Source organism: Natrinema gelatinilyticum, from assembly GCF_024266705.1.
Lineage (GTDB): Archaea > Halobacteriota > Halobacteria > Halobacteriales > Natrialbaceae > Natrinema > Natrinema gelatinilyticum.
In genome coordinates, this window is record NZ_CP100756.1 from 3,060,241 (window position 1) to 3,117,496 (window position 57,256).

At 62.9% G+C, this 57,256-nt stretch carries 52 protein-coding genes and 4 pseudogenes (1 of these 56 cut by a window edge); 37 read left to right on the forward strand and 19 right to left on the reverse strand.

Going from position 1 to position 57,256, the window contains the following annotated elements:
* Positions 1–681: 681 nt before the first annotated feature.
* From NJU76_RS15005 to NJU76_RS15025, 5 genes are all read right to left on the reverse strand, one after another.
* On the reverse strand, positions 682–1,041 hold the full coding sequence (locus NJU76_RS15005; RefSeq protein WP_254530072.1) for a DUF7344 domain-containing protein: 360 nt from the start codon (positions 1,039–1,041) through the stop codon (positions 682–684).
* Positions 1,042–1,196: 155 nt separating this feature from the next.
* Entirely contained in the window at positions 1,197–1,856 is a 660-nt protein-coding gene (locus tag NJU76_RS15010; protein ID WP_254530074.1) for a helix-turn-helix domain-containing protein, read from the reverse strand.
* Positions 1,857–2,193: 337 nt separating this feature from the next.
* On the reverse strand, positions 2,194–2,457 hold the full coding sequence (locus NJU76_RS15015; protein ID WP_254530076.1) for a HalOD1 output domain-containing protein: 264 nt from the start codon (positions 2,455–2,457) through the stop codon (positions 2,194–2,196).
* 49 nt (positions 2,458–2,506) lie between these two features.
* Positions 2,507–2,821, reverse strand: coding sequence for a DUF7344 domain-containing protein (locus tag NJU76_RS15020; protein WP_254530078.1), 315 nt, complete (start codon positions 2,819–2,821; stop codon positions 2,507–2,509).
* Positions 2,822–2,975: 154 nt separating this feature from the next.
* Entirely contained in the window at positions 2,976–3,500 is a 525-nt protein-coding gene (locus tag NJU76_RS15025) for an Lrp/AsnC family transcriptional regulator (RefSeq protein ID WP_254530080.1), read from the reverse strand.
* A gap of 215 nt (positions 3,501–3,715) precedes the next feature.
* Between NJU76_RS15025 and NJU76_RS15030 the strand changes: the two genes are divergently transcribed.
* Positions 3,716–6,637, forward strand: a complete 2,922-nt coding sequence (locus NJU76_RS15030; protein ID WP_254530082.1) for a PAS domain S-box protein — start codon at positions 3,716–3,718, stop codon at positions 6,635–6,637.
* A 134-nt stretch (positions 6,638–6,771) separates the two neighbouring features.
* On the opposite strand, the gene NJU76_RS26590 is transcribed toward NJU76_RS15030, so the two are convergent.
* Positions 6,772–7,101: a helix-turn-helix domain-containing protein gene (locus NJU76_RS26590; protein ID WP_256566660.1), complete on the reverse strand. Its 330-nt coding sequence runs from the start codon at positions 7,099–7,101 to the stop codon at positions 6,772–6,774.
* Between NJU76_RS26590 and NJU76_RS15035 the strand changes: the two genes are divergently transcribed.
* Complete coding sequence (locus NJU76_RS15035; protein WP_254530084.1) at positions 7,060–7,314, forward strand: cupin domain-containing protein; 255 nt, start codon at positions 7,060–7,062, stop codon at positions 7,312–7,314. The two genes, NJU76_RS26590 and NJU76_RS15035, sit on opposite strands and share 42 nt — an antisense overlap.
* Before the next feature lie 138 nt (positions 7,315–7,452).
* Here the strand turns inward: NJU76_RS15035 and NJU76_RS15040 are convergent.
* Positions 7,453–7,677, reverse strand: a pseudogene (locus NJU76_RS15040) (sensor histidine kinase); the annotation flags it as partial.
* A 472-nt stretch (positions 7,678–8,149) separates the two neighbouring features.
* On the opposite strand from NJU76_RS15040, the gene NJU76_RS15045 reads away from it, so the two are divergent.
* The gene (locus tag NJU76_RS15045; protein WP_254530088.1) at positions 8,150–8,344 is read left to right on the forward strand and encodes a hypothetical protein; all 195 of its coding nucleotides are present in this window, start codon (positions 8,150–8,152) and stop codon (positions 8,342–8,344) included.
* Positions 8,345–8,586: 242 nt separating this feature from the next.
* Here the strand turns inward: NJU76_RS15045 and NJU76_RS15050 are convergent, their stop codons facing one another.
* The 5 genes from NJU76_RS15050 to NJU76_RS15070 all read right to left on the reverse strand — a co-directional run bounded on the left by NJU76_RS15050 (position 8,587) and on the right by NJU76_RS15070 (position 15,315).
* Positions 8,587–8,931 (reverse strand): hypothetical protein, encoded by a 345-nt coding sequence (locus tag NJU76_RS15050; RefSeq protein WP_254530090.1) that lies wholly within the window; start codon positions 8,929–8,931, stop codon positions 8,587–8,589.
* Positions 8,932–9,025: 94 nt separating this feature from the next.
* Positions 9,026–9,679 carry a MaoC family dehydratase gene (locus tag NJU76_RS15055; protein WP_254530092.1) on the reverse strand — a complete coding sequence of 218 codons (654 nt, stop codon included), beginning with the start codon at positions 9,677–9,679 and terminating at the stop codon, positions 9,026–9,028.
* 731 nt (positions 9,680–10,410) lie between these two features.
* A complete protein-coding gene (locus NJU76_RS15060) occupies positions 10,411–11,238 on the reverse strand; it encodes an alpha/beta fold hydrolase (protein ID WP_254530094.1) in 828 nt (275 codons plus the stop codon).
* A 142-nt stretch (positions 11,239–11,380) separates the two neighbouring features.
* A complete protein-coding gene (locus NJU76_RS15065; RefSeq protein WP_254530096.1) occupies positions 11,381–12,970 on the reverse strand; it encodes a uracil-xanthine permease family protein in 1,590 nt (529 codons plus the stop codon).
* Between the two features lie 143 nt (positions 12,971–13,113).
* Complete coding sequence (locus NJU76_RS15070) at positions 13,114–15,315, reverse strand: VWA domain-containing protein (RefSeq protein ID WP_254530098.1); 2,202 nt, start codon at positions 15,313–15,315, stop codon at positions 13,114–13,116.
* 34 nt (positions 15,316–15,349) lie between these two features.
* On the opposite strand from NJU76_RS15070, the gene cobN reads away from it, so the two are divergent.
* The 7 genes from cobN (at position 15,350) to NJU76_RS15105 (ending at position 23,884) form a co-directional block, all read left to right on the forward strand.
* Positions 15,350–19,240, forward strand: coding sequence for a cobaltochelatase subunit CobN (cobN, locus tag NJU76_RS15075; RefSeq protein WP_254530100.1), 3,891 nt, complete (start codon positions 15,350–15,352; stop codon positions 19,238–19,240).
* Positions 19,241–19,309: 69 nt separating this feature from the next.
* Positions 19,310–20,059: a precorrin-8X methylmutase gene (locus NJU76_RS15080; protein ID WP_254530101.1), complete on the forward strand. Its 750-nt coding sequence runs from the start codon at positions 19,310–19,312 to the stop codon at positions 20,057–20,059.
* On the forward strand, positions 20,056–20,889 hold the full coding sequence (locus tag NJU76_RS15085) for a cobalt-precorrin-7 (C(5))-methyltransferase (RefSeq protein ID WP_254530103.1): 834 nt from the start codon (positions 20,056–20,058) through the stop codon (positions 20,887–20,889). The genes NJU76_RS15080 and NJU76_RS15085 overlap by 4 nt, the downstream gene beginning before the upstream one ends.
* A 67-nt stretch (positions 20,890–20,956) precedes the next feature.
* Positions 20,957–21,112 carry a DUF7557 family protein gene (locus NJU76_RS15090; protein WP_254530105.1) on the forward strand — a complete coding sequence of 52 codons (156 nt, stop codon included), beginning with the start codon at positions 20,957–20,959 and terminating at the stop codon, positions 21,110–21,112.
* A gap of 274 nt (positions 21,113–21,386) precedes the next feature.
* Positions 21,387–22,499: a transposase gene (locus NJU76_RS15095; protein WP_254530107.1), complete on the forward strand. Its 1,113-nt coding sequence runs from the start codon at positions 21,387–21,389 to the stop codon at positions 22,497–22,499.
* A 695-nt stretch (positions 22,500–23,194) separates the two neighbouring features.
* Positions 23,195–23,368: a hypothetical protein gene (locus tag NJU76_RS15100; protein WP_254530109.1), complete on the forward strand. Its 174-nt coding sequence runs from the start codon at positions 23,195–23,197 to the stop codon at positions 23,366–23,368.
* Positions 23,369–23,488: 120 nt separating this feature from the next.
* A complete protein-coding gene (locus NJU76_RS15105) occupies positions 23,489–23,884 on the forward strand; it encodes a CopG family ribbon-helix-helix protein (RefSeq protein ID WP_254532478.1) in 396 nt (131 codons plus the stop codon).
* 47 nt (positions 23,885–23,931) lie between these two features.
* Here the strand turns inward: NJU76_RS15105 and NJU76_RS15110 are convergent, their stop codons facing one another.
* Positions 23,932–24,099 (reverse strand): hypothetical protein, encoded by a 168-nt coding sequence (locus NJU76_RS15110; RefSeq protein ID WP_254530111.1) that lies wholly within the window; start codon positions 24,097–24,099, stop codon positions 23,932–23,934.
* Between the two features lie 351 nt (positions 24,100–24,450).
* Here NJU76_RS15110 and NJU76_RS15115 point away from each other — a divergent pair, with 351 nt between their 5' ends.
* A complete protein-coding gene (locus tag NJU76_RS15115) occupies positions 24,451–25,764 on the forward strand; it encodes a cobyrinic acid a,c-diamide synthase (RefSeq protein ID WP_254530113.1) in 1,314 nt (437 codons plus the stop codon).
* A gap of 151 nt (positions 25,765–25,915) precedes the next feature.
* Here the strand turns inward: NJU76_RS15115 and NJU76_RS15120 are convergent, their stop codons facing one another.
* The gene (locus tag NJU76_RS15120; RefSeq protein ID WP_254530115.1) at positions 25,916–28,852 is read right to left on the reverse strand and encodes a penicillin acylase family protein; all 2,937 of its coding nucleotides are present in this window, start codon (positions 28,850–28,852) and stop codon (positions 25,916–25,918) included.
* A gap of 302 nt (positions 28,853–29,154) precedes the next feature.
* Here NJU76_RS15120 and cbiT point away from each other — a divergent pair, with 302 nt between their 5' ends.
* From cbiT to NJU76_RS15205, 17 genes and pseudogenes are all read left to right on the forward strand, one after another.
* Positions 29,155–29,751 carry a precorrin-6Y C5,15-methyltransferase (decarboxylating) subunit CbiT gene (gene cbiT, locus NJU76_RS15125; RefSeq protein WP_254530117.1) on the forward strand — a complete coding sequence of 199 codons (597 nt, stop codon included), beginning with the start codon at positions 29,155–29,157 and terminating at the stop codon, positions 29,749–29,751.
* A complete protein-coding gene (locus NJU76_RS15130) occupies positions 29,748–30,557 on the forward strand; it encodes a cobalt-factor II C(20)-methyltransferase (RefSeq protein ID WP_254530119.1) in 810 nt (269 codons plus the stop codon). The genes cbiT and NJU76_RS15130 overlap by 4 nt, the downstream gene beginning before the upstream one ends.
* Entirely contained in the window at positions 30,554–31,453 is a 900-nt protein-coding gene (locus NJU76_RS15135; protein WP_254530121.1) for a cobalt-precorrin-4/precorrin-4 C(11)-methyltransferase, read from the forward strand. The genes NJU76_RS15130 and NJU76_RS15135 overlap by 4 nt, the downstream gene beginning before the upstream one ends.
* Positions 31,454–31,666: 213 nt before the next feature.
* On the forward strand, positions 31,667–32,662 hold the full coding sequence (cbiG, locus tag NJU76_RS15140; RefSeq protein WP_254530122.1) for a cobalt-precorrin 5A hydrolase: 996 nt from the start codon (positions 31,667–31,669) through the stop codon (positions 32,660–32,662).
* A complete protein-coding gene (locus tag NJU76_RS15145; RefSeq protein ID WP_254530123.1) occupies positions 32,659–33,558 on the forward strand; it encodes a precorrin-3B C(17)-methyltransferase in 900 nt (299 codons plus the stop codon). Before cbiG ends, NJU76_RS15145 begins: the two co-directional genes overlap by 4 nt.
* An 18-nt stretch (positions 33,559–33,576) precedes the next feature.
* Positions 33,577–34,602 carry a precorrin-3B C(17)-methyltransferase gene (gene cobJ / locus NJU76_RS15150; protein WP_254530125.1) on the forward strand — a complete coding sequence of 342 codons (1,026 nt, stop codon included), beginning with the start codon at positions 33,577–33,579 and terminating at the stop codon, positions 34,600–34,602.
* 30 nt (positions 34,603–34,632) lie between these two features.
* Positions 34,633–34,899, forward strand: a complete 267-nt coding sequence (locus NJU76_RS15155) for a ferredoxin (RefSeq protein ID WP_254530127.1) — start codon at positions 34,633–34,635, stop codon at positions 34,897–34,899.
* Positions 34,896–35,636 (forward strand): cobalamin biosynthesis protein, encoded by a 741-nt coding sequence (locus NJU76_RS15160; RefSeq protein ID WP_254530129.1) that lies wholly within the window; start codon positions 34,896–34,898, stop codon positions 35,634–35,636. Before NJU76_RS15155 ends, NJU76_RS15160 begins: the two co-directional genes overlap by 4 nt.
* Positions 35,633–36,865 (forward strand): CbiX/SirB N-terminal domain-containing protein, encoded by a 1,233-nt coding sequence (locus tag NJU76_RS15165; RefSeq protein WP_254530131.1) that lies wholly within the window; start codon positions 35,633–35,635, stop codon positions 36,863–36,865. Before NJU76_RS15160 ends, NJU76_RS15165 begins: the two co-directional genes overlap by 4 nt.
* Before the next feature lie 86 nt (positions 36,866–36,951).
* Positions 36,952–37,329: a DUF3209 family protein gene (locus NJU76_RS15170; protein ID WP_254530132.1), complete on the forward strand. Its 378-nt coding sequence runs from the start codon at positions 36,952–36,954 to the stop codon at positions 37,327–37,329.
* The gene (locus NJU76_RS15175; RefSeq protein WP_254530134.1) at positions 37,326–38,642 is read left to right on the forward strand and encodes an outer membrane protein assembly factor BamB family protein; all 1,317 of its coding nucleotides are present in this window, start codon (positions 37,326–37,328) and stop codon (positions 38,640–38,642) included. Before NJU76_RS15170 ends, NJU76_RS15175 begins: the two co-directional genes overlap by 4 nt.
* A gap of 99 nt (positions 38,643–38,741) precedes the next feature.
* Complete coding sequence (locus NJU76_RS15180; RefSeq protein WP_254530136.1) at positions 38,742–39,584, forward strand: hypothetical protein; 843 nt, start codon at positions 38,742–38,744, stop codon at positions 39,582–39,584.
* The gene (locus NJU76_RS15185; protein ID WP_254530138.1) at positions 39,581–40,024 is read left to right on the forward strand and encodes a hypothetical protein; all 444 of its coding nucleotides are present in this window, start codon (positions 39,581–39,583) and stop codon (positions 40,022–40,024) included. The genes NJU76_RS15180 and NJU76_RS15185 overlap by 4 nt, the downstream gene beginning before the upstream one ends.
* 53 nt (positions 40,025–40,077) lie before the next feature.
* A complete protein-coding gene (locus tag NJU76_RS15190; protein WP_340681223.1) occupies positions 40,078–40,845 on the forward strand; it encodes a putative sodium/potassium/calcium exchanger in 768 nt (255 codons plus the stop codon).
* A gap of 36 nt (positions 40,846–40,881) precedes the next feature.
* Positions 40,882–41,835 carry a DNA polymerase V family protein gene (locus NJU76_RS15195; protein ID WP_254530142.1) on the forward strand — a complete coding sequence of 318 codons (954 nt, stop codon included), beginning with the start codon at positions 40,882–40,884 and terminating at the stop codon, positions 41,833–41,835.
* A gap of 121 nt (positions 41,836–41,956) precedes the next feature.
* Positions 41,957–42,673, forward strand: a complete 717-nt coding sequence (locus tag NJU76_RS15200; RefSeq protein ID WP_254530144.1) for an endonuclease Q family protein — start codon at positions 41,957–41,959, stop codon at positions 42,671–42,673.
* Positions 42,674–42,694: 21 nt separating this feature from the next.
* Positions 42,695–43,012: pseudogene (locus NJU76_RS15205) on the forward strand (PqqD family protein); the annotation flags it as partial.
* 189 nt (positions 43,013–43,201) lie between these two features.
* Here the strand turns inward: NJU76_RS15205 and NJU76_RS15210 are convergent.
* Positions 43,202–44,095 carry a bifunctional methylenetetrahydrofolate dehydrogenase/methenyltetrahydrofolate cyclohydrolase gene (locus NJU76_RS15210; protein ID WP_254530146.1) on the reverse strand — a complete coding sequence of 298 codons (894 nt, stop codon included), beginning with the start codon at positions 44,093–44,095 and terminating at the stop codon, positions 43,202–43,204.
* 98 nt (positions 44,096–44,193) lie between these two features.
* On the reverse strand, positions 44,194–45,006 hold the full coding sequence (locus NJU76_RS15215; RefSeq protein WP_254530148.1) for an alpha/beta fold hydrolase: 813 nt from the start codon (positions 45,004–45,006) through the stop codon (positions 44,194–44,196).
* Positions 45,007–45,336: 330 nt separating this feature from the next.
* Here NJU76_RS15215 and NJU76_RS26930 point away from each other — a divergent pair.
* A pseudogene (locus tag NJU76_RS26930) lies at positions 45,337–45,504 on the forward strand (class I SAM-dependent methyltransferase); the annotation flags it as partial.
* A gap of 64 nt (positions 45,505–45,568) precedes the next feature.
* Here the strand turns inward: NJU76_RS26930 and glyA are convergent.
* Positions 45,569–46,816: a serine hydroxymethyltransferase gene (gene glyA / locus NJU76_RS15225; RefSeq protein ID WP_254530151.1), complete on the reverse strand. Its 1,248-nt coding sequence runs from the start codon at positions 46,814–46,816 to the stop codon at positions 45,569–45,571.
* A gap of 165 nt (positions 46,817–46,981) precedes the next feature.
* Between glyA and NJU76_RS15230 the strand changes: the two genes are divergently transcribed.
* The 7 genes and pseudogenes from NJU76_RS15230 (at position 46,982) to NJU76_RS15260 (ending at position 54,334) form a co-directional block, all read left to right on the forward strand.
* Positions 46,982–49,126 (forward strand): hypothetical protein, encoded by a 2,145-nt coding sequence (locus NJU76_RS15230; protein WP_254530153.1) that lies wholly within the window; start codon positions 46,982–46,984, stop codon positions 49,124–49,126.
* Between the two features lie 490 nt (positions 49,127–49,616).
* The gene (gene tbsP, locus NJU76_RS15235; RefSeq protein ID WP_254530155.1) at positions 49,617–50,435 is read left to right on the forward strand and encodes a transcriptional regulator TbsP; all 819 of its coding nucleotides are present in this window, start codon (positions 49,617–49,619) and stop codon (positions 50,433–50,435) included.
* Between the two features lie 336 nt (positions 50,436–50,771).
* Complete coding sequence (locus tag NJU76_RS15240) at positions 50,772–51,476, forward strand: RNase P subunit p30 family protein (RefSeq protein ID WP_254530157.1); 705 nt, start codon at positions 50,772–50,774, stop codon at positions 51,474–51,476.
* Complete coding sequence (locus NJU76_RS15245) at positions 51,460–52,089, forward strand: class I SAM-dependent methyltransferase (protein ID WP_254530159.1); 630 nt, start codon at positions 51,460–51,462, stop codon at positions 52,087–52,089. Before NJU76_RS15240 ends, NJU76_RS15245 begins: the two co-directional genes overlap by 17 nt.
* 3 nt (positions 52,090–52,092) lie before the next feature.
* A pseudogene (locus NJU76_RS15250) lies at positions 52,093–52,653 on the forward strand (Rpp14/Pop5 family protein).
* Positions 52,654–52,657: 4 nt separating this feature from the next.
* Entirely contained in the window at positions 52,658–53,416 is a 759-nt protein-coding gene (gene psmA, locus NJU76_RS15255) for an archaeal proteasome endopeptidase complex subunit alpha (RefSeq protein WP_254530161.1), read from the forward strand.
* Positions 53,417–53,608: 192 nt separating this feature from the next.
* A complete protein-coding gene (locus NJU76_RS15260; RefSeq protein WP_254530162.1) occupies positions 53,609–54,334 on the forward strand; it encodes a ribosome assembly factor SBDS in 726 nt (241 codons plus the stop codon).
* Between the two features lie 60 nt (positions 54,335–54,394).
* On the opposite strand, the gene NJU76_RS15265 is transcribed toward NJU76_RS15260, so the two are convergent.
* Positions 54,395–54,709, reverse strand: coding sequence for an FUN14 domain-containing protein (locus tag NJU76_RS15265; protein WP_254530164.1), 315 nt, complete (start codon positions 54,707–54,709; stop codon positions 54,395–54,397).
* A 377-nt stretch (positions 54,710–55,086) separates the two neighbouring features.
* Here NJU76_RS15265 and hflX point away from each other — a divergent pair, with 377 nt between their 5' ends.
* Positions 55,087–56,388: a GTPase HflX gene (gene hflX / locus NJU76_RS15270; protein WP_254530166.1), complete on the forward strand. Its 1,302-nt coding sequence runs from the start codon at positions 55,087–55,089 to the stop codon at positions 56,386–56,388.
* Between the two features lie 47 nt (positions 56,389–56,435).
* On the opposite strand, the gene NJU76_RS15275 is transcribed toward hflX, so the two are convergent.
* Positions 56,436–57,256: the end of an amino acid permease gene (locus NJU76_RS15275; RefSeq protein WP_254530168.1), read on the reverse strand. The gene runs 1,567 nt beyond the window's last position; 821 of the gene's 2,388 nt are visible here — the last part of the coding sequence; its start codon lies off the right edge, out of view; its stop codon occupies positions 56,436–56,438.

Sequence of the window (57,256 nt, forward strand, 5' to 3'; positions counted from 1 at the left end):
GACCGCTTCAAAACTGATTTCCGCTTGATGACGGTAACGAATGTCCCACAGCGAGAATGGGGGGAGACACTTCAGGTAGGGGACACAGTCGAGATTGTTGGGACTCATCCATATTGATCCCAGCACGTCCGAAGACTCTGCAGTTCAGCCTACAGGTACATCGCCGTGACGTGCCAGCCGATGATGTGAGTATTCGGCGGAAGCGCCAAGCAGTGATCGGCTGGTACCTCCGGAGGCCCCAAGAGGAACGCCCCGAACGAAGCGCGAAATACGAGTCGAAGCTTGGTCTCTCCGATGTACCAATCGATGGTGGAACACTTTCCGGCCGGTGGGGAATTCGCCGATGGAACGATTCGCTTAAACTGGTGGCTCATCCTTACCCCTCCGGATACAAGACTACGTAGTAGTCTATGAGATGGCGCACACAGCCATGATGACTATTCCGACGCGTTCTGGAACACGGTCGGGACACTCATTCCAGAGTACGAGAACCGCCGTGAATGGCTCCGAATCGACGGCAACTCACTGACCGTCTAATGCACGAGTACATCATAAAATTGTCACATAGTGTGTATTTCATAGAGTAGTAGGCTGGACCCGCTGGCAACTACACCTGTGAATTCAGCAGTTGCTATCGATGTAGTCCGATACCTTTTCGAAAGGAGACGACAGAGAGTACCGTCACAACTCAACAGGTGCTTCGAGATCGGGATCGGCATCGATGATAGTCGATAGGTGGGGTTCTAACTTGTCAAACTGCTCTGTTGCCTCCACCAGTTGCCGATCCACGTCGTATTTGATGACCCCTGTCGCCTCCAACTTCGGGATGTGCACTTGGTTTAACACCAGTTGAACCTGAGTGATGTCTTCCGGAGATGCCTCAGTAATAAGTTTATGATGGTTATGTTTGATCACAGTATTCCTGAGGTCGTTCACGGTTAACGCTCGCTGCTGGTCTGCAAGTACAGCAAGCACGATGCGACGGTGCTGGTTTCGACATAGGTCGAGAACTGTGTCGAACTCGGTGGTACTTTCATTCATCATGATCTCTCTAATGAGACTCGTTGATCTCCCGGCGGGACGTAGTTTCGAGAAACGTAACTGTCGCCGGACATTGCCTTGCACAGGTGTAGTGGACTACTACAAAAGAGGCTGCCTGTAGTCCCAACAATCCCTTCAAATACCCTTCCGTAGGATCACTTGAGGCCGGGCGCGCGTGAAAGCAGGGCCTCGCTGAGGACTTGTCTTGTTCCCCGGCGAATCCGATTCGACACGGCTTGTTGAGAAATATCAAGTTCGTCTGCAAGATCCGTCAAGCTCACTTGACTCGGCGTATCGAAATAGCCTCTCCGAAGCCCAAGAATGAGAGCCTCGCGCTGTTCCTGCGAGAGGCCAAATTGCTTGACGCTCTGGGTGCGGTCGGTTTCCGTATAGGTTCGAACAATGTGGATCGTTATGTCGTTGTCCGTGCAGAAGTTGTAAAACCGTGAGAGTGCATCGTGGTCGGGAAATCGGAGACGAAAGTGCCACTTCTCGTCGGCGTGACCCTCTAAAATCGTCCCGTCAGCCTCTGTGATGCCTCGGATAAGGTCGTTGTGCCTTCCATGCCACTTCACCCGATAGAGAGTGCTGTCCGCGATGTTGTCGAGCGCAATAATCTTATCAACGAACTCGTGCGCAGTCACTTTTTGCTCGAAGGTTTCGAACTCGTCCCCCGATACCCACAGGAAGGGCATTACGCTGGTTCCTGTAGGTACGATTCGTTCGAGTTCGATGTGCATTTGAGGTGGTCCACCCAACACTTGCCCGAGCGTAAACTCCTCCTCCTCAACTGTGAACTCGAGGATAACGCTCATATCTCTACTGCAGGGGCGCCAGCACTGTAGGACTTGTTCTCACAATCTTCTGATTGTAGATCACATTGATAGCTACACGCCCGATACTGATCGATGAGTAGGTATCGAAATAAGAGGCACGCGCGACTCACTTGTATCCACTCGCCGATAGGGAGAGGACAACGATGAGGGAATTCGTTTCCGTACGGAAAACAATGTTGATCACTTGACGCCTACTCGGGCAGAATCAAATCGGTCAGGAGGGGTATGTATCGAGTACTGAAAACCAGTTCTCCAGCCACTCGACAGCGACTCGCATGTACTTCACAGCCGTCGTGTTACGCTGCGACTCGTCCGCTCACGCGTCGTCGCTGTCGTCGACGTCAAGACGTCCGTCGCCGGACACCGTTATCCTGTACCCGTAATACGGGAATACGAGGTGGCCTTGACCAGCGGTGAATATCGAGTCGAGCGCCTCTGGGTCGATGGCGTCGTAGAGCGGAGGAAGGTCGGTCGGAGCGACGCCTTCGCGTTCTGCAACGGTTTGGATAACGCGTGTGCTGAGCGTGTGCTGAGCCATTCCGCTACCGTGTATGACTTCTCGCTCGTCATCTGTTCCCATCCCTACTGCTCGTTTCCAGAACGAGTGTCTTAGTGGTTGCGCCTCTCACTCACGGCCACTCGCCCGTGACTTCAGTCGCCTGGCTGTCAAGCATCTCCACGAGTGGGCGAATGTGGTCGAACGCAGGCCCCTTCTCGACCTCGTGTGTGTTCTTGTTCCAGCGGATGAACCCATACGCTTCTAATTTCGGGAGGTGGCTGTGGTGCATGGCAGTCTGAAGGTGGTCACGGTCCTCTCTCGTGTGGCTCTCCTCCAGTACTCCGTCCGCGTGGACACAATCGCATTGGGGATTGTGATCGAGGAGTGCAACGAGTACCCGCCGTCGGTGATGGCTCGCCAGTGCGTCGAACGCGTCGTCCAGCATCGGCGCGCACCTCCGTCTCACATCAGTCATGGTATACATTTGCACACCGGGTATTTCAGTAAAAGTGTTGCGCATAACACAACCTATAGGTTGCAAATTCCGCAGTTTAATTGGGATTTCACACGGAATATCACACCCGAGATCTGTCGAACTACTATTCGGATGGGGTCATCTCGAAGTGGCCCCAGGGTTGAGCGTAGTGGTTAGTGATGATTTCCGAACTGTGGATCGTGATGCCGTACTCGTTCAACGCCGCGGTCATGCGCGTGAGATCGGTGGTGGTCGTGGCGACGGCCTGAACGTGGAGGTTGCGCTCGCCGGTGACCATCTCGGTCACGTCGATGACGCCGTCCACTGCCAGTACCTCCCGTGCGACCGTCGCACGGGAGTCGGGATCGACCGTACAAACAAACAGGAGTTTGAGCGGAAAGCCAGCGCGTTCGTAGTCGATCTGGGGGGCGTAGCCATCTATCACGTTCGCGTCTTCCAACTTGTCGATTCGGTTGCGAACGGTGCTTGCGGAAACTGCCACCTCGTCTGCGATTTCCTGGATCGTGACGTTGCGCGCGTCCTGCTGAAGCGCGTACAGTACTCCCCGATCTACCTCGTCTACCGTGACCGTCGCATCAGTCTTCGCGTCATCGTCTGTCTGTCTCTCAGGTGTGGAATCGTCGTCCATAGTGTGATTTCCGATGCCACGGGGAAGAATATCTATCCTCGTGAGGACACCCCATTGCTGGCCCGGAAAATATATCCGGTATTCACAGATCGGACCTGAGCCGAACGCGGGCTGGCCGGTCGGCGTTTGAGCGGTTCTCGCCACGCCACCGTGATGGCCCTCTCCCTCCCTCCGCCGCCGGAGGACTTATACTCGGAACGTAGATGATCACAACTATGACCATCAGTTCGTTGACCGAAACGCTCCGGGAGACACTCTCCGTTTTCGATGAGTCCGGGGCTCCATTGACAACAACCGAGGTTGCTGACCGGTTCGACCTCGGTCGTCGGAGCATCTACGAACGCCTCGAGCGCCTCGTCGACCACGGCGAGCTGGAGACCAAGATGGTCGGCGTGAGTGGACGCGTCTGGTGGCGGCCACCATCGCCGACGGCCACTCAGCCACGCCGCAAGGATGACCGCCACCTTGTGGAATCTGAGCGCCACTACCGCACGCTCGTCGAGAACTTTCCAAACGGGATCGTGACGTTGTTCGATCACGACCTCACGTACACATTGGCTGCTGGACAGGAATTCGCCACCCTCCCAGTCGAACCCAGCGATCTTGAGGGGAGCCACTTCCGCGAGGTTTGGCCCGCCGAAGCCGCTGATGCACTCCAGCCTGCACTACAGGCCGCACTGAACGGCGAGTACTATTCGGTCGAACTGGCGTATGTTGGCCGCGAGTGGATTGTCCACGCGGTCCCGGTCACCAACGAGCATGGAACTGTCCTCGCTGGAATGACGGTGGCCCAGGACATCACCGAACAGAAGAAGCGTGAACGCAATCTTGAGCGGTATAAAGGATACATCGACGATGTCCTCGATACCGTTGGAGACATTTTCTATCTCATTGACGAAGACGGGGCGCTTCAACGGTGGAACCAGAGTTTAGCCGACGTGACGGGCTATACGAACGAAGAGTTAGCCTCGATGAGTCCAGTCGACCTCTCCGGGAGCGACGAGCAGGAAACGGTCGTGACCGCGATCGCTGAATGCTTCGAGACGGGTTCGGTCACCGTCGAACTCACTGTCCAGACGAAGGACGGTGAGACCATCCCATTCGAATTCGATGCATCCACACTCGAAGATCCGTGGGGGAACACGGTGTTTGCCGGGATCGGGCGGGATGTCACTGACCGGGTCGAACGCGAGCGACGGCTCGAGCGCTACGAGGCGATCGTTGAGGAGGTCAACGACGGTGTCTACGTCGTCGATGAGGACGGAACGTTCACCATGGTCAACGAAACGTACGCGGAGCTGCTCGGTTGCGAGCCGGACGAACTCATCGGCGCCGATACGACCGAGATCGTCGACGAAGCCGTGATTGAACGGGTCCGCGAACTGGAGATAGCCACGACCGAGGGCGAGACCGACTGGCCGACGCTCGCGGCGGAAGTCACGACGGCCGACGGCGAGCGGATCCCCGCCGAGGCGACCTTCTCGATGCTGCCAGCCGACGATAGCGGCTGGCACCGTGTCGGCATCGTCCGAGACATCAGCGAGCGGAAAGCCTACGAACGACAGCTCGAAGAGTCTGAGCGCCGCTACCGGACGCTGGCTGAGCACTTCCCGAACGGCGCAGTCGGATTATTCGACGAAGATTTCTGCTATACCGCTGCCGGTGGAGAGTTGATGGACGAGATGGGCATCGATCCAGAAGAGCGGGTTGGATGCAGCGTCTACGATCTCTATCCCGACGAGATCATTGCGGAGATCGAACCGTACTTCCGCACCGTCTTCGATGGCGAAGCGAACGAGTTTGCGGTGGAGTACCACGGTCGCCAGCTGAGAGCGCATACGCTTCCTGTACGCACCGTCAACGACGAAATCTACGCCGGAATGGTCATGGTTCAGGATATTTCCGAGCGCAAAGCACGTGAACGGGAGCTCGACAAACGGGCTCGGCAACAACGAGCTGTCGCCGATCTCGGCCAACTCGCCCTCGAGACAGACGACCTCGACGAACTCATGGACGAAGCGAGCCGTCGAGTCGCATCCGTTCTCGACAACGAGTACTGCAACGTCCTCGATCTCGATGACGAGAACGAGGAATTCCTCCTTCGCCACGGTGTCGGGTGGAAGGACGGGATCGTCGGTGAGGCGACAGTCTCTGCCGCCGAAGGTGACTCTCAGGCCGTATATACTTTGGCGAACGATCATCCAATCGTGGTCGAGGATCTCGAGACGGAGACGCGATTTGGCGGTCCTGAACTCTTAACAAGCCATGATGTTCGCAGCGGTATCAGTACGATCATCGGTCCATCCAGTGAGCCGTGGGGCATACTCGGCACGCACGACACTGAGAGAAAACCGTTCACTGACGAGGACGTGAACTTCGTCCAGAGTGTCGCTAACGTCCTCGCCGACGCAATCAAGCATCAGCAGTACCAGACGGACCTGGAAACGCTGGTCGCCGATCTCGAAGACTCAAACGACCGCCTCGAACAGTTCGCCTACGCCGCGTCGCACGACCTGCAAGAGCCGCTACGGATGGTGATTAGCTACCTCCAGTTGCTCGAGAAACGGTATGGCGATGCATTCGACGAGGACGGCGAGGAGTTCCTCGGGTTCGCCGTCGACGGGGCCGAGCGGATGCGAGCGATGATCGACGGCCTCCTTGAGTACTCCCGCGTCGAGACACAGGGTGATCCGTTCGAACCGACGGAGCTGAATGCCCTTCTCGACGACGTACTCGTGGATCTTCAGCTCCAAATCGAGGAGAGTAACGCCGAGATCACCGCCGAAGACCTCCCGCGCGTCGAGGGCGACGCAAACCAGCTCCGGCGAGTGTTCCAAAATCTTCTCTCGAACGCGCTCACCTACAGCGGGGACGAGCCGCCGCGGGTTCATTTCGGTGCCGACCGACGCGATGGGGAATGGGTGATCTCCGTGACGGACGAGGGAATCGGGATCGACCCGGCGGATCACGATCGGGTATTCAGCGTGTTCGATCGACTCCATAGCCGCAAGAAGTACGAGGGGGCGGGCATCGGCCTCGCGTTGTGCGAACGCATCGTTGAGCGCCATCGCGGCGAGATCTGGGTCGACTCCGAGCCCGACGAGGGCGCGACGTTCTCGTTTACGCTCCCCACGTGACCCAGTTGGGGTACGCTTTGGCATGGGTCTCACTCGTGCGAACCGTGCAGACGGGGATTCGGCCGGCCAGGCACTTCCACTGGGTGTGTCTGGGCAACTTGGTACACCGCGTCAGTAGCCCCGCAGCGCAGACATCAGCCGAGCAGCCCGGACCTGGGAAGCTGTCGTGGTGAGCAGTTCCGAAGGAACTGCGAGCGATGGTGATCGATCACGGGTGGCGAAGCGAACATAACAAATAATTTATGATTCAAATCCTGCAGCGCCCATAGATTTTCTAGGAGTTCTTTTTCCGTCTGAACGCGAGGTGATTCGAAGAACCCGCTCCGGTAGGCCAACTGAAGGACCTCCCGCTGGCGGGGTGTCAGACGACCCCCGAATTCCTGTCGTAGCGTGAGTTCTGACGTGAGGGGCCGAGCGCGCGTTTGCCGGGCGAGCAGTTCGAGTTCGGGAACGAATTGTTGAATCCGCTCGACGAACGTACGGACCTCAGCCGTCTCGGGGACGTCGTCGAGGGAATCGGCGCACTCGAATACGGCTCTCGTAGTGACGAACGACGGGAAGGTAGGGCTGGCGAGTGTTTTTACATCTCGCCCGGGACGGTCCACTGCCACGTGAACGCAACCGACGAGGAGATTGTCGTCCTCGGTGCTTCGTCGGCACCGGATAAGTCGTCATAGACGTTGACGACCCTGCTGCTACTTCTAATCGACGTTGCCTCCGTACCGACGATACTGTGTCACATCGGTTGAAGAGGCTCAGTGTGGCTGATATTCCCGTCCGAGAGTAACTATGCGAGCGATAGTTACGGGTCCGAGTTACGTGGGGAGCGTGAACGAAAACGTCGTGCTTTCTCCTGGTTCGGAATCAACCCGGATATCACCGTCATGGCGCTCGACGATGTACTCACAGAGTGCCAGGCCGACACCCATTCCGTCGTACTCCTCACGACTGTGAAGCCGGTCGAAGATCGTGAACACCCGCTCTTGGTAGTCAGGGTCGATGCCGATCCCTTCGTCTTCGACCGAGATCACCCACCATCCCGGACGGTCGCTCGGGTTGCGTCGGACGAATCGCGATGCTGGTCGTTCGCGGAACACGAGCGTCCCGTATCTCCCCGTACGAAGAGATGGCGCGACCTATTTCCGACGCGCGATCGGTGCGCTCGAAATCTGTCGGTGATTTGCCTGCGACGGGCGACGAACGACAGAATCAGTTCGCCGTACCGCTTGGGGTCATCGAGCCACGGGAGATGCCCGACACGTTTCTTGCGGAACTCACTATCGGATTACAGATCGTGTGCCGTGAATACCGACTCTCCGGCGTTTCGTTCGGTTTCCGAGCATTCTACCGCCGACGGACAACAGCCACTGACCGAACTGACGCCATCGGATAGTGGAAAAACACTGTGAATACCATCATGAATTGAATATAGTGGAATAATAATCGAAAAATGAATTGTATGTTCAGGTTTGACGGACAAGTTCTTTGCAAGTGACTGCCAAACAATATCGTATGGACGATGTGGTAATCGATCTAGATGGGAGGGCGGAAGTAGATCTGCAGACAGTGGACGTTGGAGTCGCGGGCGACACGGTCGCGTTTGGGATCGAGGGAGTAATTCGGGACGTCGACAACGACGTTCTGGTCGGCCTCAGCGGTAAGTCTCTCACCCCGACGGAGATTCATTTTTCTGTAGCGACCGACTGAGTCGGTTCGATGGGGTTCGGTAATCTTTCCGAGACCACCCGTCGGGACGATGGAGAGAGATGGTTCCATCGGCCTTGATGCGAACGACGTAATCGTCGTATCGAAAGATACTGGTCAACAACCGGAACGAAAGTCGCTCCCTCCGAGTCACAGGGGGCGTACGCGGAACAAGTCTGCGACGATTCGGTCCGAGTTCTCGAACCCGCCACGATCCACCGAGAACGGTCGGGCGTGGATTCCGGCTATCGACACGAGGAGAGCGACTCGTCGTCGCTGTCGCCCCCGAGCCACGACTGGACCAGATCGACCAGGGCAGTAGCGACGGCCTCTGCGATGCGATCGGGTGACTCGGAGAGGTCCCAGACGTACTTGCCGCGCCGTGTGACGGTCACCCACTCGAGATAGCCGTAGCGGTCTAACTCGAGCAGCACCGACTCGAGAGTGGTCTCGTCGAGGCGCCAGCCGAGTGCGTTCTCGATCGTCGCGTTCAACTGGGTCGTCGTCGCGAGGATCGAGTCCTCGCGGTCGTGTTCGGGAAACGGACGCGTAGCGTGTGGGGTTAGCGGTGATGGTGGCCGATCGGTCATGGTCGGCCACCGATTGCGACGGGTACCCCTTTAGTCTGACTGACGGCCGCGCCATCAGACCGCCGACCACGCTCTCGGATTCTCGACCGCGCTCTTACTTGCTGGGAGGTTCGTTGAGGATGATAACGGCTTCACCGTCGATGACCGTGTCACCGTCTTCGCCGACGACCAGCGTGTGCAGTCGATACCGATCGCCGCCGAGGCTCTCGACGATTTCACACGAGGCGGAGACTGTCTCGCCGATCTCGACCGGTCCGGTGAACTCGAGATCCTGCGAAAGGTAGATAGTCGTACCGGGAAACCGGGCCAGCGCGGCACTAATGGTCCCGGCGACGAGCGTTCCGTGGGCAATTCGGCCGCCGAACCGGGTGTCTTCGGCGAATCCAGGTTCGAGGTGAAGCCGGTTAGTATCGCCGGATATCTGTGAGAAAGCGGTGACGTCGGCGTCCGCGACTGGCTTGCTAAATCGGACGTAGTCACCGACACCGAGTTCGTCGTACTCGTTTGTCGAGCGTTCCATGAGCCAGGCTTCGTTGCCGAAGGCGACCCCGTCGACCGATTCAGTCGCTGTCGTCGACGCTGACTCGGACTGAGACGCATCTCTGGACGATGGGCTAACTCCCATCGCTGCGAGGAAGGCGTTGTTGGCCTCGACGTAGCTATTCAACACGTGTTTCGAAATATTCGTCCAGTTCGTTGTTGGTGGGGCGGAGTCGGTACGATCGGAATCGGGGCAGTGACTACACATAGTGCTGTGGCGAGCGATATCGTTCGGTGGGGACGATTCCGTATCGACTATGACGGCCAGCGCCTTTGTTGTATCCCCAAATCATATGGGAAACTGACGCATTCAGCGGTCCCTCCGAGTCTCGACCGTGAGACGCGAACGCTCGTTCATCCGTGGTATGAGTCACGCTCGCGTCGGGATAAAATTGACATCCTCCTCCGCGTGAACGCGGTGGAATCCTGAGCGGTGGAGATTTCAGGTGTGCAGTTCCACCGACCCCCGACACGGTGGGAATCCGTGCGGGGGTCACGGACTGTGGCGGGTGGGACTGCTGGGAGTGCCAAGCCCCCGGTACTCCTATCCTCGACCGTGGTCGACCCTCGTGGTTGGTTGTGCCCGGCGAGGCTCGAGTGGGCTTCGACAGACTTGGAGTTACGTTCCGTGGTGCTTCCAGCAGTCGACTCCGCGTCACCCCTGTGAGGGGTGGGCGGTCATCGACTGGTTCCGATTAGTGTCTGATTGCCTGGGGCGGCCAGGCCGCCATCGTCGGACTGGCGGGAATCACTCTATTCCCTGCCGGATTCCTCCGCTCTCAGAGGGTTACTTCCCACTTCAACGTATGGAAAAGAAATCTCGGACTGGTCATCGAAGCGTGAATTCCGTCCGAGTTGTCGGATTCATCCCGCGCCTAAACGCACGGGTATTCTCCTCGCATCTCTATAACACGGACGGAGGGGACCTCCCGAGTCGGCTTACGCTGCGGAGAGATCGTCGAGAAATTCGGTCGTCGCAGCGTTGAACGCGCTCGGACGATCCTGATTGACGAGATGACCGGACTCGGAGAGTTCGAGTCGGTCGCCGTCGGCGACCGACGAGACGATCTGCCGGCCCTGTCGTTTGACCAGCGGGGCTTCCTGTTCGCCGTGGACGACGAGCGTGGGCGTTTCGACGCCGGTCAACTCGGGCGGATCGTACCGATACAGCGCGTCGAAAATCTTCCGAAATTCGGCTGACGAAATGTCGCCCACGTCGGCGATCGCCTCGGCTCTGATCTCTGGATCGACGGACAGCCATCGCTCGCCAGTCGTTGCCTGAATCGAGTACAACATCGATTGAAACGTCCCCGTCGTTCCCGACAGCGATAAGGACGTGGTCAGCGCCGGTATCGGCGTCCAGAGCTGCTTCATACCAGTCGGCAACTCGACCGGCGGCATCGACCGAACCGCCCCACCTAGAATCGCTGCCGCGGCACTCGCAGGATGGCGATTCAAAAACTCTTGGACGACCATCGATCCGAGCGAGAGCCCGCAGAGAATCGGTCGCTCGATCTCGAGTCGGGAGAGCAGCGTCTCGAGGTCGTCGGTAAAGAGTTCGATCGAGTAGCGGTCGGGAGCTGTCGCACCGGTGTTTCCGTGACCGCGAACGTCGAGGGTGACGATCTGATACTCGTCGGCGAAGTGGTCGATCTGGGGTGCCCAGGCCTCGCCGTTCATCCAGCCACCGTGGATGAATACCAGCGGCGGACCGTCACCGATCGTCCGGTACCAGATCGTGTCGTCCTCGAGCGCGAGTTCTGCCATAGCGACATTCAGGCTCGGCCGTTATTAGGTGGGTTGGTTGCGATTGCACGACAGACGCTAGCTGCTCTGCACGACGTGCGAACGTGAGTACCACGTTCCCTGCCGGGCTGGATCTGCCGCGGCATGCAGCCCGTCACAGTTCTCAGCGTTCGTGTCCTACGTCGGCCTCGAGCCAACGGTCCCGGAACGAGTCGAACTCGGATTCGGATTCCGTGAGCCGATCCCAGTCGGCGAGGCCGCGCTCCTCGCGGGTTCCCGGTACAGTGTTGTCGAGGAACAGCGCGACGAGGCCGCCGACGGCCATCCCGGTCGAGCCGATGATGTAGATGGTGTCGACGACGGCCTGTGCAGCGGCCTCGATCGGAACCGCGACGGCCGTCCCTCCGATGCCGGTCGCGGATACCACGTACGCGACCGTTCCCTCGAGACCGACGGTCTCGCGAAACGCGATCGGACTCTCGAAGTTGCCCATGTACGCGGGGATTGCCAGGCCGACGAAGAGGGCGAAACCGATGATGAAGGTGTTTCGAGAGGAGTCGAGATCGACGTGGCGGAGGTTCGAGATCCCGACGGCGACGATCTGGCCGAACATGGCGATGAAGAGGCCGCCGACGATCGGATCAGGGATCGTCGCGATCACCTGTCCGAAGTACCCCACGAAGCCGACGACGATCATGACGGCGGCTCCGAGCTGGACGACGTATCTCGAGGCGACGCCAGTCAGTCCGATCGCGCCGATGTTCTCGGAGTACGACGTCGAACCGCCGGTGCCCATAATACCCGAGAAGACGTTCATCAGCCCCTCCATCCCGATGCCGTGGTTGATCCGTTTCTCGCTTGGGGCGCCCGACCCGGAGAGGTTCGCCACCGCGTAGTAGTCGCCGATGCTCTCGACGATCGAAGCGAGGACGCCGGCGAACATCCCAATGACGAACGCCATCGTGAACTGCGGTGTTCCCCACTGGAGCGGGTAGATCGGAAGTAGCAGCCGGCTGTCCGCGATGGCTCCCAGATCGACGTACCCCGGATGGTTCACGCCGATTACGCCAAACACGGACAGTGCCGCGGTGACGACCCAGGCGATCACGAGCGCCAGAATCACCGGATACAGCCGGAACGCCTTGTGCCGAACGTCGAGATACTGCGAGAAAAGCAGGATGAGGCCGAGCGTGAGCCCGAGCAGCGGCCAGCTCTGGTTCGCCGCAGTGATCTGTGGCGCACCGAACAGCGAGAGTCCGATCAACGCGATTGTCGGCGCGATGACGACTGGCGAGAGGAACCGGCGGAGCCGCCCCACGAGCCCGAAGTACCCCATCACGACCTCGACAAGCGAGGCGACGATGATCGCCCCCTGGAGTTGCAACAGCGCGGCCTGCCAGTCCGGTTGTCCCGCCACACCGCCGGCGGTCACCACGCCGACGATCGCCAGTGCGGGCGCGAGCATGGAGAACGGCGCGCCCTGTACGATGGGATACCGGTTGCCGAAGGTCGTCTGGGCGAGCGTCGCGATCCCGGAGACGACGAAGAACGTCCCGACGAACCGCGCGGTCACGTCGGGCGGCATTTCCATCGCCCCCGCCAGTATCAGCGGGACCGCGATGTTCGCGCCCACCATCGTCAGGTAGTGCTGAACGCCCAGCACGACCGATTCGCCAACTGGCGGCCGCTCGTCGATTCCGTACTCGATATCGCCGCCGACGGCCCCGTCGGCGACTGACTCGTCCCCCGTCATCGATTCTCGTCTAATAACGAGTGAGGGGATTCAAAGGGGTGTTGATCTGCCGTCGCTCGCTGTCGGACGGAGACCTCCCTCGAGTGGGTCGCCGCGCGTTCGGCGGCGCTACGAGCGCTTCTGGGTCGCCGCTACCGGTGGCGCTACGAGCGCTTCTCGGTCGCCGCGCGTTCGGCGGCGGCTCGCACTGTCTCGGCCGACAGTGAGGTGAGGTCGACCAGTTCTCCGCCCGTTTCGCTCGCGACCAGTTCCGAGAGGCCCGTGCGGGAGTCGTCACCGGCGTCGACGACCACGACTCGCGCGTCATCGGTCGCGAGTGCGCGGGCCGCCGTCCGCGTTGCGTCCGTCGGACTCCCGTCGGCGACGTTCGCCCGCCCGTCGGTGACGAGGACGACGACAGACGCATCGGTGTCGGCCCGTCCTATGACCCGACGCGAAATCTCGAGTCCCGCGGGTAGAGGCGTTCGATCGCCCGAGGGGAGGTCTTTGAGGTGGCGAGCGGCGAGCGAGACGTTGTCGGTCGGCGGGAGCAATACGTCGGCGTCCTCACCGGCGAAGGCGACGAACGCGACCTGGTCGCGGTGCTCGTAACTGTCGCGCAGCAACTCGAGGACGACGCCTTTCGCGGTCTGCATCGCCGGCCGCATCGAGGCGCTCGCGTCGACGGCGAAGACGATCGTGACCGACGTTTCACCCGTCCGCACGGACTGCCGGAGGTCCAGATTCTCGACCCGGGACTCGCCGCGGCCCGCAGCCGACCGGACCGACGCTGCGGCGTCGATCGGCCCCTCGCCGGACGCAGGTTCGGTGCGAACGCGAGCGCCTCGGTTGTCGACGCTCGGGGCGGTGCTCGCTCGCGATCCTGTCGCTGCTGTTCCGTCGGTGCTCTCGACCGTCGCGGCCTCGAGATCGGGCGCCCGCGCCTCGCCGATCTCGGCCCGCTGCTGGCCTGGGACCAGCGGTTGGGCGGTTTCGTCCTTCTCGTCGTCGGACGATTCGTCCGACTCCGAATCCGACTCGCGGTCGCTCGAATCGTCGGACTCACCGTCGCTGGCTTCCGCGGGCGACTGATTCGCCGACGCCGGTCGTTCGCCGTCCTTCGATCGCCGTTCGGGGCAGGCATCGTCGCCCTTCTCGTCGTTCGATTCGGCATCGTCACTGCTCGAGCCGTTCCCCTCGTCACCGTTGGCTCCGTCTTCCCGCTCACCCTCTTGCTCGAGGAGGTCGTCACTGTCCCTGGAGTCGGACTCTGCCTCGCCGTCGCCCTCGTCCGCGTCGCTTCCGCCGTCCCCTCTGTCTTCCTCCGACTGTTCCTCGTCGAACCGATCCTCGAGCAACTGGTTCAGATCCGGCTCGTCCTCGAACGGCGTGCTTCGAAGCCGGTGGGGGAGCGCGTACGTCGCGGCCTCGTGAACGTCGGACTCGATGACCGTCTCGCGGTCCTCAAGCGCTGCCAGCGTCATCGCGGTTCGAACCGTCGCCACGTCGCCTCGGTGGCCGTCTACGCCGGCCTCGAGACAAAGTCGGGCGATCTCTTCTTTGAACTCGGTCGGAAGCGAGACGTGCGAGAGTCGGTCGCGGGCCGCGGCCAGGTCGTCGCGCAGGGTCTCGACCTCGCCGGCGTACGCCGTTTTCGGATCCGTCTCGTCGCCGTCGGTCTCGAGCGCGCGGTCGATGATCTCGACGCGGTCGTCGATCTCGCGACAGCCCTCGACGGTGGCCTGCAGCGCGAAGCGGTCCCGGAGCTGGGGTCGGAGGTCGCCCTCCTCGGGGTTCATCGTGCCGATCAGGGTGACGTTCGCGGGGTGAGACACGCTGATACCGTCGCGCTCGACGGTGTTGATGCCGCTCGCTGCCGAATCCAGAACGACGTCGACGAGGTGGTCGTCGAGCAGATTGACCTCGTCGACGTAGAGGATGCCGCGGTTCGCCTGGGCCAGCAGGCCGGGATCGAAGTCGGCCTCGCCGGCCAGCGCGTCCTCGACCGAGAGAGTGCCGACGACGCGGTCGCGGGTCGCTCCGAGTGGGAGCGTGACGAGGGGGACCAGCCGCGTCTCGACCGGCAGGTCGTCGAGAGCGCGGTCGCGGCAGTCCTCGCACTGCAGGTCGCGGTTGTCCGGCGAACAGCCGTATGGACAGTCGGCGACGACCCGCTGTTCGGGCAGGAGATCCACAAGCGCTCGCACCGCGGTCGACTTCGCGGTTCCCTTCTCGCCGACGATCAGCGCCCCGTCGAGGCCGTCGTTGGCCGCGACGGTCAACAAGACTCGCTTCAGATCGTCCTGTCCGACGATCGCCGGGAAGGGGAGTGACGATAGTTTTTTGCCCCCGCCGTTTGCAACCATACTTGAGCTAATACAATAGAGGTTTAAAAACGCGATGACACGCATCGGGATCTACACCGCGACGGAGAACGAACTCGGTTCGATCGGGCGGGCCGCCGAGCGCCTCGAGGGCGTCGAGCTGGTCGTCCGCTCGGAGAGCGACCTCGAGGACGAGGCCGCCGTCGAGGAGTTCGTCGAGGAATTGCACGAAGCCACGGCGGCGATTCTCTGGCTGCACGGGGCCGAAGAGAGCATGCCGGGCTACGACTACGCGACAGGTGCGCTCGAGGACGCAGGCGTCCCGCTGATCGTCAAGGCGACCGGGGACGCCTTCGCCTTCGAGGATACGACGGTCTCGGCGGAGGACCGCGAGCTCGTCTACGAGTACTTGGAGAAAGGCGGCACGATCAACGTCGAGAACCTGTGTCGGTTCCTCGCCGCCGAGTACGAAGGACGGGACCTCGAGCACGACGATCCGACCGAACTCCCCACGGAGGGCGTCTACCACCCCGACCATCCGGGGATCGAGTACGAGGACCTGCTCGCGACCTTCGACCCCGGGAAGCCGACGGTCGCGGTCTGGTTCTACGAATCACACTGGACCCACGAGAACACCCGCTACGTCGACGCGCAGGTCCGGGCGCTCGAGGAGCAGGGCGCGAACGCCCTGCCGATCTTCTGTAACCCGGCGACCGACACAGAAGAGCAAGAGGACGCCGAGTGGGTGACCGAGAACTGGCTGCTCGACGTCGACGGAAATCCGATCGTTGACGCCGTACTCTCGTCCTTTATGTTCTCGCTCTCGATGGACGAGCGCGGCCGCAGCGCCAGCGACGAAGGCGAGTCTGCCCAAGACGTCTTCCTCGACTGGCTCGGGGTGCCCGTTCTACAGACGGTCACCACGATGCGGTCGCGCTCGCGGTACGAGTCCAGCGACACGGGCGTGATGGGCTTCGAACTCGCCCTCTCGGTGGCGCTGCCGGAGTTCGACGGGAACGTCATCACGCACCCCATCTCGGGCAAAGAGCGCACTGACGACGAGGCAGGCATCGGCTCCACGCCGAAACACCACTTCCCAATCGGCGATCGGATCGATCACGCGACACGACTGGCCGTCAACTGGGCTCGACTGCGACACACGCCCAACGGGGACAAGCGGGTCGCGGTCGTCCTACACAACTACCCGCCGAGCGACGACGGGATCGGGACCGCATTTGGCCTCGACTCACCGGAGTCGACCGTGAACCTGCTCGAGGAACTCGCGACCCGCGGCTACGAGTTGGGCGACGAACTGCCCAACAGCGGGCAGTCTCTCGTCGACCGACTGACCGCACAGCTCACTCTCGAGGATCGCTGGGTCGCCCCCGAAGACGTTCGCGACCTGTCGGTCGACGTGGTCTCCCCCGAGACGTACGCGGAGTGGTTCTCGGGCGCCGACGAACGCTTCCGGGAGAACGTCGTCGAGGAGTGGGGCGATCCACCGGACCGACCGTTCGCGATTCCCGGTGTCGAGTTTGGCAACGTCCTCGTTACCGTCCAACCGCCGCGCGGGTTCGGAATGGACCCATCCAAGGTCTACCACGACTCTGCCCTCCAGCCGCCACACGACTACTACGCGTTCTACGGCTGGCTGCGTAACGGCTTCGAAACCGACGCGATCGTCCACCTCGGAACCCACGGCAGCCTCGAGTGGCTCCCCGGGAAGACCGTCGGACTGAACGGCGAGAGCGCGCCTGACCAGTTGATCGACGATATCCCGAACGTCTACCCCTACATCGTGAACAACCCTGGCGAGGGGACCCAGGCAAAACGGCGCTCGTACGCGGCGGTCGTCGACTACCTCACGCCAGTCATGCGGTCGGCGGGCACTTACGACGAGCTCTCGGAACTCGAGGAGCTCGCGAATCAGTACCGCGAGGCCGGGACGAAAGACGCTCGGAACGACGACGGCGAGCACCTCGAGACGCTGATCCGCGAGAAGGTCGAGGAGCTCGACCTCGCCGTCGAACTCGAGATTTCAGGAACCATCGACGAGGAGGCCGACGTCCGTGGTCCCGGCGAGGCCGTCTCGACGCTCGCCGAGGGCGACGTGGAGGGCGACGATCTCGAGATCGACGACCTCGTCGAGCGAATCCACAAGTACCTGACCGACGTGAAGACGACCCAGATCCGACTCGGGCTGCACACGATGTCCGAGCCGCCGGCCGACGAGCGCCTCGTGGAGTACCTCGTCGCGCTCACTCGCCTCGAGAACCCCGGCGCGCCGAGCCTGCGCGAGAGCGTGGCGGGTGCGCTGGGTGTCGAGTACGAAAAGATGCTGAACGCGCCTGGCGAGTACGACGACGACCTCGGGATGACCTACGCCGAGGCCGCCGACGAGGTCTACGAGACCAGCGTCGAGTTGATCGAGATGCTGGCCGAGCACGACTTCGACGTACCGGAGTCCGAGCGGGAAGCGGGTCCCGACGACGAGGTGAACATGAACTTGCTCGTGGTCGACCTCGAGACGATCGGCGACGCGCGGGCCGAGTCGGGAGCCCACGACGACCTGCGCGAGGTGCTGGCGTACGTCTGCGAGGAGGCCCAGCCCCGCGTGCAGGGCGCCGAAGACGAGATCCCAAGAACCGCGGACGCCCTCTCGGGCGAGTACGTTCCCCCCGGCGGCTCCGGCGCGCCGACCCGCGGTGGCGTCGACCTGCTGCCGACCGCGCGGAACTTCTACACGCTCGACCCGCGCAAGGTGCCGGCGAAGGCAGCCTGGCAGGTCGGGAGCGAGGTGGCTGAGGGCGTCATCGAGCGCCACCGTTCAGAGAACGGCGAGTATCCAGAGGAGATCGGCGTCGTCGCCTGGGGTACCCCGACCGTGCGCACTCGCGGCGAGACCATCGCGCAGGTGCTCGCCACGATGGGCGTCGAGCCGCAGTGGACCGATGCCGGCCGGATCGACGACGTCGAGCCGATCCCGCTGGAGGAACTCGACCGACCGCGGGTCGACGTGACGACTCGCGTCTCGGGACTGTTCCGGGACGCGTTCCCCGCGGCGGCGGCGGTCATCCACGACGCAGTCGACGCGATCGTTGACCTCGACGAGCCCCACGAAATGAATTACATCAAGAAACACGTCGAGGAGGTGCAAGAAGAGCTACAGGAGAAAGGAGGGCTCGACGAGTCGGACGCCCGCAAAGCGGCCCTGCACCGAGTATTCACGACCCGACCTGGCGGCTACGGTGCTGGGACGAACAAAGCCGTCGACGAGGGCAACTGGGACGACCGCTCCGATCTCGCCTCCGTCTACGTCCAGTGGGGCGGCTACGCGATGGGGCCGAGAGGGCGCGTCTCGGACGCTCACGACGCCTTCGAACGGCGGCTCTCGAGCGTCGACGCGACGGTCAAACTCGAAGATACGATGGAGCAAGACGAGTTCGACTCGTCGGACTGGTACGCTTTCCACGGCGGCTTCATCTCGGCGGTCTCCGAAATCTCGGGCGAAGAACCCGCCTCGTACGTCGGCGACTCTTCGGACCCGGACAACGTCTCCGTCTATACGAACGAAGAGAAGGTCCGCAAAGCGATGCGTGCGCGCGTACTCAACCCCGACTGGCTCGAGTCGATGGAGGACCACGGCTACAAGGGCGCTGGCGATCTCTCGACGACCGTCGACGTCACGCTTGGCTGGGACGCGACCACGGGCGTCGTCAGCGACACGCTCTGGACGGAAGTCGCCGAGACGTTCGCCTTCGACGACGAGCGCCAGGACTGGATGCGCGAGGTAAACCCCTGGGCGCTCGAGTCCATCACGGACACCCTGCTCGAGGCGATCGAGCGAGATCTCTGGGACGCCGACGAGGAGACGGCCGACCGACTGCGCGATCTGAATCTCGAGGTGGACGGCGACCTCGAAGCGCGGACGACCAACGAGGCCGTGGGGGTGGCGACCGATGACTGACGACGGCACAGCGACGGCCGCACGGAGTCGACCGGCAGCCGATACTCGCCGAACGGAGCGTGATCCACGATGAGCGACATTCAGGAATTCGAGACAGAGTACGCGGATCTGGGTGCAACGACACGGAACGCGATGGACATCGCGCAGACGAGCATGGATATCGTTCGGCAGTTCGCCCCGGACGAGACGCTTGCCGATCGGATCCGACAGAAGTCGGTCCACTCGATGGGCGACATCGAGTTCCAGCACCTGCTCGAGTTCACCGGCTGTGACGAGGTCGGCGACGACGAGGACGCGCCGGTTCGCGCCGGCGCGCGGGCCGTGCTCGAGGAGGCGGACATCATCACGGACATTACGATGGTGAAAGCCGGCGTCACGGGCCGGGGTCACGACTGTGAGGTTTCGAAGGCCATCGGACACGGGACGGAACTCGCCGAGGAAACGGGACTGACCCGGACCGCAGCGTCGATGCTCGAACTCGACACGGTCGACGCCTTCGAGGACGCGATCGTCACGATTGGTAACGCACCGACGGCGGCGCTGGCGCTCGCTGACTGCATTGAGCAGGGGACGCGGCCGGCCGTCGTGGTCGCCACCCCCGTCGGCTTCGTCAAGGCCGAGGAGAGCCGCGGGCGCATCCGCGAGGTCAGCGAGGACTACGGCGTGCCGGTGATCACTCACGTCGGCCGCCGCGGTGGGAGTGGGTTGGCCGCTGCGCTGGCGAACGAACTGATCCACGTCGCAACGGACGTCCGAACCGAGGACCTCGAGTTGGACCTCGACGCCGAGACACGAGCCGAAACCGGTGAGAACCGATGAGCGGAGACTGTGACCTCGACGCGGGACCGGATCCGGCCAGGTTCGCCGCGGGCGCCGCTGAGCCGGAGATAAACGAGACGGTCGACGACCCGGTCTATGCTATCGGTGTCGGGCCAGGGAACCCGGAGTACCTCACGCCCCGCGGCGAGCGAGCGATCCGTGAGGCGGACGTCGTCGTCGGCTTTACGACCGTCGTCGAGTTCGTCGAGGAGAAGACGGACGCCGACCTCCTGACCTGTGGGTACGAAGACGAAGCCGCGGCGCTCGAGGAGTTCGCTGAACGCGTCGCAGCCGGCGAGTCGGGAGCCGCGGTCGCGATGGGCGATCCCAACCACTCCGGCTATCAGTTCGTCGGAAAGGTACAGGACGCCGTGGAACGTGCATCCACGAACCCTGACTCGCACGCTCGGCAGGACGACATCAAACGCGGGGATTCCGACGTCCCGGTTCGTATCGTTCCTGGCATCTCGTCGCTCCAGGTAGCCGCGAGCCGCGCTCGAACGCCGATGGAAGACACGGAGTTCGTGACGCTTCACAAGAGCGGCAACCTCGAGGCCGACATGGACCGACTCGCAGCTGCGGCTGACGACCGACATCTGCTCGTACTTCCGCGACCTTACGACCGAATGCCCGCCGATATCGCCGCCTTTCTGCTCGAGCAGGGCGCCGAACCGACACTCGAGGCGCTCGTCCTCGAGCGATTGAGTCACGACGACGAAGAAATCCATCGGTTCACGCTCGCGGAGCTATCGGAACACGCCGGGGGCAACGGAAAAGACGGGACGCCGTTTTCCGACCTGGTCGTGCTCGCGGTTCGTCAGCCGGTGTAGTCGGTCGTCGAACGAGATAGAATACGACGGCCCTGTCCTTTTCCGGGTCGCCATCCGACGACTTCGTATGAGTCCCACCATCGAAGTGAGCGAAGACCTTCTCGAGGAAATCGACGGCCACCTTGCGGAGGGTGAGAGCCGCGAGGAGTTCATCGCCGAACTCGTCCACCACTACGAGACCGAGGGCAATTTCCTCTGGGAGGGATACGGTGGCCCGCCGTAGCGGCGATCCAGACGCGGGTAATTCCCCCGGCCACCTGGCCGAGCCAGCCGCGAGCCGTCTCGACTACCCGCACGAGGTCGAAATACGACTTTGCGTGGAAGAATGCCACGACCATCGCGATGCTGCTGATCAGGTGGCCAACGCCGATGATGAAACTCGCCGCGAATCCATACATCCACTCGTTGGATCGAGGGTATGACATCTTCCCCGGCGTGAACAGTAGTTGCCGAAGTGCCTGAGAGATGGATTTCTCCGGTCGCAACATACAACGAGTATGGTCGCTACTGCCGAGGCACGGCAGGTCTGCCGTGCCGCAGGATCGCTTCTCTATCCGTCCATGGACTTTGGAGTGAAGGCCAATGGCACCTATACGAGTGAGGACTTCGCCAGAGTCCTCACTCGGAGTGCCTTCGAACGAGAGTTCACCAACACCAGTGCCAGACACCTCCAAATTGCCAGAGGTGACGACCTCGACCTCGAAGACCGGAGTCCGTTAGCGAAATCGTTCCTGTACAATCTCGGTCGGATGAACGCGGACGCCATCGACGCTCAGTTCGATGGCGTCCGCGACCAGGTCATCACGCAGACACGCAAAGCTCGTCGCTTTCCGAACACCGCAGAGGTTGCATTAGACCTCCACGAGTGGCTCTACTACGGTTCGAAGCAGACACCGATGGTGTCACGAATCAATCCTGACCGAGGGACCGATCTCGCCTACGTCTTCGTGACACTGTGCATTGTGTCACCGGCAGCGCGGTTCACGCTAGCGTCTGAACACGTTCCTCGGACCAACACAGCGTCCCTGATCGAAGCGATCCGCGAGGTGATCGAGACGGCCCGACGTACCGTCTCGATCGCCCGCATCTACTGTGATCGTGGCCTCTATCGGGTTGAATTAGTTGATGAGCTCGTCGATCTCGGTGTGGAGTTCGTCATGCGCGCACCCAAAACGCCAGGGATCAAGCGCGTTCTTGCCGAGCACGATGAAAGGAGATTTGTCACCGCCTACGAGTTGGTCAGAAAGCGGTCACCCACGATGCGTGTTCCAGTGACGCTTGTCGTCGTCCCGCACCACTCGCGGGACGACGACTCGCTGTGTCTGATCACGAACCGGGCACGGACAGTGGATGAAGCGGTGCCGCTCGGGCAAGCGTATCGACGTCGCTGGGGGATAGAGACCTCATATAGGAAGATCGGTGAGTTTCTGCCTCGGACCACGTCACCGGTGTTTACGGTGCGGTTGTTCTACTTTCTGTTTGCTGTGACGCTGTACAATCTCTGGATCGTGGTGTGTCTGCTGCTTTCAGAGCAGCGGTGGACGAAAACGCAGCCAGCAGTCTCAACGGCGACGTTTCGGTTCTTCCTTGGGCCAGTGACGTATGGATGATCCTCGTCGGGGCGGCAGACCCGGGCACCAGCCCGGGTCAGCGCGCTCCTCCGTACTGGTAAGTCTCACTACCGGCGTGAATTCCTCCTCCCGTCCGCCGCTGCCTACTCAAATTTCCGCTCGAACAACCGACTCAAGCTGTATTTGCGCGCCCCCATCTTACTTCAACGAGCGCTCTGCTGTCCGAATCGGCAACTACTGTGAACGCCGGGGATTCCCCAACCGTACGTTCGGGGTCGCGCCGGCCATCGCACCCGACAAAATGGTGCGTGGGTCCAGTCCGTCCGACGGGGGCAAGATTCCACCCGATGGGTATGGGTGTACTCCAGTTCGTGCTCGATGCGTGAGCCCCGCGAGGGGTGTGGCGGGTTCGGCCTCCCGGCAGGGACGCGGTATCTCCTTGCACAGCCCCCGAGGCCGCATTGGGCTCGCCCCCGCCGTTCGCGGTCGGGGGCACACGGGCCGTGCCATCGGCCTGTCCCGACTTTCTGCCACGGTGGCGAGACTCGCACGCCGCAGGGGTTGGATTGGTCGTGCCGTCACCCCATCTCGTGTCTCAGAGGCAGAGGTACTGTGAGCACGTGTGGTGCGGAGGACCCCAAGTGGTTCCCGGATTGGTTTCGGCGGTTGAATTACCGCTCGTTCGACCCCGATCAGTATAAACACGGGGTGGACGTGGACGCGATTCATACCCGTTGAGCAAACCGACGGGTTGCGATGCCCAGCAGAACGCGACGCGTTCTTCGGACGCCGGACACGGCGGGACTCTCTCGCTGTTACAGGGAGGACGCGGCGACCGACCATCCGTGATCCCGTTCCCCTCCGTGGACGGTACCGAGTACACCCGCGCCGAGGAGGAGGCTCGCTGATTCGCTCGTTACCATCACTCTCCGAAATACCGCGCAGATCACTCGCGGAGAGGTTGGTAATATCGAGACGCGGTGAGCATAATACAGAGGACGTTTGTCTCGTCAGGACGAGGTATGAGTATGCGAACGAGTTTCAATATTCCCGACGAACTCGTCAAGGAATTCGACCGAGTGTGGCAGGAACAAGGGATCGAAAACCGGTCTCGTGCGGCCAGAGAGGCGATGCTCGAGTACATTGAGTCACACACCAGACTCGAGGAGACGAGCGGCGAGGTCATCGCGCTCATCGGGTTCGACTACCGCCATCACGAGGTGATCGGTGCCCTCCATTCCGTCCAGCACGACTATCAAGACGTGATCCAGAACACGAGCCACACGCACCAAGGTGAGTGGTGTTTGGAGTCCGTATTCTGTCGTGGGCCGGCCGAGCAGGTACGTGAACTCACCTACCGTCTCCGCGATTTCGACGGCGTCCGGCGAGTCAAAAGCATGGTCATTCGCGAGAGTGCCGAGTAGTCGAACCGGCCAGTTACCGACGCTCGGCTCGCGACGTCCACCGCTCGCTACTCGTCGTCCTCGTATTCCCGAAGCACCGTCGACACGGTGTTCGATACTTCCTCGAGTGCGACGTCGTTGGTCTTTCTGAGGTCACCCTCCTCTCGAGCGGCGCTCAGATGGCGAAGCGCCTTCTTGAGTTCCTCTTCGGTCTCGGTTCTGTGATTCTCACTCATCGTTTGAGGGAACGGTCGTAACCGATTCAGGCGCTTAAAGTCGTCGGTGGTGTAAACTGTTCACATCGCTCGTCGACGGCCGATGCCGCGCGTCGCCGTCGACGGAATCAGTCCGTCGGGTGGTACGGACTGTTGGAAGTCAGTTCCGGTACAACCGCGTCCACTCTGCGTTTGCACCGGCAAATCGTCACAGTAGACCGTCTAATGCACGCTTTCGTCGCACGTCAGAGCAATCTCCGATGGTTTCAAGTACAGTTGCACTAATCCAAATTAAGCAATGACAACACTCCCGCAGTCTCCAGTGTGCGACCGACCGATCGGAACGACGGACCTCGGCCTGAGACGGGGACGATGAACGGAATCGTTCTCGGCGGTGTCAGTTCCGGCGTTGGAAAGACGGTCGCGGCGCTGTCGATCACTCGGGCGCTCGAATCGGCTGGGTACGAGGTCCAACCTGCCAAGGCGGGACCGGACTTCATCGATCCGAGCCATCACCGGGCGATCGCTAGTCGTCCGTCCCGGACGCTCGATTGCTGGCTCGAGGGGGCAGACGGACTTCGACGGAACTACCACCGCGGCGCGGGTGACATCTGCGTCGTCGAGGGTGTCATGGGAGTGTACGATGGCGACTGCTCGAGCACCGCTCTGGTCGCGGAAACCCTCGAATTGCCGGTGGTCCTCGTCGTCGACGCGAAAGCGGGCATGGAGAGCGTCGCGGCGACGGCGCTCGGGTTTCGGGAGTACGCCAAGACGATCGGTCGCGATATCGACGTCGCAGGCATCGTCGCCCAGCGCGCACACGGCGGTCGCCACGAACAGGGGATCCGAGACGCCTTGCCCGACGGTCTCGAGTACTTCGGTCGCATTCCCCCCTCGAGTGACCTCGAAATACCCGAACGACATCTCGGCCTCGAGATGGGCGACGAGGCCGCGTTGCCGACGGCTGCGTTGCGGGAAGCCGCCGAATCGCTGCGAACGGAGCGACTGGCGGCGACCGCGAGCGAGCCACCGGCCCCCGAGACGCCGAGTCGGCCCGCCGAACCGGTCGACGTTACGGTCGCCGTCGCCAGCGATGCAGCCTTCTGCTTCAGATATCCAGCGACGATCGAACGCTTCAGGGAGCGGGCGGACTTCGTGACCTTTTCGCCGGTCGCGGGCGATCCCGTCCCCGACTGCGACGCGATCTATCTCCCCGGAGGGTATCCCGAACTCCACGCCGACGAACTCGAGTCGGCCGGAACGCTCGACGAACTCGGTTCGCTCGCAGTCGATGGGCTCGCAGTGCTCGGCGAGTGCGGCGGGCTGATGGCCATGAGCCAATCGTTGACTACGACCGGCGGTGAACGACACGAAATGGCCGGCATCTTCCCGGCGGACGTAACGATGCACGATCGCTACCAGTCGCTCGATCACGTCGAACTCGAGGCGACTGACGGAACACTGACGGCCAACGCTGGCGAGCGGATCCGCGGACACGAATTCCACTACTCGAGCGTCGAAGTCGACGGTGACGCCCGGTTCGCCTTCGAGACGGTCCGCGGCGACGGCATCGACGGCGACCACGACGGGTTGACAGCGTACGAGTCGCTCGGCACGTACGTCCACGTCCACCCCGAGAGCGGGGCGTTCGACCGGTTCCTCGAGCGCGTGGCGACGACGAACTGACACTCGCGCGTCTATTCACGGATTCTGAAACCCAGTCACGTAAGTAACACGAACGGCCGCGTTGGAGCGAGTTGGCCGAAACCGTTCAACAACTCGAACCCCTGAAGTGCAAGCCGCTGACCGACCGCTCCCGGTCGCCGGGGTGCGCCGATCAGTACCCCGTGAGCGCGTCGACGACGCCGCCGAGAAGATCGTCGGGGACTTCCTCGTCGGCTTCGAGAGCCTCGATCAGTTTGACTTCCGTCGGCGCGAGGTCGGCCTTGAGGCCGTCTACTGCCGACGGGGGCGTCCCGGGCGCGTTGAGCGCGTCGGCCGTCTGCGAATCGAGCGAGTCGATCAGGGCATTCAGACTCCGGTTCGCGGTCCGCGGGACGTCGCGGACCGCCCGAATCCCGCCGCCCGGGATCGACAGCAGCGCGATCGTCAGGTCGGTGACCGGCCGCGTCGCCTCGGCGATTTCCTCGTTCGTCGTCAGCGTCTGACCCGTCGAGACGGTTTCGCGGTCGATTCCCTCGTCGGTGACCGGGTGCGGTTTGTACGCGAAGTTCGCGTAGAGTTCGAGCTGGTCGGTGAGACGGTCCGGTTCGTCGCCGGTCAGCGTTCCCGGAAGTTCGGCGAGATTCTGGTGGCCGCTGTTGCCCGGTGGCAACACCGACTTGGACGCGTCGGGGCCCTCGCCAATCGCGATCGACTGCTGGAACGAGGCCCGGTTCGTCATCGGGATGCGGTCAGGGTTCGCGGCGCCGAGCGGCGTGAACTCACTCTCGCGAGCCTCGAGGCGCCAGTCTGCCGGGTTGGCGCTGTCGAATCGCTCCTCGAGCGTCTCGGCCGCGCGCCGCATAGCCTCGCGGATGATCGCGTCGCGCTGTCGCGTGCGCGACGGATGGTTCTCCCCGGCGATCCGGTCGAACCACCGGAACGTCGTCTCGCCGTCGATGGCGTCGACCAGCGTGACGTCCTTGTTGACGGTCGCGCCGTGGTCGGCGGCGTGGGGGTCGCCGCCACCCTGCCCATCGGTCGCGGTCGGATCGAAGTTGAGCTCCGGCGTCTGGTCCCCGAGTTTGTCGCGGAAGACCAGTTCCTGGAGTTCTTTCCGGACTTCCTCCCAGATGGCCATTCCGCCGTTCTCGTAGCGGCCGTCGGGGCCGGGCCGGAACGAGTAATCGGTCCGGGACCAATCGACGAGTTCGGACACCATCGCATCCAGTTGCGGATCGCTCGCATCGCGAACCGCATCGGCCATTGCCGGAGTCGACCGTGGCGCGAACGGGTGTTCGACCGAGCAGTCCTCGACGATGCCCTCGACGTCCGCCTGCGAGAGTGCGCCGTCGGTTCGCCCGAGGGCCTCCTGCATCAGACGCTTCATCACGTCGACGCGGTGGACGGTGCCCCACTGCTGTTCGCTGTCACCCGAGTGCCAGCCGGGGGCTGGCGCGTTATTCCAGTTGACGACGTAGCCCCGCTCGGGATCGCGGACGGATGCGCCGATGTTCGTGCCGACGTCGAACCCGTTCCACTCGTGCTCGGACGGCGGGGTCGGCAGTCGCGGATCGCGGCCGCCGCGGCGGTCGGGGAGCGTGCCCGTCCGGAAGTAGGCGATCCCCTCGTCGTCGATCACGTGGAAATTGAAGCCGAAGGGGAACTCGGCGAGGTACGATTCGAACTCGTCGATAGTGTCTGCGCGGCCGACTTGGGCCCACATGAACGCGCCGTCGAGTTCTTCCATCCGAGTCGTCACCCGCTGGCAGTAGGCGACGTTCTCCTCGGGGTTCAAGGCGATCACCGGCATTCTAGTGCCCTCCTGCTCGACGCGCGCGACTTCCTGGCGGACGACCCGGACGTCCTCGGCGTCGTCGCCCTGGACGACGGCGCCAACCGGGCTCGTGTAGTGGGTGACTGTCTCCGTCGACATGGTGTGCCACTCACCGTTCCACTTGTAGCGGTAGCGATCTTCGGGGTCGAGTTCGACCGCGACCGTGTCGACCATGTCGTCGCCTGAGGTGGTGACCGTCCATGCCAATTCGGGCGTCCGGCCGACGACGATCGATGGCGTGCCGACGACGCCGACCCCGCGAACGTCGAAGCCGGCCCCGTGGAGACCGATCTCGTGGATGACCGGTGGTTTGAACAGTCCCATCTGCGGACCGCCGCCGAGCATCGGTTTCCCCGTCTCGGTGCAATCGCCGTCGACGATGACCGCGTTCGAACCGAACCGGAACCCCTCGAGCACGCCGACGGCCTTCCGAAGCCCGTCGGTGACGGCGGCCGGGAGATCCAGGTTCTCGATCCCCCAGGCTTCGGCGCCGGCCGCCGCCCGGACGGCCTCGAGTTGGGCCTCGGAGACCTCGTCGTACGACAGCGCCCGCTCGTCAGTCGTCTCGATCTCGGCCGGGCGTACGGAACCGTAGTGGTCGTCCGGTACGATAACCCTGTTGAGGTCGCCGTAGGCCTCCCAGGCTTCGCGCTCGTCGCCGAGACTCTCGAACAGTTCGGCCAGCGTTCGCGCGTTCGACAGCTCCGCGCCGCCGCCGACGCCGAAGAACCCGAGCGTGTAGTTGATCACCGCGACCGTGTCCTCTGGCTTCCACGGTTCCGGTGCGCGCCCGAGAGCGACGAACTCGGCGGGGAGTTCGCCCTCGGCCGCCCGTTCGACGATCCGCCGGTTGACGCCGTCGCAGAAGCCCCGGACCGCCTCTCGGGTAGTCTCGTCGGCCCGGTCCCACTGGCGGTTGATCTCCTCGCGATCGTAGAGATCCCGTCGCACCTCGATGTCGGAGGGAAGCTGGGCCGGGCCGAGCCACTCCGCGCTCTCGCCGCGGCCGACCAGCCGAAGCAGGTCCATCTGGAAGAGCCGGTCGCGGGTCTGCATGTAGCCGTTTCCGTAGCCCAGCGCGTAGAGCGAGTCGGCCTCGACGTGGGTAACCCCGTACTCGTCGGTTCGAAACTCGATCTCCGCGAGCGGCGACTCGCTCGCGGTCCCCACTCCGACGGTCGACACGGTGCCGACGAGCGCCGAGAGCTGGAGGTACCGCCTGCGAGACAGTCCTCCCGTTGCGCGACCGGCCGTCGGTCTCGTGTTCCCAGTCATCGTTACGCCGTCGACTCCCCGAGCCGTCGATCCGTTCTGGCGACCCGTCCGCCCCGGCTCCACGTCTGGGTTGCTACCCCACAGCATGTGTCTCGATATCGCATACCGAGAGAAGGACTAACGAAGAGGAAAATAAAGACTTCCATGGTGATGGAAGTTCCATTATGTACTGTCATCCGGAAACGAAGGGGTCGACGCGGCGGCGCGGCTGGTTCGAATCGATCGCCGGCACCACTTACGCAACTAAGATTGCTTTAGCACAAACGAAATTGTTTTATGATCGGCCGCTGTTGCCCCGAGTGATGCCACCTATCGCGCTGCCACACGACGCGAAGGCTGGACCGACGAAACCGGAGGTCCGGGCCGTCGTTCGGTCGAAGCTCGCGCTCGAGCCGGACGACCACTTCGCGGAGGTCGGCTCCTGTACGGGAGCCGTCACGATCGAGGCCGCACAGCGAGCCGGGCGGGTGACCGCCCTCGAACGAAAGTCGGAGCGACTCGAGACGACACGACGGAACCTCGAAGCGAACGAGAACTCCGTTCAGGCCGACGTCGAACTGCGCAACGTGGAAGCACCAGCAGGACTTCCGGACGACGTTGATGCGCTCTTTCTGGGCGGAAGCCGAAACGTCAAAGCGGTCCTCGACCACGCCGTCGAAACCGAAATCGACCGCGTTGTCATGAACGTCTCGCGGCTCGAAACCGCCGGTAAAGCGACCGAGGCCTTCCGCGAGCGCGACCTGCTCGGTGAGGTCGTCCAGTTTCAGGTGAGCCACGGCTACGAACTCGCTGGTGCGACGAGTTTCGACCCGGACAATCCGGTATACATGCTAGTCGGGAGCGCGACGCCGGACGAAGGCGAGAAAGTCGTCGCCGACGGCGGTGAGGCGATCCGATGACGCTGTTCGGCGTCGGACTCGGCCCTGGCGAGGCCGACCTCGTGACTGTCCGCGGGAAGTCGGTCCTCGAGAACGCCGACGTGGTCTACTCGCCGGGACGCCTGTCGCGGACCGTCGCGCTCGAGCACGTCGACGAGTCGAAGATCGGTAATCTCGAGTTCCCGATGACGAAAGACGAGGAGAAACTGCGGGCGGCGTGGAAGGAGGCCGCGGCGGAGATCGCTCCGAACGCGCGCGACGGCGACGTCGCGTTTGTCACGCTGGGCGACCCAAACGTCTACTCGACCTTCGGGCACCTCCGCCGGACGATCGACGCGTTCCACCCTGACGTGGATCTCGAGATCGTCCCCGGCGTGAGCGCGGTAACGGCCTTCGCGACCGCACTGGGGGTCGAGATCGAGGCCGGTGCGGGGCTCTCCTTGCGGGAGGCCGCCGCCGGCCACAGCCCGACGGGGCCGGATCGGATGATCCTGTTCAAGGTAACCGATGCGCCGGCCACCCACGAGGGCCTCGCCGAGGCCAATTACGAGGTGACCTACGGCCGCCGGCTATTCATGGAGCAGGGCGAGACGCTCGTCACTGACGATCCCGCAGCGATCGACCAGCGCGACTACTACACGCTCGCCTACGCCGAGAAGGCAGACCTCCAGGTCGAGCGGGCGACTGCGGCCTTCGAGACCGATACCACTGCATCGGAGATCCGCTCTGATGGTGGCCGCGAGGTGACCGACGACGAACTGTCCGCCCTCGAGCGCGCTGAAGGCAGCGAAGGTGGCGACTGCGGACAGAGTGGAGGCCGCCGATGACCGACGACACCGAAAACGACCCGCAGGACGCGATTGACTCGGAAAGCCAGTTCCGGCCCGAGGAACTCGACGATCGGATATTCGAGCACGGCGCAGGCGACGAACAGGAGGGGATCCCCTTCGTCGGTGCCGGCCCCGGCGACCCGCGCCTGCTGACCGTCGCCGGAAAGGAACTGCTCGAGGCGGCCGACCTCGTCGTTCACGCCGGTTCGCTGGTCAACAGCGAACTGCTCGCGGCGTACTGCGCCCACGCGGAGCTGGTAAATTCCATCGGCAAGAACCTCGAGGAGCTGATCCCCCTGATGCGGGACGCATACGAGAGCGGCGAGAACGTGGTCCGCCTGCACAGCGGCGATCCCGCGATTTACGGCGCGGCGCTCGAGCAGATGGACGCGCTGGAATACGAGGGCGTCCCGACGTACTTCGTGCCAGGCGTCACGTCGGCGTTCGCGGCCAGCGCGACGCTCCGGACGCAGTTGACGCTCAACGAAGTATCGAATCACGTCGCGTTCACCCGGCCACAGGGCAAGACCCTGACGCCCGAGGAGGACCACATCTCCGACTTCGTCGAGATGGGCGACGTGACGACCTGTATCTACCTCGGCACCCACGCGGTTCGCGACACGATGGACCGACTGCTAGAGGACGATCACGACCCCGAGACCCCGGTCGCGGTGATCTACCACGCTTCGTGGCCAGACGAGGACGTGATCGTCGGCTCGGTCGGAGATATCGCAGATAAGGTGGAGCAAGCCGGCTATCGCGCCTCGGCGCTGGTCGTCATCGGCGATGCCGTGACCGGCACGGGCTACGAGCGATCCTTCCTCTACGGTGACTGGGCCAATCGAGGCGCTTCGTCGGAAACCGTTAGCGAAACGGAAGCAGGTGACGACTGAGATGCAGTGGAATTGCAACCGCGACCACGATGAACGTCCTTGGAACGCTCGGCAGTTGCGACTCGGTGTGCGCTTCGCACTCGCTAGTCGCTGCAGTGCTTGTATCGTCTCGCTCGCCGAGTGCGTCAACCCCTTTCAGTCCCACCTGCGCGGTGGACCGAACGGCCTGGGAGAGCGTGGACAGGACAGCTCTGGAATGTGAGAGGTCAGACAATGAGTTCAGGAACTGAGAACACGGATGCGACGGACGATTCTGGAGCGGACGACGGCGGCCACTGTTCGACGCCGGATTCGGACGGCGAAGTCGCCGAAGAGATCGCAATCGTCTCCTTCGGACGGAAGATGGACACCGCCGAGGAACTCGAGAACGAACTCGAGGATCGCTACGCGGTGATCGACATCATCGAGTATCACGGTGACGTCTTCGAGGAGCACTGGGGCGAGTACGACTGTTTCATCGGACTGATGGCCTCCGGGATCGCGATGCGGAAGACGGCCCACCTGCTCGACGACAAGTGGGACGACCCCGCGATTTGCGTCGTCGACGAGGAACTGACGTGGGCCATCCCGATCACGGGCGGCCACCACGGCGCGAATCAGGTCGCACAGGACCTCGCGACGATGGGCGCGGTCCCTGCGATGACCACCGCGAGCGAGGCGGCCGGCAAGCAAGGCGTCGAATCCCGTGCGAAGGCGATGGACGCCCACGTCGTCAACGGCGATTCGACGGTGAAGACGAATCTCGCCGTACTGGACGACACCCTCGGACCAGTCGAGCGCCTCGAGGGTCCGAAAGCGGTCCTCGTCGGCGACGACGTAACGGTCCTCAAGCGCAACACGGACGAGGGGATCGTCATCGGCACCGGCAGTGTCTCCGGTGCGAGTAAAGAGGCGTTCCTCGCCGCGTGGGAGATGGCGCTCGAACAAACGGACTACGACCTCACCGACGTCGAGTTCGTCGGCTCTGCGACGCGAAAGGAAGACGAGGATGGACTGCTCGCGGCCGCCCGGGAACTTGACCTCGGCGTCGTCGCGTTCGACAAGGAAACGCTGCTCGCACACGAGGGGCCGACTCCCTCGAAGTCAAAGGAGCTGATCGGCTGGCCTGGCGTTTCCGAGGCGTCGGCGATCGCCGGCGGTCGCGAGCAGGAACTGGTACTCGAGAAGGTCAGCTACGAGAACGAGGTCACGGTGGCGATCGGTCGATGAGTTCCGACGCCGACGCTGCGGAGGCGACCGACGCTGACGCCGCGGCCGATGCCAGCGGCTCGCCTGCCGAACACGGCACCCTCTACGTGGTCGGCATCGGCCCCGGCCTCCCAGATCACATGACCAAGCGGGCCAAAGCCGTCATCGAGGCCGCCGACGTCGTCATCGCCTCGAGCCTCTACCAGGAGTTCCTGCGCGCCGACGGGACGGTCCCGTCGGAGGAGCGGATGGACGAGGACGGGATCGCCACACGTGATGACGGATCTACACAGGAAATCGTCCGCTCGACGATGGGTCGCCAGATCGAACTCGCTCGCGCAGCGTTCGACTACGTTCGGGAGGGCAAGGACGTGGCCCACGTCTCCGGCGGCGATCCGTCGGTCTACGGCAAGTCGGACCTCGTCTTCAAGATGGCCGACGAAGAGGACGCGACGGACGTGCCAATCGAGATCGTTCCCGGCCTCACCGCGGCGCTCGGCGGCGCGGCTACCGTCGGCGCGCCGCTATGTAACGACTTCTGTACCGTCTCGCTGTCGGACAAGTGGCGCGGTTGGGACGAGATCGAGGAGAAACTACGTGCAGCCGCGATTTCCGGCTTCGTGATCGTTCTCTACAACTGCTGGCGGAACTACGAGAAGGCCGTCGATATCGTCCGAGAGGAGCGGACCGACGACGCCTCAGTGGCCATCGTCAACGATGCCGGCAGGGAAGACGCCGGCCGCAACGGCGAGAGCCAGTTCATCACGACCCTCGGCGAGGCCGCCGACCACGACGACAAGGTGTCGGGGATGGGGACCTCGTTGATCGTCGGCAATCACCAGACCGAGACCTGGCGCAACGACGAGCGAACGTACCTCGTCACCCCACGCGGCGGGCGTGACGTCGACGATTTCTGACCAAAACAGCATACATCCATGAGTACGGACACCAACGCGGACGTTGACACAGAATCGACTTCCAAGTGCGGTGCCTCGACGAGCGAAGCGAGCACCGATAAATCGAGTTCGAACTGCGGCGCCTCGAGCAATACGGACGACTCGAGTGGCTCGAAGTGTGGCGCGTCTTCGAGCTCGGGTTCTTCGACCTCGAATTCGTGCGGAGCCTCGAGTACGGACGATAGTTCGACCGAGCAGGAGGTTGGCGCGACGGTCGACGACTTCGACGCCGAGCCGGGCCAGCTGATCGCCGTCGGCCTCGGTCCCGGCCACCCCGAGGGGATGACTGAGCGCGCGAAGGCGGCGCTGCTCGCGGCCGACCACATCGTGGGCTATACGACCTACATCGAGCTGATCCCCGACGAAATTACCGAGGACGCCGACGACATCTACGACACGCCGATGTGTGGCGAAGTCTCACGCACCGAGGAGTCGATCGATCGCGCGCTCGCGGGAAACGACGTGGCAATCGTCGGTAGCGGCGACCCGAACGTCTACGCGCTCGCTGGGCTCGCACTGGAGATACTCGAGTCGAAAGGGGCGACGGCGTCGATGGTCGACTTCGATGTCGTACCGGGTGTCCCTGCCGCACAGTCCTGTGCGGCACGCCTGGGGGCACCGCTGGTGAACGACACGGTCTCGATTTCATTGTCGGACCACCTCGTCCCGATGCCGGAGATCGAGTCGCGGCTGCACTCGGTGGCCAACGAGAACTTTACGATCACGATCTACAACCCCTGGAGCCGCAAGCGTCGGGAGAACTTCGAGAAGTGCTGTGAGATCCTCCTAACTCACCGCGATCCAGACACGCCGATCGGCGTCGTCCACGGGGCCGGTCGCGACGACGAGCAGGTGCTGATCACCGAACTCGGTGAACTCGAGGAGCTCGGCGAGAGCGAGATCATCGACATGACGACGACGATCGTCGTCGGCACCGAGGACACCTACGTCTGGGACGACCGGATGGTGACCCCGCGCGGCTACGAGACGAAGTACGACTACTGAGCGACGATCCCACTAGCGAACTACACCACTATGCCACGATACGAAGTCACCATCGAGAAAGACGCCTGTGACGGCATCTTCGCCTGCCTGACCCGCGACCCGCGGTTCGTCGAGGGCGAGAACGGTCTCGCGACGATCGATCCCGGCGCGGATCCGGTCTACGACTGCGAGGGCGAAGTGACTAACAACGCCGAGCGCGTCGTCGCGACGTTCGACGATGACCGCATCGACGAGGCCCAGCAGGCCGCCGCGGCCTGCCCGACGGACGCCATCGTCGTCCGGGAGATGGGCGAATGAGCGGTACGGAAGCTCCGACCGAAGTCGGGGTCCCGTCGGATCCACTCGCGGGCCACCCCGCGACGGCGTACTTCTGGGGCCACGTCGCCGGTAGCGGCGACGTCTCGGACGACCGAATCGAAGTGGTGACCAACGATGAGGAATCTGCACAGGTGCTCGCCGCGGTCGCGGGCGGCGACTTCGAGCACGAGACGACTACCCGCGACTACGCCCACGACACTTCGATCACGCGCACGGAAGACGAGTACACGCTGTCGATTGGCGGTGAGGGGAACGAGGGAGACGACCCCACCGGCGCGGGTCTGCTCGGACGGAGCGGCGTGCTCGGCCTCCCCGTCGACGGCCGTGGAAACTATCGCTTCGGTGCGTTCGCGAGCCACGATCGTGAACTGCTCCGGGGCCTGCTCGAGGGCTGTGGCACGATCTGTTTCAAGTCCTCCAGTGGGACGGTCGGCATCTCGTTCGTTCACGACGATCGGAAGCTGCTCAAGCTCGCGCAGGAGCTGATCGCGGAGTGTCCGGTCGAAGCGCCCGTCGACGAGCTCTCGGAGACCTCGTCGGGCGGTTACTGGTTCGGCATCGACGACGCCACCGCGCCCGATTTCGGCACGTGGCTATACGGGGACTGCGAGGAAACCGGACTGTTCGCGCCGAGTCGCCGGCGCAAACTCGAGATGAGCCTCGAACAGGCCGAGTCGTACGACCGAACTGATCCGGGCGCTCCAGACGACCGATGAGCACCCTCGACGAATCTCCGTCCGCGGCCGCAGACGCCTTCGAGGACGAAGCCATCCTCCTCGTCGGCCACGGCTCCCGCCGCGAGAAATCCAACGAGCAAGTCCGCGCATTGGCCGCTTCCCTCGAGTCGCGGCTGGGACTGCCGGTCGATGCCGCGTTCCTCGAACTCGCAGAGCCTGCGATCGACGAGGCGTTCGCGGAACTCGAACCCCTCGTGTCGAGAGTAACCGTCGTCCACTGCTCGTTGTTCGCCGCGAGCCACGTGAAAAACGACGTCCCGCTCTCGATCGAGCGAGCCCGCACCGAACACGACCTCGAGATCGACAACGGAGGGCACCTGGGTATTCATCCGGCGATTCTGGACCTCCTGGATGACCGCGCCGCTGCCGTCGAGTGCGACCTGGACGTCGATCGCAGCGGGGACGACGTCGCCGTCGTTCTCTGTGCGCGGGGATCGAGCGATCCGGACGCCAACGGCGACGTTCACAAACTCGCCCGTCTGCTGTTCGAGGGCCGCGCGTTCGATCGCGTCGAGGCGACGTTCATCGGTGTGACGGAACCGACCCTCGACGACACTCTCCACGGCCTTTCGAAACACAGACCCGACGCGGTCGTCGTCCTGCCATACATGCTCGGCGATGGCGTCCTGACCCAACGCGTGCGCGACTGGACCGCAGGGTTCCACGACGAGTATCCGTACGTCGACGCGCTCGCCGGCGACCCGCTCGGAACCGATTCTCGGTTACTCGATGTTTTCGCCGATCGCTGGCAGGAGGCTCGCAGCGGGAGCGTAGAAATGTCCTGTGATACGTGCAAGTACAAGGTCGACCTCGAGGGTTACGAGGAGGACGTCGGCGGCGCGCGAGCGATGCTCCGGGCGCTGACGCATCAGGAGACCCACGCCGACCGGGAATCGGTCGACGACGATCCGCACAGCCACGATGCGCCGGAGAAACACGTCGTAGTCTGTACGAACCGCACGTGCACAGAAATGGGATCGCCAGGGGTTCTCGAGCGCCTCCGGCAGGAAGCCAGGGACTCCGAGCATTGCGACGCCCGCATCACGCGGTCGTCGTGTCTGGGACGCTGTGGTGACGGACCGATGGTCGCGGTCTATCCCGACGGGATCTGGTACGGCGACGTGGCGAGCGACGATGCCGAACGGATCGTCGCCAACCACCTCGACCGTGACCGGATCGTCAGCTACCTCGTCGATCAGAGCCTGTAACGGTGCACGATGGGACTCATCGCGGTATCAATTCGGAATCATACGCCAACTGACTGCGGACACACACGGAGCTTACCCAACAACTCATGAGCTGTCACGAAATCGAAGCACTGCGACTCGGACTGATGACTGTCCTCGGCGTCGGCGACCAGAGCGCCCGCGATCACGCGGAAACAGAACTCGAGGGCCACCTCGAGGGCCCGATTCTGGGCCTCGCAGAGGCCGAAACCCTCGCGGCCGTACAGCGCCACCTCGACGCAGCGCTGGTCGAGCTCGAGGAATCGATCGCGACGATGGACAGCGACGACCCGGAATACGAGTATGCGCGTGGGCGATTGCTGGCCGTCCGCGACGCCGAGCGGTCGGTGAATCGATTGAGCGTGCAGGGGGAGGACATCGTCGACGGTCTCGGTGATGCCCACGATACCCTCCACGAGACCTTCCCGGTCGAGGTGGATGGATGAGCGAACACGCCGAACACGCAACCGAGGCCGACCGCGCGACAGCGTTCCGCCGGGTTTCTCTGGGCGAGATCGAGCCCGCCGGGAGCCGGCACATGTGGACTCGGTCTGCAGTCCACGTCGCCGAGTCCGGAGCCCTCGTGGTTACCGGCGAGTGGGACGGAACCATCACTGCCCGGTTCGCCGACTCGCTCGAGTCGCGCTGGACGACGTCTCATCCGGACCACCCGGTCGGGATCACGTCGCTCGCGGGTGACGGGAACGAAACGGACGGCGACGGAGATGAAGACGAGACGATCGTCGTCGCCGGCCGCGGCGAGACGGGGGCGATCGCGGCCTACGACGCCAAAACGGGCGACCGACGCTGGCGCTACGATACTGCCGACGATGTCGGCGAGGCGGTCGAATCTACCGTCTTCTCCCTGCCGTACGTCGTCGCACTCGAGACCGGAATTGACGCCAACGGCGACGATCGGCTGTACGCCGCGACCCGGCGCTACGAGCGCGACAGTGAAACCCGGCAGTGGCACAGCACGGTATACGCGTTCGACGCCGATGGGACCGTTCGGTGGGTGTCCGAGACCGACGCGTCGCCGATCGCGCTCGATGTAGACGCCGATGATGAGCGTCTCGCGGTTGGCTACAATCGATGCCCGGGCGACCACGACGCCGGCCTCGTCGTCCTCGAGACCTGCTCTGGCGATCTCGCCTGGACGTGGGACCCCGGCACGGAGGACGACCGACGCGTCGGCGACGTTTCCGTCGAGGGTGATTCTGTCGCCGTCTCGAGCCACGGGGACAAGCGCGGCTATCTGTTGGGCCCCGGCGGGGCCGAGCGGTGGAGCGTCGACCTCGCGAGCGAAACCGAGATCGGCGGCGAGACGCTGTACGCGTATCCGAATCACGTCTCCGCGAGCGACGACCGGGTAGCGTTCGTGACCGGTAACACCTATGCGAGAGCGAGCCGCGAGACCGAGAACCGCCATCCGAACGAACACCGGATCGCCGTGTTCGACGGAACCGGTGATCTCGTCTGGGAGGACGAGCTCCGCGGCTTCGTTCACGGCCTCGGTGCCGGCGGCGATCGGATCGTCGCTCCCTGCGCCCAGAACTTTCGGGTGCGTGATCCCGATACGCACGCCGTCCGCTGGTTCGACCTCGCCCGGGGTGACGGCGGGTCCACGGGCTTCCATGGGATCGCTACTGCGGCCGCCGTTCATCACGGAACGGTCGCCGTGATCGAAGAGCCGATCGAGTATCACGATGACGGCGAGACGCGCGGCGAGTACACGCTCCGTGTTGGACTGTTCGAGTAGCCCGTTCACTCTCTCCACAAGCGTTATTGATTTTATTGTGTCGGACCGTCGCACACGCAAGGCCAATCCCCACAACGCACACGCCCCTTGTTCCGTACGATGACCGAGAGTCCAGAAACAGACGGCCGTGAGGTGTCTTCGAAACCCGTTCGGAGCGGGTCCCTCTCGAGCCGTCACGACGGGGGCGAACACTCGACTGGGCCGTACCGCCGTCCGATGACCGACGGTGGACAGGCCAAAATGGATGAGGCGGACGGCGGAGACTCGAGCGACGAGGAAACAACGGAACGTGAGGAAGAGGAAGTCGAGAAAGAGGAAGCCGAGGAGGAGGAAGCTGAAGAAGAGGAGGCCGAGGAAGAGGAGTATCACGTTGAGGACGCCGACGACGTCTACCAGAGCGACGAGACGTCGGGAGTCCTCCACCTCGACCTCGACGGCTTGTTCCTCGACTTGCTCGGCCTCGAGGTCAACCTGAACCCGGTCACGCTCGACGTCTCGGCGCGGCCGGGGGAGGGGAACCTGCTGGGCAACCTCCTGTCTTCCGTCGCGGGACTGATGGACGGAACCGAAGCCATGGCGGACAAAGCGAAATCTGTGTTGAGCAAACCGCGGGAGCTCCTCAGTTCCCTGCTGAGCAAACCTGGGGAGTTGCTTCGGGGGCTCCTCGGCCGGGGTGGTGAACCGGAAGCGGATGAAGCTGAAGCAGAAGAAGAAGAAGAAGAGGAAGAACAAGCGGACGAGTCGCCCGGGCCACTCAGGTCGACGGTCGGCTGGCTCAAAAAGAAGTTGGCCGCGCTCGTTCCGAGCTTCCCCACCGAGGAAATCGTAGCGATGATCGTTAGAGAAGTGCTCGAACAGCTGGTCGAACGGCTCGAGCCGGAGCGTGACGAGGAGACCGGCGAACGTACGGAGGCGCAGTCACAGGCGGAGGCATCATCATGAGCGACGATTCACTTACACAGCGGATCGACACCGAAGCGATCACCGACAACATAGACGTGAACGAACTGGTCGAGGGCACCCAGTGGGAAGACGAGATTGACGGAGAAAGACCGCTCGGGGAGGCCATCGGCGGTCAGATCGGCGCGATCGTCGGTCGAGCGATCGGTGAATCGCTCGGCCGGACGATCGGAACCATGGTCGTCGACGAACTGCTCAGCTCCGGCGAAACGGAGCCGGAAGAGAGCGACGAGGCGCCCGAAGAGCCCGAGGAGAGCGCCGGCGATGAGACGGACGAAGATGCGACGGAAGACGAAGGGCCCGGAGAGACAGCCGACGAGAGCGAATCCGACGACGAAGCGTCCGAGGGTGACGGTGAGGAAGCGACGTCGGAATCGTCGGACCAAACGGACGAATCGGACGCTGAAACGAACGAGGAATAGGACCATGAGACGAGAACACACCAGCGGCTCCGAACCGACTCGAGGTGATCTGCGTGAGTAACGACTCCGAGCTGAAAGAAATGGTCGCCGAAGAAGTTAGTAAGCAGGTCGACGTCATCGATATGCTTGGTGATGGGGCGATCGAGAACGGCGTCGACGGGGGCGATATCGGCGCGTCCGTCGGCCGTCGATTCGGTGAACGAATGGGACGGCAACTGGGGTCCGAGATCGGACGCGAAGTACACGAGACGATCTCCGAGGGCCTCGAGGAGGGAAAGCAACTCGGAGAAATCAGGTCCGAACTCGCGACCGGGGTACGAGACGCGTTCCGCACGTCACTCCGAGACGTCGACGGAAGTGGCTCTCTCTCCTCGATGGCCAAGCGAGTGAGCGACGGTACCGGCCTCGAGGGATTCAAACGCGACGAAACGGACACCGGTGACGGGTCGGATTCAGAGAGCGACGCGCAGGCGCAGTCAGAACCCGACGCGGCGAGCGAGGACGAAACCGTCGACGTCGAAGCCGACACTGCCGCCGAGGAGTCGAGCGAAGAACCCGACGCATCTGGGGAACCCGGCGCTGAACAGGAAGGCCCGGCCCTCGAGTTGGCCGACCAGTCGGTATCGGACCTCCAGGAACTCAGGAGGGACACCCTCGAGGATTTCCTCGGCGTACTGTCCTATAGCGATCTGCAGTCGATCGCCAAGGACGTCGACGTGACGGCGAACCTCAGTCGCGAGGAGATGACCGCCGAGATTATCGAAACGGTGACCGGCGACGAAGGCGGCACCAATTCGGAGGCGGACGCTGCGGCCGATTAGGCGCCCGAATTCGGGCACCGAACGGTGGCTACCCTGATGCGGCTGGCGAGGAGTCCACCGCCTGATTCGGTCGTCGAGGAGTCGACCGCGGTCCTCATCGACGACGGAAGCGGCGAAACGCGGACCGACCGCCGACGGACCGACCCAACATCCCTACCGATGAATTCCCACGACAAACTCCGCGACCAAATTCACGACGTACTGCACGACGCCGAAACGGCCGGTCGATCGGTCGTCTCCGAGACCGACGCGGATGGCGACGCAGACGCGGCCGAGACCGAGTTGCTGGAGGCCGCCGGCGAGGCGCGGGCCCTTCTCGAGTCGACGGAGCCGACCCGATTGCTCGAGGCACTCGGACTCGAGACGCTCCCCGACGGCTCCGAGGCGGAGTCGATTCCGGCGGCCATCGCTCGCGGAGAGCCGGACCAACTCGAGATGCTCGGGCGACTGCTCAGCCTCGCGAAACTCGCCGAGCGGGGGGACGACGACACGCTCGAGATCGCGGTCGACGACCTCCGGGAAACGATCGACCACGCGGACGGCTCGGCCGACGCGACCGGAGCGACCGCCGTCGGCGGAAATGAGTCCGATCTGCGGTCTGAGGCGGACGAAGAGGTCGAAATCGAATCCGATCGTGCGGGGGCGGACGAGTCACGGGTGGAAGACGAGCCGTCGGAGGAACCCGCGGAGCGCCTCCGGTCGGCCATGCAGTCGTCGGTTTCGGACTTCGGCGACGAGATCCGGCAGTTGAGAGAGAGACTCGAGGCCGCCCGCGACGAGCCCGCGGACGACGGCGATTCCGAAGACGCGCGGTCGGACGAAGAAACGGACGCGGGGCTCTCGAAACCCGAACTCGGGATCGATCTCGACCGGGACAGCGGGTCGGGTCACGGCGGCCGATACTCCACGATGGCACCACCCCCGTCGAAACGGGCGGATATGCGGGCCGTGACGCGTTATTCGACTCTCCCGCGAAAGAACAGGGACTGACCCGGGCTCCGTCTACGGGGGACGCCCGGATCGACTCCGAGGCCGACAGCGGGCGCGAACCGTCGGCCTCCCGGGCCGGTCGTTCGGAGGGCCTTTTTGCGCCCCCGCCGTAGGCAGCCACATGAAGATCCGGGGCGAGCGCGAATGTACGGAGTGTGGGACCCGCTGGTCGTACTACGAGACGGGCAGCGTCGGGTGTCCAGCGTGTGGAAGCCTTCGCAGCGTCGGCGTCGACGAGCGCACGGAACACACAGACCTGCAGGCATCGTTCGACCTCACGCCCGTCCGGAACGCGGTCGACGAAGTCGCGACGGACGACCTCGCCGAACGTGCCCGCGACCGCTGTCGAGAGTACGTTCGCCGTCGTGGCTTCGTCAACGCGGGTACCCTCCGGGATCTAGACGATGCGTACCTCGCAGCGATCGAACTGTTACACGTCGCCGACATCGTCGCCCGTGAAATCCGGCTCGGGGACCGCGAGGAACTCTATTTTCTGGCGTTGCTGCGCGATGCCGATCAGGGTGAGCGCGCGCCGGTCGAGGACGTTCCCGAAACGCTGCGATCGGCCCGCGGACTCGCCTACGCGAACGCGGTCCGTGAGTACCGTCGCGACCTCCGTACCTGGTCCGGAGACCGCGACGTGACTGCGAGCGAACGACGCGCGCTCGAGACGCTGGGCGAACACGTAACGCGCATCCGAATGCTCGACGGTGATATCGAACCGCGGGCCGCCGAACGGCTCGTCGAGGCGACTCGTGACCTGGCGAACGGCCTCCGCGGCGACGAAGTAGCGTTCACGCAGGCCCGGGAGCGGTTGGACGACCTCGACCTCGAATAGGGCCGGCGTGGGGCTCCACCGAGAACCACGGACGATTGGGCGGAGACGACTGACGACAGCGATCCGCGAGTCACGATCGTCTGGACGAGATCGCCGCGCAACCGGCTCGATCGGTTCCTGTTCGATCGCTTCGGAACGAGTCGAGAGCACGAACTCACACTCGTCCCCGTCGGAACCACAGTCTGGCGTCACTGCGACGGGAGCCACACCGTCTCGGAAATTGCAGCGATCATCGCCGAAACCCACGATGCCGAACGCGTCGAACCGATCGACGCGACGCTCGCCCATTTCCTCATGCTGCTCGAGGAGCGCAGTCTGGTCCAGTTCGACGAGCGGTGAGTCTGTTAGTCTGTTAGTCTGTTGGGTCGGCCGATCCGACGAGCGTCTGTCGGTCTCGAGGACGGTCGGTACGACGCCTATCGACAGGACGGAACGCTGCCGGCAGACGGAACGGTTGCCTCGAGTGGGAGCCGAAGACCGGTCGCCTGGAGATGCGTCCGAGGAAGAGAGTGAAGGAGTGCAGACGGGTCAGGGGAGGTCGACGGTGACGTCTTCTTGCATGCTGGCGGCTTTGACGGTGTTGTAGAGCAACATCGCACGAGTCATCGGTCCGACGCCGCCGGGGACGGGCGTGATCGCGCTCGCCTTCTCTTCGGCGCTCTCGAACTCGACGTCGCCGACGAGTTCGTATCCCTTCTCGGTATCGGCGTCGACCCGATTGACACCGACGTCGATCACGACCGTCCCCTCGGTAAGCATCGAACCATCGACCAGTTCGGGAACGCCGACTGCCGCGACGACGACGTCCGCGTTGCGGGTTTTTTCGCCGAGATCCTCGGTTCGTGAGTGACAGACCGTCACCGTCGCGTTGCCGTCGTCGGCTTTCTGAATGAGTAAATTCGCGAGCGGCTTCCCGACGATGTCCGACCGGCCGACGATCGTGACGTCCTTTCCTTCGGTGTCGACCCTGGCGGACTCGAGCAGTTTCTGGATGCCGTGAGGAGTACAGGGACGGAAGCGTGCGTCGCCGGCGACGAGCCGACCGACGTTCTCGGGGTGGAAGCCGTCGACGTCCTTGGTCGGGTCGACGCGACGGATCACGTCCCGGTAATCGACGTGGTCGGGCACTGGGGCCTGGACGATGTACCCGTGGATCTCGGGATCGTCGTTCAGGCCGGCGATCGTGTCGAACAGGTCCTCGGAGGGCGCATCGCCGTCGACGTCGACGTGATGGCTCTCGATCCCGACCTCCTCGCAATCGCGTTGTTTCATGTTCACGTACGTCTGGCTCGCCGGATCGTCGCCCATCAGGACGGTTGCCAGTCCCGGCCGTGCGCCCGCGTCCGCGAGGGTCTCGATCGCATCCGTGAGGCCATCTCGAATTTCACTCGCAACCGCGTTACCGTCGATGATCTCGGTCATTACCGGAGTAGGCGACCGCGAGGCTCATTAATCCCCGGATTCGTGCCCAGAACAGCGCCGAAACGATCGCAGATATACAAGAACGTGCAGTGACCCGGTCAGAATCGCTCGTCGAGAAAGGATGTAATCGTGCTGTTGACGGGCGCCGGTCGCTCCAGATTGGAGGTATGGCCCGCCTCCGGAACGATCTCCATCTCGGCGTCGGGAAGCTCCTCGAGCATCGGCTCAGCCCGCGACGGATCGATCGAGGGGTCTTCCTCGCCATGAACGATCAGAACCGGGACGTCAATCTCCGAGAGGTGATCGGTGACGTCGGGGCGGTCGAGCCAGGAGTGAAGTTCGTTGTAGACCGCCGCACCCGGGTAGGTCGCCCAGCGGTCCACCCAGGACTCGACAAGGCCGGGATTCTCCTCTCGGGTCGTTTCACCGAAGAGGTAGCCGGTCACGCTTTCGGCCAACTCGCGCGGATTCGATTCGTGTGAACCCTCGAGCGGTTCGACGAGTTCGCCGTAGGCCTCCCGTTCTTCGGCCGAGTGGGGGGCGGCCATCGAATCGATCAGGACCAGCCCGTCGACTCGATCGGGATACGCGAGCGCGAATCGCAGTGCCATAAAGCCGCCCATCGACATGCCCGCGATGACGGCGCTGTCTTCGCCGATTCCGTCCAACAGCGCCGCACAGTCGTCCGCCAGATCGCCCAGGTCGTATTCCTGTGCATATCGATCCGTTCGCGCCCGCAGGTCGTAGGCGACGGACCGATAGTCGTCTTTCAGCGCCTCGAGTTGCGGTGCGAACATCGACCGATTCATCAGCGTCCCGTGTGCGAATACCACGGGCCGTCCCTCGCCGACGTCGGTCGTCAGCGCGTCGGTTCTGGCTCGGTACATCTCCGTGATCGTCTCGTCTCCCATGTGGGTTGGTAACGGTATCCGTCCTGAAAAGGATAAGTCATGCGGAAGTTCACAGAACGGGCCGTGTATCGGGCGTTCCGACGATCGAGATCGGACCTGACCGCGGATTCACGAGCGGCCATCGAGAAACGACCGAATCGCGTCGTCGATCGGCGCCGGTTCCTCGAGTTCTGGACTCCCCCGCTCGGTCCAGACGTCCTCGGGCAGGGTAGACGGCTTGCGAGTAGATCTCCTCGAGCGGTTGCGGAGTCCGATCCGCCGTCCCGGTGGTGTGAGAGACGGTACCGACGTTCTTTGAAGTTTGAACACGTTCGATCGCTTTTTCAGGGTATGGTGGACACGGATCCATTCGGCCGTGCTATCCGCGACCAGCACCTCGGTGACCGAACGGAACCGCTTCTCGATCGTGACGGCGACGACGTCCGCGAACACCGGATCGAGGAGTGGTATTTCGGAGCACACGACGGGGATGCATGGCGGGATCGGTGGATGGCCGGTCGTGGACTGCAAACCCTAATATCCCAACGCTCGGGATTCCTCCGGCTTAAGCCGGAGGAGGATGTCAATCGTACAGTGGATTCTCTTCGCACAGCACCGCGACTTCTTCGCGAACGTCTTCGATGACCGCCTCGTCGTCCGGGCTATCGACGACGCGGGTGATCAGATCGCCGACGGTGCGGCAGTCGTCTTCGTCGAAGCCGCGTGTGGTCAGTCCCGGCGTCCCAGCGCGAATGCCGCTCGGATCGAACGCCGAGCGTGTCTCGCCGGGCACCGTGTTGCCGTTGAGGACGATGCCGGCCTCCTCTAAGGCCTCTTCTGCGTCGCCACCGGTCGTGTCGGGATGGCTGTCGCGGAGGTCAACGAGGACCAGGTGATTGTCCGTGCCGCCCGAGACCAGCGAGAACCCGTTCTCGGAGAGTGACTCGCCCAGGGCTTTCGCGTTCGCGATCGTTCGCGCCGCGTAGTCCTCGAACGAGGGCTCGAGGGCCTCCTTGAATCCAACGGCTTTGCCGGCGATGTTGTGCATGAGCGGGCCGCCTTGGCCGCCGGGGAAGACTGCAGCGTCGATGTCGTCGGCGTATTCATCGCTCGTCATGACGATGCCGCCGCGACCGGAACGGATCGTCTTGTGGGTCGAACCGGTCACGAAGTCGGCGACACCGACCGGCGACGGATGGACGCCTGCCGCAACGAGTCCGGTGATGTGGGCGATGTCAGCCAGGTGGAGCGCGTCGACGTCGTTCGCAACCGTCTGAATGCGCTCCCACTCGATCTCGCGCGGATAGGCGGAATACCCCGAGACGATAATGTCAGGCTCGAACTCGGCGGCGTGGTCGGCCAGTCCGTCGTAGTCCAGGTAGCCCGTCTCCGGATCGACTTCGTACTGCTCGACCTCGTAGAGCTGACCCGTGAAATTCGCCGGGTGGCCGTGACTTAGGTGGCCGCCGTGAGTGAGATCGAGCGAGAGAATCTTGTCACCCGGCTCGACCATGGCGAAGTAGACGGCCTGATTCGCCTGTGTCCCCGAGTGGGGTTGGACGTTGATGTGCTCGGCACCGAACAGCTCCGCCGCACGATCGATCGCCAACTGCTCGACTTCGTCGGCGTACTCGCAGCCGCCGTAGTAGCGCTCGCCCGGGTATCCTTCCGCGTACTTATTCGTGAGCGCGCTACCCTGTGCGTCGAGGACCGCCTCGCTGACGTGATTCTCGCTGGCGATCATCTGTAGCGACTCTCGCTGGCGGTCTACCTCGCCCTCGAGTGCGTCGGCGACGGCTGGATCGACCTCGCGAACCTGATCGTGGTTCATATCCGAAGTGCGGTCAGGCGACTGTATAAGTGTACCCGTCCCCGGCAAGTCGGGCCACTATCGACGGCCCGTGTCGCGAGCGAGCCGCCCGTTAGCCGGCCCGTACTACCGTCACGATCACCGCCCGATACAACTAACTTGTCCGAGTGACATTCAACCAACTGAATGATTGAGTGGGCGGTAAACGGGGACACTCTCTACGTCACCGATGCTGATAACGCCGAACTGGCGGTCAAGGGTGAGGATTTCGTCATCGAGGACACCGGGGTCGATATCCCGCGTCCGGTCGACGACACGTTCGTCGTGACGACGGACGTGCTTCGGTTCCCCCACGCGGTCGTCTACGCGTTTTCCCTCGGACTCGAAGACCAGTACGAACTCGACCCCGGGGGCGAGCCTCTGTCACTGTCGCCCGGCGAGTACGTTGTCGATGTCGATACCGATATCAAGGCCTACCTTCGGTTTTCAGGTGCTGCGACGATCGAGAAAACGGACGATTACGAGGAAATCGTCGTTTCCTTTCCGAACCAGACCCGCGTCATCCTTGGTGTCCGATGTCGTCACGAATTCCCGGCCGAAACCATCACCGTGCCCGACCGTCCGTCGGCGATAGCCGACGCCATTACACATATGGCTGCCTCGCACAAGACGGACAGCCCCAACCGGTCGTACCCCACACTTCGAGGTCACCCGTCTCTTCTCGAACACGGTGATGAACTCGAAATTTCGGACTGTATCAAAGCGGACACTCCCGATCACGGCCTCGAGCTGGTCGTCCCACCGGACTACGAATCGCTGTTCGTGACCGCACCGCTCGCGTACTACCTCCAGGCGACCGTGCGGACGACCGACGAGGCGTTCGGAGACCGAGTCGACTCGATACCCGATCGGCCGCGACTTCGACTTCCCGATCACGCGATCGAGACGGTCCTCTCGCCGATGCCTGACCTGGAACGCGACGTCGAACAACTGCTCCGGAAAACGTTTTTCCTCGACTGTCTCGTCCGAAACGCCGGCCCGTACGGGACGCGTCTATCAGAGCTTAGCCTCCTCGACGTGCTCGAACTCGACGCTGACGCACTCTACGAAGCCAGTCTCCAGGACAGACTCGCAACGTACCTCGAGGTCCCGTACGCGGCGATCAAGCACCGCCTCCCGGACTGGCATCTCTCGACCTATGTGACGCCGGCGTACAGCAGCATCGAAACGCTCCCGTTCCTGCTCGACCGATTGAGTATGGTCTATACGCCTCGCACGTCCAAACTCGAGGGGAAAGAACTGGTCGAGCGCTCGCTCGAAGATTTCTATCGGGGCGCCGGTTCCGTTTCGAGAGGTGGGGCCGAGTCTCGTCCCGACGCGGAGAAAGCCACGGGCCAGGTTGCTTCGGTGGACATCGTCAAACCGGAGCTTCGAAGCGGCCGCACCCATGGATGGCTCGCCGACGACGTTCCGATCGACGTCTTCAAATCCGCCCCAGAGGCCTACCACAATCGCCTCGACTTCCTCGAGCAGTCGAGCGATTCCACCTCGATCTGCGTCGTGCTCAACGATCCGGAGATGGCCGGCGAACACGATCACGTCGCCGACATCTATCGACGGCGTTCGGAAGAACTATCGATCGATGTCACCGTCGAGGAATCGCTCGGCACGGTGGCGCTCGCCCGCGTCTTCGAGACCGATCACGACTTCGTCCACTATATCGGCCACTGCGAGACCGGCGGGCTGTGTTGTCCCGACGGGACGCTCTCTGCCTCGAGCCTCGATCGATGTAACGTCCAGACCTTCTTCCTGAACGCCTGTGGCTCCTTTTACGAGGGGAAGAAGTTGGTCGAAAAGGGGAGCGTCGCGGGGGCGGTCACGTTCACGAAAGTTCTGAACGATCACGCAATCAAGGTCGGATCGACGTTCGCCAAATTGCTGGTCCACGGGTTCAGTATCGAACGGGCTATGGGCCTCGCGCGCAGGCGAATAATGATGGGCAAGGACTACGCAGTCGTCGGTGACGGGACGCACTCTCTCACCCAGGGGAAAAGCCGACTGCCGACGACGGCGACGCTTGAACAACTAGATACCGCCGCCGATGGACCGCAGTACCTGCTCACCTTCGACTGTTACTCGACGCGGGTGACTGGGTCGTATTACTTCCCCCACACCACGACGAACGAATACGCCTACCTCTGTGGCAACGAATCTAGCTTCACGCTGACCGAGTCGGAACTTGCCACGATGCTCAAAGAAACTGAGGCGTCGGTGATTTACGACGGGGACATCTACTGGTCGAAGGAACTGTGGCCTCGATTCGATCGGTAATCGATCTCATGGTCCACCGTAGGTACTAACGCGCTTCGCTCGTGCCGTAAATCGTCCCGGCTGACGCTTGGCTGCTGCTTCGCTTCGGCTGACAGTAGCGACGTTGCGAACTGGCCACCATAGTTGATTGTGTCGAACACCCATACGATATTGTAATAACACATCACCAGTATATAGTTATTACCGACACGATACCTCCGCTAGATTCCGGCTCTCGTGGTAGTTAAACTCCGTTTGAGGTGAACGAAGTTTTTTAGATGGACTACGTTCGAACTTCCCCCGTTTTGTTGCGACGGACGCGCTCATTCGTTCTCGAGAGCGGATCAGTTTTCGAAATAGCGTCATGTGTATGTAAGTAATATTGACATTTCGTCGGCGAACTAACGAACTAAGGGACAAAAATCACCGGTTCAACCGCTGGACGAGAAGTTCTGCCGTGAAGACGGCCACCAAAATTAAGTATAATGCCCTCTATTACTTCTGTATACGCATGGCTTCGAATTTACTCAATCACCAGATTGACGATATCCTCGAGTCGGTTCTCGAGGACGCAAGTGGGGACATTTACATGATCAATCCCTCGCGCGATGCCATCGAGGTGTTCATCTCCGTCGCGACGGGGTTCGACGGTGACCTGCCCTCGGTACACATGCTCGCCGACGAACGGACGCTGAAAGACGTCATGGACGATTTCATCGTCGCGTCGAATGCGGCGGACCTCATCAGCGAGGGCGCGCTCGAGCTCCGGACGCTCGCCGAGGCACCGGAGAACTCGCTGCTCGTCACCGACGACACGGTCGTCGCCGTCGTCCACGCCGACGACCGGGTCGGGGGCCTCGTCACTGACGACGAAAGCTTCGTCGAGGATACCTACGACACCTACGCAGCTCGATGGGAGGACGCCAAATCGTTCAACCTCCGGACCCCGCCGATCACGGACGTTCGGGAGACGCTCTCCGACGAAATTAGTCCCTCGGCGGAAGCGGACTTCACCGCAATCCTCGATTCCCTCGAGACCGCCAGAGGCGACGGCGACGGACTCGACGAGGTCACCATCTCGCTCCTCGTCGCGGCCAAAAACGAGGCGTTGTTGTACGACATCAGCAAGTGGGGAGAGGACGTCGGAATCGCGTCCAAAGCAACGTTCTCTCGAACGAAGACGAAACTCGAGGACATGGGCCTCATCGACACCGAAAAGGTCCCGATCGACGTCGGACGCCCGCGATTGCGACTGAAAATCGGCGACGACCGATTGAGCGAGGCTGACAACGGCCAACTCGCGACCGTCGCACAGAGCATCCTCAACTAACGACGACGAACCGGGACGCCGGGGGCGGCTTTGCCGGCCGACGGTGGGATCATCAATCGGACGTAATGCGTGCCGTTGGACGGGGGCGGCTCCAACGGACCCACTTGCAGTCGGCGCTTCGCGCCGACGACCTCTCGGGACCGACGACGTCGTTCAGTTTCGACCGTAAGCATCCCTCCTTCCGTTCTTTCACTCGACGTCGATATACGGCGTCGTGGTTTCGGTCGCTCGCGGTAGTCACTCGTGGATCGCCAGACCGCTGGCCCGTGTTTCGCTCGGTTACTCTCGATGCGCTCAGACGCAAACCCCAAGTCACCGTCGTGAGACGATTCAAGTATGTACGAGGCTGTCCACGTTCGGCCCGATGGACAGAGTTCGGTCGAAAGCGTCGCAAAAGCGGCGGTCGAGTACGGGTTCGAGGGCGTGGTCGTTCGCAATCACTCGGACGCGCGATCGGACTACGACGCTACCCGGATCGGCGACCAATACGGGATCGACGTGGTCGAGGGCGTCGAGATTCGGGCAGACGATCGACAGCAGGCAAGCGGTGCTGTCGGGAACTACCGAACGTCCGAAACGATCGTCGGGATCCACGGCGGGACGAACGACCTGAACCGGTTCGCTGTCGAACAGCCGAAAGTCGACGTTCTCGCACATCCGATGGCCGGCGATGGCGGTATGAATCACGTGCTGGCGAAAGCCGCCATCGAAAACGGCGTCCGTATCGAGTTCGCCCTCGGTGGCGTCCTCCGAGAGAGCGGCGGTCGACGGGTTCGCATAATCCAGTCGTTACGAAAATTACGGGAGATCGTCGACCACTTCGATGCGCCGTACGTCGTCAGCGCGGATCCGAAGTCGCACCTCGAGATCCGGGCCCCTCGTGAACTGAAGGCGGTGGGTGCGGAGATCGGATTCACGGAACAGTTCATCGAGGAGGGGCTCGCGGAGTGGGGCCGGATCGCCGCACGCAACCGCCGCGTCCAGTCCGAGTCGTTCATTGAGCCGGGGGTCGAACGGGGACAGTATGAAAAAGAGCCGTGAGGATCACGCGGCCCGGTTCGACGAGAAGGCCGACCGATACGACGAGTCGAAATCGGACGAGTACCACACCTGCGTGGATCTCGTCGTCGAACACGCTGCTCCCGAAGCCGACGACGTCGTGTTAGATCTCGGCACTGGAACGGGAGCGATCGCCGTCCCGCTCGCCGCCGACGCGGCGCGGGTCGTCGGTCGCGATATCAGCGCGGGAATGCTCGAGGAAGCCGAACGAAAGGCCGAGGAGGAAGGTCTCGAGACCCTCGAGTTCGGAACCGGGACGTTCCGAGAACCGGACTACGAAGGGCAAGTCGATATCGTGACCTCGAACTTCGCCTTGCATCACCTCTCAGACGAGGAAAAGCGTGCGGCGATCGCGGTTATCGCCGACCGCGAGCCGCGGAAATTCGTCCTGGGGGACGTGATGTTCTTTGGCGACCCGAACCCTGACGAGCCGTTTTATTCGTCCGAGGTGGACGATCCGGCGACAGTCGGACTGCTCGCCGATGCGTTTACCGACGCGGGGTTCTCGCTGACGGCTGTCGAGCGGGTTCACGATCAGGTCGGCGTGTTAGTCGCAGAGCGCGGTCGTACAACAACCGGCGATGGAGCCGAATAAGGCATGAAGCACCTTCCGAAACATCTCCGCCCGCGATGGCGGTATCTCGCAGTTTCTCTCGAGACGTGGCCGGGCGAACGGATCGGTCGGCGCTCGTTCCAACGGGAACTGTGGTACGCGGGCCAGAACCTGCTAGGCGATCCGGGTAGTGCCGACGCGGATCTGACCGTCGTTCGGTTTTCCTTCGGCGACGGAACCGGTCGGGCGATCGTCAGGGCCCGCCGCGGCGAGACCGACCCCGCTCGTGCGGCACTGGCCTGTATCGACGAAATCGACGGCGCTTCCGTCGGAATTCTGGTTCGCGGAATCAGCGGCACAATCCGTTCCGCCGAGGAAAAATATTTCGACTGACCGGTGTCGGATCACCAGACCACACACGTCCCGTCCTGGCTTTCACCACCGCGGTAAGAAAACTATTTAGGACGCCGCGGGCAAGATTCCGAGGAGAGAAACGTCGTGTTCGCGAGCGCGGAGCGAGTGGCCGTCCGTCGGGATTGCGTTGGCGGCGTGCGACTCGATGAGGCGTTCGCAGGCGCGACAGACCTCGATTACAATTTAGCGTGAAACTATGCAGGGACAAGCCCAACAGCAGGCGTACGACCGTGGCATCACGATCTTCTCGCCCGACGGCCGACTCTACCAGGTCGAGTACGCTCGCGAGGCGGTCAAGCGAGGAACGGCCAGTATCGGTGTTCGAACGAACGACGGCGTCGTTCTCGCCGTCGACAAACGGGTCCCCTCACCGCTTCTCGAGGACTCGAGCGTCGAGAAGATACACAAAGCCGATGACCACGTCGGCATCGCGAGCGCAGGCCACGTCGCTGACGCTCGCCAACTGATCGACTTCGCACGGCGCCAGACGCAGGTCAACCAGCTCCGCTACGGCGAACCGATCGGCGTCGAGACGCTGACCAAGGAAGTTACCGATCACATCCAGCAGTACACCCAGGTCGGCGGTGCCCGACCGTTCGGTGTGGCACTGATCGTCGGCGGCATCGACAACGGCGAACCGCGCCTCTTCGAGACGGACCCATCCGGGACGCCCTACGAGTGGAAGGCACTGGCCGTCGGTGCCGACCGGGGGGAACTCCAGAACTACCTCGAGGAGAACTACGACGACGAAGCAGACCTCGACGGCGGCATCGCCCTCGCACTCGATGCGCTCGCATCGGTCAATGACGGCTCCCTGCTCCCCAGCGAAGTGGGACTGGCGACCGTCGACGTCGAAACCGAGTCCTTCGAGATGTTCGACCACGATCGGATCGCGGAGTACTTAGAGGAGAACGACCTTCTCGATACGGGCGAGGACGACGAACCCGACGAGTAATCGAGACGCAGCCGCGGTTACGCGTTTTCCAAGCCGTCACCGCTCGAGCGGCCTTTTTATCCAGTGGAGCGAGATCGTCATTCGGACGACGGACGGTGGCGTTCGGGTCCCACTTCCGCCGGCGGCTGTCGGTCACCAGATTCGGCGCCACATCGGGAAACACTCTTTAAATTGGCGGGGGAATCGTGTGGTATGATTTCGCTCGACGAGGCGGTGACGGCGCGACTCGAATCACACGGGGCGCGTTTCGAGGTGCTTGTCGATCCGGACGCAGCGCTGGCGATCAAACGCGACGAGTTCGAGGGAGACCTCGAGGACGTGATCGCTGCCGAGGACGTCTTCGAGGACGCGTCTCGGGGGGACCGGCCGGCGGAGAACGACCTCGAGACGGTCTTCGAGACGACGGACCCACTCGAGATCATCCCCGAGGTGATCAGCCGAGGCGAAATTCAGATTACGGCTGACCAACGCCGTGAGATGCAAGAGCAAAAGCGCAAGCAGTTGATCGACACCATCACTCGAAACGCGGTCAATCCACAGATGGACAACGCACCGCATCCGCCCGAACGGATCGAGAACGCGCTTGAGGAAGCCGGCGTTACCGTCGATCCGATGGAGCCCGTCGAACAACAGGTCGACGACGCGCTGGACGCGCTCCGACCGGTACTTCCGATCAGGTTCGAGGAGGTTACCGTCGCCGTCCAGGTGCCGGCCGAATACGCCGGCAGCGCACAGGCACAGATCCGCCAGTTCGGCGATCTAGAGCGCGAGGAGTGGCAAAACGATGGCTCGTGGATCGGGGTCCTCACGTTCCCCGCGGGATTACAAAACGAGTTCTACGACGTCGTCAACGAACACACGAGCGGCGAAGCCGAAACGGAGATCATCAAGGACAAAGACGATTTGCAGACGCGGTGATCGACCGGTTGCGAACGCGGCGGCCGAGTCGTCGGTTTCCGCTCGAGGCCGATCGGTCCGTTATCCGCGCTTGAACCCGATCAGGAAGCCTCCGGTAAAGCCCGCGCCCATCGACAGCGTCGAGAGAATGGACTGTATCCAGTGGACGTCGACTTCCTGTGCGCGCGCTTGCGTCTCGAGAAGCCCTGCAGAAAGCCGGCTCCAGTCGACGACGATGATACCTTGTGACTCGAGGTAGCGAAAGATCATCAGCTGAACGCCGACGAGTACCGCTACCAGCTTCGCGATCTTTTTCGCGGCGAACCCCATGACTCCGCCGATGGCTGCACCGCCACCGAACTCGAGTCCCAGCGCCGCCGGATCGATTTCGAGCATTGTTCACTTGGTTTCGAGTCGAATCCTATGACTGTTGTGGTCGCACGAACAGTGTAGTCACGTGACCGCAACCGGACGTACGGGTCCGGCAGATGCGGTAGGAAGTCCGCCCTGTAACGGTGCGATCCGTCGGACCACCCGATCGGAAGGTCGTAACGAGCACGGGATTCAAGACGGTTGACCGCGTACGGATGAGTATGAGTCACGTGCGTCTAACGGGGGTGTTCGACCGGCATCGTTAATCTCTCCGGGTCCGCGTGGTGGTGTCCGCTTCGTCTTCGCGGCCGGCGCGTGAACGCGTCGAGTCGCAGGATCGACGAGCCGCGGCACACCCCCGCGCGCAACTGACCGCGCACGGCAGACACACTGCTATCTGCATGAACACGATCATCGCCAAACGCGTCGATTCAGGCACGGCAAATACGAGCGAGATTCGCGATCTGGCACGGGCGGCGGGATACACCGTCGTCGGAGAGGTCACGCAGTCGCGACGGGCGGATCCGGCCCTTCAGATCGGCGAGGGGAAAGCCGAGGAGCTCGCCGAGCTGGTCGCAGAGACCGATGCCACGACGGTCATCTTCGACAACAGGCTGGGGCCCTATCAGACGTACAACCTCGGACAGCTTCTTCCGGACGGTGTCGAGGTCATGGACCGCTTCACGCTCATCCTCGAAATTTTCGGCCAGCGTGCGCAGACTCGCAAGGCGCAGTTGCAGGTCGAACTGGCGGAGCTCCGTTACGAACTTCCGCGAGCGGAGGCGAAGACGAGCCTCGCCAAGCGCGAAGAACACCCCGGATTCATGGGTCTGGGCGAGTACGACGAGAGCCGCGAACAGGACATCAAAGACCAGATCAGCCGCATCAAGGACGAACTCGATCGAATCGAACGAACAGAACAGCACCGTCGGGAACGCCGCCGCGACTCGGGGTTCGATCTCGTGGCACTCGCGGGCTACACGAACGCGGGTAAATCGACCCTCCTGCGCCGGCTCGCGTCCGACCTCGAGGTCTCCGAAAACGAGGATCTCCATCCGGATCTGGACGCGACGGCCGAGTCCCAGGACAAACTGTTCACCACGCTCGGGACGACGACCCGGCGCGCGGATATCGAACCGCGGGACGTCCTGGTGACCGACACTGTCGGATTCATCAGCGATCTGCCCCACTGGCTGGTCGAATCGTTCAAGTCGACTCTCGAGTCGGTCTACCGCGCCGACTTGGTCCTGCTCGTGGTCGACGTTAGCGAACCCGTCGACGAGATTCACGAGAAGCTGGTCACCTGTCACGACACACTCTACGAGCGAAACGAGGCCCCGATCGTGACCGTGCTGAACAAGATCGACCGAGTGAGCGAGGAGGAACTGGCCGAAAAGCGTGAGGCCTTGTCGGCGCTGGCACCGAACCCGGTCACCGTCAGTGCGAAAGACGGCACGAACGTGGAAGCGCTGCTCGAGCGGATCGACCGTGAGCTCCCGGACTGGGAGCGAGAACGTCTCTTGCTTCCGATGACCGACGACACGATGAGCGTCGTGTCGTGGCTCCACGACAACGCGCACGTCGAGGACGTGAGCTACGGGGACGAAGACGTCGTCGTCTCGTTCGAGGCTCGTCCCGCGGTCGTCTCTCAGGCGCATTCACGCGCGAGCGAGTTGCGAACAGCGGCAGCGGAATCTGCGTGACGCGCGTCGGAGACGGCCCTCCGTTTCAGCACATCCGAGAGCGTTCATCATTCGACGGTATCCGCCTCGCTCTGAACCGTGGCCTCTCGGTCGGGGGTCCGAAGCTTCTCGAAGTATCTGTAGAGCGGGAAGACGAGATCCTCGAGGACGTTCCGAACGGTCGTCTCGCTCGCGTAGACGATCACGGGAACGTCGGCGTCTTCCGCGAGTTCGATGACGCGATCCGGCGTGCTCCCGAGGATCCATTGCCGGAGGCGACGCGTCCGTGACGCACCGATTATCAGAATCCCGCCGTTGTCTGCGGCCGTCGTTACGAGCCCTTCGGCGACGGAGTCGGCGGTAACGTTGTGAACCGCGACGGAATCCGTCGCCGAAAGCGCGTTCAGCGTGTCTGCCGGGTCCTCCGCGGTGCCAGTCTGCCCGGTGGGACTGACGTTGATGACGTGAATCGACGAGCCGTCGGCGGCAAGTCGGTTGACGAACGGCAACAGCGCGGCGTGGTGTGGCCCACCGCCCGCCCCGACATTGACGGTCCCCGGTACGCCCGGTTTCTCGGGCACGTCCCCCTTCGAAAAGAGCACGTCGCAGGGCGCGTCGAACTCCACGCGACGGGTTATCTCGGCGCTCTCTTCGGGGTAGCCCATGAGGATCATGTCGACTTGCTCGTCCCTGGCCGTCTGGACGATGCTGAACCCGATGTCCCGCGAAATGTGTCCTTCGACGGTGTAATCCACGTCGAGGTCCGCCGCGGCGAGTTCGTCACCGAGTCGGGACGCGCGTTCTTCGGCGGTGTCGACGACCATCTCGCTCGGCGTCTGATCCCGAATTCCGGTGACGGTGACGACCCGGACGATCGGATCACTCGCGT

What these genes read in the sequence shown, in the direction of transcription:
- cobJ (WP_254530125.1), top strand. Translation starts at nt 33,577, where the DNA reads ATGAGTACGGACACCAACGCGGACGTTGACACAGAATCGACTTCCAAG.
- NJU76_RS15195 (WP_254530142.1), top strand. Translation starts at nt 40,882, where the DNA reads ATGCGGCTGGCGAGGAGTCCACCGCCTGATTCGGTCGTCGAGGAGTCG.
- NJU76_RS15090 (WP_254530105.1), top strand. Translation starts at nt 20,957, where the DNA reads ATGAGTCCCACCATCGAAGTGAGCGAAGACCTTCTCGAGGAAATCGAC.
- glyA (WP_254530151.1), bottom strand. Translation starts at nt 46,816, where the DNA reads ATGAACCACGATCAGGTTCGCGAGGTCGATCCAGCCGTCGCCGACGCA.
- NJU76_RS15245 (WP_254530159.1), top strand. Translation starts at nt 51,460, where the DNA reads ATGAAAAAGAGCCGTGAGGATCACGCGGCCCGGTTCGACGAGAAGGCC.
- NJU76_RS15230 (WP_254530153.1), top strand. Translation starts at nt 46,982, where the DNA reads ATGATTGAGTGGGCGGTAAACGGGGACACTCTCTACGTCACCGATGCT.
- NJU76_RS15180 (WP_254530136.1), top strand. Translation starts at nt 38,742, where the DNA reads ATGACCGAGAGTCCAGAAACAGACGGCCGTGAGGTGTCTTCGAAACCC.
- tbsP (WP_254530155.1), top strand. Translation starts at nt 49,617, where the DNA reads ATGGCTTCGAATTTACTCAATCACCAGATTGACGATATCCTCGAGTCG.
- NJU76_RS15135 (WP_254530121.1), top strand. Translation starts at nt 30,554, where the DNA reads ATGACCGACGACACCGAAAACGACCCGCAGGACGCGATTGACTCGGAA.
- NJU76_RS15050 (WP_254530090.1), bottom strand. Translation starts at nt 8,931, where the DNA reads ATGACCGATCGGCCACCATCACCGCTAACCCCACACGCTACGCGTCCG.
- NJU76_RS15120 (WP_254530115.1), bottom strand. Translation starts at nt 28,852, where the DNA reads ATGACTGGGAACACGAGACCGACGGCCGGTCGCGCAACGGGAGGACTG.
- NJU76_RS15175 (WP_254530134.1), top strand. Translation starts at nt 37,326, where the DNA reads ATGAGCGAACACGCCGAACACGCAACCGAGGCCGACCGCGCGACAGCG.
- NJU76_RS15115 (WP_254530113.1), top strand. Translation starts at nt 24,451, where the DNA reads ATGAACGGAATCGTTCTCGGCGGTGTCAGTTCCGGCGTTGGAAAGACG.
- NJU76_RS15155 (WP_254530127.1), top strand. Translation starts at nt 34,633, where the DNA reads ATGCCACGATACGAAGTCACCATCGAGAAAGACGCCTGTGACGGCATC.
- NJU76_RS15185 (WP_254530138.1), top strand. Translation starts at nt 39,581, where the DNA reads ATGAGCGACGATTCACTTACACAGCGGATCGACACCGAAGCGATCACC.
- NJU76_RS15025 (WP_254530080.1), bottom strand. Translation starts at nt 3,500, where the DNA reads ATGGACGACGATTCCACACCTGAGAGACAGACAGACGATGACGCGAAG.
- NJU76_RS15105 (WP_254532478.1), top strand. Translation starts at nt 23,489, where the DNA reads ATGCGAACGAGTTTCAATATTCCCGACGAACTCGTCAAGGAATTCGAC.
- NJU76_RS15055 (WP_254530092.1), bottom strand. Translation starts at nt 9,679, where the DNA reads ATGTGTAGTCACTGCCCCGATTCCGATCGTACCGACTCCGCCCCACCA.
- NJU76_RS15005 (WP_254530072.1), bottom strand. Translation starts at nt 1,041, where the DNA reads ATGAATGAAAGTACCACCGAGTTCGACACAGTTCTCGACCTATGTCGA.
- NJU76_RS15095 (WP_254530107.1), top strand. Translation starts at nt 21,387, where the DNA reads ATGGTCGCTACTGCCGAGGCACGGCAGGTCTGCCGTGCCGCAGGATCG.
- NJU76_RS15020 (WP_254530078.1), bottom strand. Translation starts at nt 2,821, where the DNA reads ATGCTGGACGACGCGTTCGACGCACTGGCGAGCCATCACCGACGGCGG.
- hflX (WP_254530166.1), top strand. Translation starts at nt 55,087, where the DNA reads ATGAACACGATCATCGCCAAACGCGTCGATTCAGGCACGGCAAATACG.
- NJU76_RS15145 (WP_254530123.1), top strand. Translation starts at nt 32,659, where the DNA reads ATGAGTTCCGACGCCGACGCTGCGGAGGCGACCGACGCTGACGCCGCG.
- NJU76_RS15170 (WP_254530132.1), top strand. Translation starts at nt 36,952, where the DNA reads ATGAGCTGTCACGAAATCGAAGCACTGCGACTCGGACTGATGACTGTC.
- NJU76_RS15110 (WP_254530111.1), bottom strand. Translation starts at nt 24,099, where the DNA reads ATGAGTGAGAATCACAGAACCGAGACCGAAGAGGAACTCAAGAAGGCG.
- NJU76_RS15030 (WP_254530082.1), top strand. Translation starts at nt 3,716, where the DNA reads ATGACCATCAGTTCGTTGACCGAAACGCTCCGGGAGACACTCTCCGTT.
- NJU76_RS15065 (WP_254530096.1), bottom strand. Translation starts at nt 12,970, where the DNA reads ATGACGGGGGACGAGTCAGTCGCCGACGGGGCCGTCGGCGGCGATATC.
- NJU76_RS15085 (WP_254530103.1), top strand. Translation starts at nt 20,056, where the DNA reads ATGAGCGGAGACTGTGACCTCGACGCGGGACCGGATCCGGCCAGGTTC.
- cbiT (WP_254530117.1), top strand. Translation starts at nt 29,155, where the DNA reads ATGCCACCTATCGCGCTGCCACACGACGCGAAGGCTGGACCGACGAAA.
- NJU76_RS15240 (WP_254530157.1), top strand. Translation starts at nt 50,772, where the DNA reads ATGTACGAGGCTGTCCACGTTCGGCCCGATGGACAGAGTTCGGTCGAA.
- NJU76_RS15260 (WP_254530162.1), top strand. Translation starts at nt 53,609, where the DNA reads ATGATTTCGCTCGACGAGGCGGTGACGGCGCGACTCGAATCACACGGG.
- NJU76_RS15045 (WP_254530088.1), top strand. Translation starts at nt 8,150, where the DNA reads ATGGACGATGTGGTAATCGATCTAGATGGGAGGGCGGAAGTAGATCTG.
- psmA (WP_254530161.1), top strand. Translation starts at nt 52,658, where the DNA reads ATGCAGGGACAAGCCCAACAGCAGGCGTACGACCGTGGCATCACGATC.
- NJU76_RS15015 (WP_254530076.1), bottom strand. Translation starts at nt 2,457, where the DNA reads ATGGGAACAGATGACGAGCGAGAAGTCATACACGGTAGCGGAATGGCT.
- NJU76_RS15080 (WP_254530101.1), top strand. Translation starts at nt 19,310, where the DNA reads ATGAGCGACATTCAGGAATTCGAGACAGAGTACGCGGATCTGGGTGCA.
- cobN (WP_254530100.1), top strand. Translation starts at nt 15,350, where the DNA reads ATGACACGCATCGGGATCTACACCGCGACGGAGAACGAACTCGGTTCG.
- NJU76_RS15265 (WP_254530164.1), bottom strand. Translation starts at nt 54,709, where the DNA reads ATGCTCGAAATCGATCCGGCGGCGCTGGGACTCGAGTTCGGTGGCGGT.
- NJU76_RS15070 (WP_254530098.1), bottom strand. Translation starts at nt 15,315, where the DNA reads ATGGTTGCAAACGGCGGGGGCAAAAAACTATCGTCACTCCCCTTCCCG.
- NJU76_RS15165 (WP_254530131.1), top strand. Translation starts at nt 35,633, where the DNA reads ATGAGCACCCTCGACGAATCTCCGTCCGCGGCCGCAGACGCCTTCGAG.
- NJU76_RS15060 (WP_254530094.1), bottom strand. Translation starts at nt 11,238, where the DNA reads ATGGCAGAACTCGCGCTCGAGGACGACACGATCTGGTACCGGACGATC.
- NJU76_RS15215 (WP_254530148.1), bottom strand. Translation starts at nt 45,006, where the DNA reads ATGGGAGACGAGACGATCACGGAGATGTACCGAGCCAGAACCGACGCG.
- NJU76_RS15160 (WP_254530129.1), top strand. Translation starts at nt 34,896, where the DNA reads ATGAGCGGTACGGAAGCTCCGACCGAAGTCGGGGTCCCGTCGGATCCA.
- cbiG (WP_254530122.1), top strand. Translation starts at nt 31,667, where the DNA reads ATGAGTTCAGGAACTGAGAACACGGATGCGACGGACGATTCTGGAGCG.
- NJU76_RS15210 (WP_254530146.1), bottom strand. Translation starts at nt 44,095, where the DNA reads ATGACCGAGATCATCGACGGTAACGCGGTTGCGAGTGAAATTCGAGAT.
- NJU76_RS15130 (WP_254530119.1), top strand. Translation starts at nt 29,748, where the DNA reads ATGACGCTGTTCGGCGTCGGACTCGGCCCTGGCGAGGCCGACCTCGTG.
- NJU76_RS15200 (WP_254530144.1), top strand. Translation starts at nt 41,957, where the DNA reads ATGAAGATCCGGGGCGAGCGCGAATGTACGGAGTGTGGGACCCGCTGG.
- NJU76_RS15010 (WP_254530074.1), bottom strand. Translation starts at nt 1,856, where the DNA reads ATGAGCGTTATCCTCGAGTTCACAGTTGAGGAGGAGGAGTTTACGCTC.